Source organism: Myxococcus sp. CA005 (genome assembly GCF_006518205.1).
GTDB lineage: Bacteria > Myxococcota > Myxococcia > Myxococcales > Myxococcaceae > Myxococcus > Myxococcus xanthus.
In genome coordinates this window covers 1-43092 of record NZ_SRLV01000077.1, presented here as the reverse complement: position 1 = coordinate 43092, position 43092 = coordinate 1, and the positions used below count along the sequence as shown (strand labels likewise).

Sequence of the window (43092 nt, the reverse complement as noted above, 5' to 3'; positions counted from 1 at the left end):
GGGGGGGGGAGCGTCATCCAGCGCCAGGCCGGGGGCTCCCGTCAGCGCCGTGAGCATCAGGCCGAGGGGAACGAAGGGGAATCGCATGCGCCGATGGTAGGAAGCGGCATCCTTCACGACCAATATATCTTTTGATGCGCATTGAGATGGATATCGTCTCGATATGGAATTCCGTCAGCTCCAGCTCTTCGTCGCCGTGGCGGAGGAGTTGCACTTCGGACGCGCCGCCGCGCGCATCGGCATGGCCCAGCCGCCCTTCAGCCAGCAGATTCGCCGGCTGGAGTCCGAGCTGGGAGTCGAGCTGCTCACGCGCACGAGCCGCCGGGTAGCCCTGACCGCCGCCGGGAGCCGCTTGCTGGAGGATGCGCGCGCGTTGCTGGCTCGGCGCGCGGATGTCATCCATTCGGTGCAGCAGGCGGCGAGTGGAGAGACAGGCACGCTGCGTGTCGGCTTCGCCGCGTCGTCTGCCTTCGGCGTGCTGCCGGACATCGTGCTGCGCTTCCGCACGCGGTTCCCGAAGGTGAAGCTGGAGTTGGACGACAGCGAGACGCTGGATGTCGGCGCCGCGCTCGTCTCGGGGGAGCTGGACATCGCCATCATCCGGGCGCCCTTCCGTCACGAAGGGCTCACCGTCGAGCGACTGCTCCAGGAGCGCTTCGTGCTCGCCCTGCCAGCTCGACACCCGCGAGCCCGTCAACAGGTCGTCGCGCTGTCCTCACTGGCGAACGAGCCGTTCGTGCTCTTTCCGCGTCACTCCGCGCCGGGCCTGCATGACCTGGTGACGAGCATGTGCCTGGGCGCGGGTTTCTCTCCGAACATCCTCCAGGAAGCCAGCTCGTGGCCGTCCGTCGTTGGCATGGTGGAAGCGGGCCTGGGGCTGACCATCGCTCCCGCGTCCTCCCAGGCGCTGTGTCCCAAAGGGGTGGTGTTTCGCCCCCTGAGCGGCGCTCCCGGACACGCGGAGCTGGTGGTGGCCTTCCCTGGAACGCGGCCCGCGCCCGCGGCGCAGCACTTCCGCGTCCTCGCGCATGAAGCCGTCTCCCGCTCTGGCAGGCGTGCTTCTGACTGAGCGGCACTCGCGCCACGAGGCGCACGTCATGCGCGGAGGGAACGCCCTACATCCGTTCGCCAGGCAATCGACTGGCCTGCTTCACCCAGGCGGCGAACTGGGCCTCGTCGAGCGGCTCGTCCTCGCGGATATCGAGGTAGCGCGTGTCCCGGCTCTTGGACGCACCGGGTGGGATGGGGCGCAGCGAGGTGCCGCGGAAGAAGGCCACCTTGATGTACTTCGTGAAGCAGTGGACGCTGAGGAACCATCCCTGGCCCTCGACGCCGTACATCGGCGAGTTCCATTTGACCGCCTTGCTCACACCCGGGACGGTGCGCTCGATGAGCTCGTCGAGGCGGTGCCCGACGTCGCGTTTCCAGCCCGGCATGGCCTTGATGTAGGCCCGGATGGGGGCGTCGCCGTAGCCCTTCGCAATCTGCGGATTGCCGCCAGAGAGGAGGACCGGCTCGGCGGCCGCAGCGGGGCTCTTGCGTCTGGCCGCGGTGGCCTTGGGCGCTGCCGCCGATTTCTTCGCCGTGGCCTTCTTGGACTTGGGGGCTGCTGACTTGGCGACTGCCTTGCTCGGTCTGGCCGCCTTCGACGTGCTCGGCCTGGCGGTGGCCTTCTTCGCGACCTTGGATGACTTGACAGCCATGGTGTTCGCTCCAGACGGGCGGTGATTGGGACCGCCGAGGGCGGGGTGTCTCAACGTCTTATCGAGGAGGAGTTGAGCGACCCGCGCCGCGGAGGTCAACCTTCACTTCGAGCGCTTCGTGGGCTTCTTTCCGCTCGACGTATTGAGCGCGACGGCCGCGCGGATGAGCGCCTTGAATGCCTTCGCGTCCAGCGCCTCACCTTCGTGAATGTCGATGGCGCGCCTGTTGTTCCCGTCGAGGCTCGAGTTGAAGAGTCCGGAGGGCTCTTCCAACACTCTGGCCCTCGCCGCAAGTGCGGGTGAGATGGGCGTTCATGGGGACGCCAGGGTGTGGCCGAGGTTGCGGTCCACCACGGTGAAGCCGGCGGACTGATAGAGGGCGAGGGAGGCCGGGTTGTCCGCGAAGGCGTACACGATGGCCTGCTTGGCGCCCAGCGTGTGCATGCGCCGGAGCCCTTCGTGTAGGAGCGCGCGCACCAGCCCGCGTCGCCTGTTCTCTGGGGCGCACGCCACTGGTTCGAATTCGCCCACCGCGTTCGCCTCGTCGAGCCAACCCAGCGCGCAGGCCGCGAGGCTTCCGTCGGGCGCCTCGGCGACGAGGTCCAACGCAGGCTGGTAACCCGGTGCCTCCATGAGCCGCGCGTACACCTCTGTTGTCACCCGCTCGGAGCCGAAGCCGCGCCGGTGTACGAGGGCTCGCGCGGCCACCTCCTCAGGGCCCCGCACCGCGCGCACCCGGTAGCCCGCGGGCAACGAAGACGGCGGAGACGGCACCGCGGGTAGCGGCTGTGCGAGGTGCAGGTAGCATCCGCCCGTGGTGCGCCGCCAGCCCCGCCGCTGCAGCGCTGCGAGCAGCGGGCCGTTGCTCTCCAGCGCCCATACGGTGGTCGGCTGCGTGGTGCGCTCGTGGCGTGCGCGAACCCAGGGACGCACATCCTCCGCGAAGGCGTCAGCGTGCACGAGCGGGTGGACGAACAGGTCCACATCGCCGTTGTTGTAGGCCCACGCAAAGCCAGCGAGCTGCCCCGGCGCGCGTTCCCACAGGGCGATGTCCTCCCGCGGCCGTACCTGTGCATTGCGCAGCAGGCGCCAGGTCAGGTCTCCCATCGCGCACTCCACGTGGGGACCGCGCTCCGCCCAGGCCTGCGCCACGAGACGAGCCATGGTGTTGAGGTCGGCCACATCGCGATAGGGGCGGAGGCAGAACATCTCTACTCAATAACCCAGACAGTGCGTGATTCGCACTCGTGGATGGGTTGATTCAATGGTGCGCATTGCCTTTGACGCACCTGTGACGCAGCGACCGGACTTTGGACAGACACTCGTACCTGTACGCCCAGGCCCCGCGGGGGGCTCCTCCTGTTCGGAAGCGGAGGCGGTGCGGGTCCTCCAGGCGCTCCTCGCGGGTGGGGTTCGCATCCAGGGCGGGAGGGACACGACATGCATCTGGATTTCCTGCGGGAGCATGCGGACCGGAGCCCCGCCATCGCGAAGGTCCTGGCGCAGGCGGGCCTCCCGTGACGGAGCCGCTCCCGCCGTCCTGGGGGGCGGGAGCGGTGGGACGGTGCGCTACTCCAGCTTCTCGCCGCGAGACAACGATGAGCCGTGAGTCAGGCGGAGCGCTGCTCTTCTGAAGCGACCTCGCCAACTTCAAGGCGCGTTCGCAGCCAGCGTGCCAGCGACTCTGCCTGCTCCTGGCGGGGGAAGCCGGCGATGGCTTCCTGGCGCACCCCGCCGTCGGCGGTGGAGAGCTCGAGCGTGAGATGATAGCGGCTCACCTGCCCCCCCTTCTGTGTGGGAGCCTGGGGTTCGACGCGGAGCGACCGCACGTCGCGCCACCGTACGTCGAGCCCGTGTTTCCGTCCGGAGAAGGGGGGCAGGGAGAGGCTCCGCTCCTGGGGATGGAGACGCAGGTCGTAGTACCCGGCCTTCACCCGTGTGTGCGACCACCGCCCGACGAGCACACCGCTGACGATGACGACCCCCCAGGCCCCCACGGCCACGGGCAGCGGTGCATGGAGGCCCACAGTGAGTCCTGCGAGCGCGACGCACGCCAGGGAGGCGCCCACCAGAACCAGGGACACCAAGGTGGCCGTCCACGGCCCCTCGAGCGTCACGCACTCACTGCCGTCCTCCCGGAAGAAGGTGGACAAGAGCGGCGGTTCCGGCTTCCAGGCCCCCACCACCAGGGTACCCAGCCAGAGCATCACCAGGTTGAAGGGCATCAGGAGCATGAGCGTGAACAGCTGCGACCCGTCCATGCCCGTCTGCAACACCGCCTCCGAGGGCTGGCCGGGCCGGTAGTACACGGGGAGGGTGGCCCCAAGGGGGTAGCGTGCCACCAACTCCTCCGCGAATCCGCGGTCCCCCGAGCGCCACATGGAGGGGCGGGCCTTGCTGCCTTCATACTGCTGCCCGTCGACGGAGTAGGTGTAGGCCACCTTCAGGCCGTAGGTGGTGGCCTTGTTCGAGCGCACCGCATCCACCTCGCTCCGGGTGATGGTGCCCTGCACGGAGGGCCAGCTCTCCGTCTGCATTTGGAGGACCATGTTGGAGACGGTGAAGTAGTCCGCGGCCAGCGTGATGGACGTCCACAGCGCCACGAACGCGAGCAAGACGGCGGAAGAGACCACGCGAAAACGCATGGCCTCAGCTTACTGGGACACCCTGGATTGAAAGAAACGGGCCCGGGTCACCTTCAAGGGCGTTCTTGAGGGCTCCGCGACTGGTTACTTCAACACCTTGAAGGGCGCCGCGGAGGGCGTCATCGGGTCCCTCACGGCGGGCCGGGCCAATCCGGCCGCTCTCATCTTTGGAAGCGCCATGGGCGTGCTGGGTAGCACCGAGGCCGCTCTACAGCCGATGAATGACATCGCCAACCAATTGACCCCCACCGCTGCCACTGATAGTACGTCGTGATGTTGAGAATGAGTATCAATATCGACACCGTCCTCGCGCCTTCGAGCCCTGCCTGTACACCGTGAACATGCCCACACTTCGTCGCTGGCGGGGTGCCCCCGCGCCATCCTCTCTGGTCCCCACGCTCGCACTCCTCTCCGTGCTGTCGATGGGCGTCGCGCGAGCCCAGGATGCGAGCGAGACCCCGGCGCCGGCGACGTCCGCATCACCCTCTGGCGCGACGCCGCACCCGCAGGCGCCGGAGGGTGAGGGCGGGCCTGCGCCATCCGGTGGGGTCATCCCTCCGGTGCTGCTGGCCGAGCCAGAGGCTGTCTATCCGTCCGAGGCACTCGCCGCGGGGCTTGAAGGCGCGGTGAAGCTCCTCCTGACGCTTGATGCGGAGGGCCGGGTCACGCGCGCGGAGGTGGTCGAGGGACTTGGGCACGGACTCGATGAGGCGGCCGTGAGCGCGCTCGAGAACGCGCGCTTCTCCCCGGCGATGCAGGACGGCAACCCCGTCTCCTGCCAGTTCGAGTTCATCCACCACTTCGTCCTCGCCCGTCATCCCGAGGTAGCTCCGTCAGGCGCCGAGGATGTCGCCCAAGTCGCTCCCGACACGCCCGCGGAAGAGGCGACCGCGCAGCCTTCCGAGGAGCCAGAGCCTCCCGCTCCTCCTGGCTTCACCTCGGTCGTCCGCGCCAGGTCGACCGAAGCCCGCGCCCTGGTGCGCGGCTCGGAGGCCGTGGACGTCGTCGAATTGGAGAAGGCCCATGAGCGCGCCGAGGACCTCGCGGAGGTGCTGACGCGTGCCTCTGCCGTGCAGGTCCAGCGGACGGGCGGGATGGGGAGCCGGACCCAGCTCTCGCTCGGGGGGCTCTCTGGCGACCAGGTGCGAGTCCTCCTCGACGGCGTCCCCATCGAGTACTCGCCCTATGTCTACGGACTGGGAAGTGTTCCGGTCTCGCTCATCCGGCAACTCGAGGTCTTCAACGGCGTCGTCCCGGTGCGCCTCGCGACGGACGCGCTGGGCGGTGCCATCCACCTGCGCTCCGACCTCGCGAAGCCCGAAACCGGCGCGTCCCTGTCGCTCCAGGGCGGGTCCTTCGGCAGCTACCGAGGGACTGGCAGGCTGACGTGGCGGGCCCATGAGCACGTCTTCGTGCGGGCAGCGGGATTCCACGACCGCGCGCAGAACGACTACGTCGTCACTGTCCCCGTGGATGACCCGGCGACAGGGCGCGTCTCTCCGCGCGCCCTGCGCCGCAACCACGACGCCTATCGGGGCACCGGAGGCGATATCGAGGTGGGGTTCGAGGCACTACCGGGTATCGACCGGCTCGTGCTCAATGGCTACCTCGGTCGCTACGACAAGGAGGTCCCGCACGATCAGTTCATGATCCAGCCCTATGGCGCGGTCACCTCCGCGCAGGAGAGTTGGGGCCTCGGGCTTCGCTACGAGGTGTCGCCCCATGAGCGGCTGAAGGTGCTCGCCATCGCCGGGTACAACCAGCGTGTGGGCGAGCTTCTCGACGCCTCCGACTGTCTATACGACTGGTACGGCGCCTGCCGTGCGACGCGGGCGAGGGCCGGGGAGACTGGCTCGACGCCGCTGGAGAACACCCAGACGCGCCAGACGTTGTTCGGCCGCGTGCGGCTCCTCGGGACGCTGCTCGACCCGGAGGACCTCGAGGTTTCGCTCGGCGTCGATGACAGTGACCGAAGCGGCGAGAACGCCTACCTCACCCGTCTGCAGCAGGAGGACCCTCTCCGGGTGCCGCTCGCGCTCACGTCCGCCTTCGGAGGTCTCTCCCATCGTCAGCTTCTCTGGGACGGCAGGTTCGAGAACACCGTGTTCGTGAAGGGCTACTTGCAGCGCTTCGCCTCGGGAACGAGGCAGGAGGCCGCGGAGCGCCGGTGGGCCGGTGGTTTCGGTGACACCTTGCGCTTCAGTCTGACGCGGGGGCTGCTCCTCAAGGCGTCCTATGAGCGGACCACGCGGATGCCGCGGGTGGACGAGCTCTTTGGTGATGGGGGCCTGCTCGTGGAGAACTCGGCGCTCGTCCCCGAGTCGAGTCACAACGCCAACCTGGGCGTGGAGCTCCTCCCCATCGTCACGTCCGTTGGCCGTTTCGGCGCCAACGCGGTCGCGGGCGTCCGAGACGTCGAGAACCTCATCCAGCTCTTCCCCGGCGACGCCACGCAGGCCTACGAGAACGTGGACCACGCCCGCTCCTTCTCGGCGCACGCAGGCGTGGACTGGGACTCACCCGGCGACTGGGTGGGGCTCACCGGCACCGTCACCTGGCTTGACTTCCGCAACCTCGCGCGGGAAGGCCAGTTCGCCCGCTTTCACGGGGACCGCATGCCCAACATTCCCTGGCTCCAGGCCTCGGCGACCGCGCGGTTCCAGAAGCGTCAGCTCTTGAGCGCCCAGGACGCTCTTGGCTTGGAGTGGACGACCCGCTTCGTCGAGTCGTTCTACCGCTCTTGGGAGAGCGCAGGGCGGGGTGGTGACAAGGCGCGGGTGCCCACCCAGGTGCTGCACTTCGCCGCGCTCACCTACCGCTCCCGGTTCGAGGGGCGCGCCTTCTCCTTCTCCTTCAACCTCCAGAATCTCACCGACGCTCCCGCCTTCGACATCGTCGGTGTCCAGAAGCCGGGCCGCGCGTTCTCCGCGCGCGCCACGGTTGAGCTCTGAGCGCCCGCTGAGGCGCTTCGAGTCTCCTCGCAGGAACCCTTCGCTAAAAGGAAGCCCGATGAAGCTGAAAGCCTCACTCCTCACCCTCGCCGTGTTCGCCACGGCCTGCTCGGATTCGGACGGCCCCCAGGTGGACCCCGACGCTGGAACCGCCGGGCCCCTCTACGCCGCCATCACCCAGGTCGCCATCGCTGGTGGAAACACCCAGAGCTACCTGGTGACGTTGGACGACATCGAGAAGGCGCAGACCGTCGGGATTGGCGACGCAATCGAGCTTCCCGCGGACGCGTACATCGCCGCCGGCCTTCCGGGCACCGGCAAGTTCATCGTCAGCAGCTCGAGGCTGCCGACGGTGACCCCCTACACCCTCAACGCGGATGGCTCGCTCAAGGCCGGCGATCCGCTTTCGTTCACCAGCCAGGGTGTCGCCGCGACCGGTGGCTATCAGTCCCAGCACTACTTCGTCAGCGAGACGAAGGCCTATTACTTCGACCACGTGAACTACAAGCTGGTCATCTGGAATCCCCAGGACCTCGCCATCATCACGTCGAAGGACCTGACGTCCCAGCTCAAGGATGGCGACTTCTCGTTCCGCTATTCGCAGAGCCTGGCCATCACCGCTGGCAACGACGTCATCATCGCCGGTGGCTGGCACGCCGCGGACGTGAAGACGGTTCCGGCGAAGACGGCGCTGGTCATCGTGGACACGCAGACCGACGAGGTGACCGTCAAGGTCGACAATCGCTGCGGCTGGGCGCGCGACGGCGTCAAGCACACGGATGGGAAGATTTATTACGCCACCGAGTCCCTGGGCAGCGGAGCGCACTTCGTGTCTCCCGGGACCACCGGCGCGCCCTGCATGGTCCGCTTCGATCCCGCGACGGGCGAGTTCGATGCGTGGTCCACCACGCTCGATTCCTTCATCAACCCGGGGACGGAGGGTGACATCGCCGCCATGCTCCTGCCTGGAGCTCCCGGCAAGGGCTACCTGCGGGTGATGAACAAGGCCGCCGCGCAGTCCGCCTGGGACGCCGCGGTGACCGCCGAGCGGACGTTCAACGGGCAGAGCGCCGCCGTGGGCGCCTGGTGGAGCCTGTGGGAGGTCACCCTCGGCGACGCGCCGACCGCGACGCCCGTCGTCCGGGATGACCTCGTGCCCACCAACGGTCGCACCATCCCGCAGAATCCTGGTGAGCTCCTGGTGCTGCCGGAGTTCATCAATGACAACGCCCAGACGCGCTTCCGCCTCATGAGCCCCGAGACGGGCCTCGGGGACGCGAAGACGGTCGTCGAGGGCCAGGTGCGCGGCCTCCTCCGGATTCGCTAGCCACCGGCCTGCCGTTCGGAGCCCCGCCGTGCATGGGCGGGGGCTCCGGTTCATCCGTCATCACCAGGTCTCCCGCCATGAGTCTCTTCATCCCTCTCGTACTGGCGCGCTCCCTTGGGCAGCGCTTGCTGAACCCGCTGCTCGCCGCACGCTTCCACGTGCTCCTCGCGGCGGGTCTGCTGACCGCCAGTTGCGCCTCGGGGCCGGTGTCCCGCGCCGCGCCGGTGGCTCGGGTGGACGGGGCTCCGGTGACGCTCCAGGACACCTTCCAGTTCGATCTCGACTCGACCCACACCGGACGGACCCACCGGTTGTACGTGGCGGTCCCCGAGGGCCCCGCGCCCGCCGCCGGCCATCCGGTCATCTACCTGCTGGATGGCGGTGCGCACTTTCCCTCCCTGGAGCGCCTCACACGCGCCCTCCCCAGGCTCGCGCGGGGCTTCGGCGTCGCGGCGGCCACACCGGTCATCGTCGGGCTGACCTACCCGGGTGACCAGGCCCACAACGACCAGGCACGCGGTGAGGACTACACGCCGCCCGCCCCGAATCTCTCGAACACGGGGGATGGGTTCTCGAAGAAGCAGGGTGGGGCGGATCGCTTCCTGGACTTCCTGAAGAAGGAGCTCGAGCCCGCGCTTGCTTCGAGATTGCCGATCGACGGCTCGCGCACCGCGCTGATGGGCCACTCCTATGGCGGCCTCCTGGTGCTGCATGCGTTCTTCACGAGGCCCACGTCCTTCGACACCTTCATCGCGGGGAGCCCGTCCATCTGGTGGAACGATCGCTACGTGCTCACCGAGAAGAAGGCCTTCCTGGAGCGGTTCGCGCGGACCCCGGTGAAGACGCGTGTGCTGCTCACGGTAGGAGGGCTGGAGCAGAAGCCGCGCCAGAGTGAGGGGACGCGGGGCATGTTCGCCGCCGAGCGGCGGATGGTCGACAATGCCCGTGCGCTCGCCGTGGAACTCGAGGCGATGGGCGGCGGCGATTTCGCGGTCCAGTACCTGGAGTTTCCCGGCGACGACCACTACAGCGCATGGCTCCCCATGCTGAGCCGTGGGCTGCTCTTCTTCTCCGCCCCCTCGCTGCTTCCGGGCGCCGACTGAGCCCGCGCGGGCCCCGCCCTCCTCGTCGGGCTTGGCGTTGGGCTCGGTAGGACCGCAGCCCGCCTCAGGCCGTGCTCCGAAGCCTGTTCCGCTCCCAAGACAGAGCGAGCTCGGTCAGCCATGAGTCGCCATTCGCCGTGCCTACGCGCAGGTGCGTCTCGCGCAAGGGGACGGATGGGGTGCGCTCCTTCGCATGGACGTGGGCGAAGAGTCGGGCCCAGGAAGCTCCTCCGAGAGGAAGGCGCGCACCGTGGCCGCGAACAACTCGGGCTGCTCCTCGAAGGGAAAGTGCCCGCTGCCCGCCAGCTCCACCAGCCGCGCGTGGGGAAGCGCTTCTACCACGCGCGCGGTGGCCGAGCGGGGCTGGAGGTCCTGGGCGCCATGGATGACGAGCGTGCGCGCGCGCACCCGGCGCAGCCAGTCGCTCCAGTCGTGATGCCGGCCCAGGCTCAGGTAGAGCCCCAGCGAGAGAAAGCCTCCGGCGGCACCGGAGCCGGGAAGCTTCGCGTCGGGATGCTCGCGCCGCATGGCCTGGACGTACAGCGGTCCGAAGGCGGCGAAGTGCTCGGCGAGCCGGGCCTCGTCGTCCTTCAGGCGGGCAGGGAAGTCGAAGGTGTGCTTCATCCACGCCGCCAGCTCGCGCTGGCCTGCCTCGTCAAGCCGGGCCCGCACCTGGGTGAAGAGGTCGCCGTCGCCAGCGGGCATCGTCACCAACGGCGCGGGTGCCACCAGCACGAGGGCCTCCACCCGCTCGGGCCACTCCGCGGCGTACAGCGCGGCCACCAGGGCTCCGAAGGAGTGTCCCACCAGCGTGAGGCGCTCCTTGCCGAGCAGGCGCCGGATGCGCTCAAGGTCCGCGAGCTGCGCGGCGAGTCCCAGTCGAGCCTCCACCGTCTGCAGGGTCTGCCACGTGCCGCCGGGTGGAGCGTGGGTAAAGGGACGTGAAGAGGCGCCGCAGCCTCGCTGGTCAAAGAAGTGCCAGCGCAGGGAGTCGCCTGTCATGGCCGCCGCGCGCCAGGGCTTGGCCGGGGGGAGGCCGGGGCCGCCATGCACGACGACGACGTCCCGCCCGTCGCCCACGGCGACATGATGGAGGCGCACGTCCGGCGACACCTGCCAGGACGGGGCGTCCGCTCGTTGTCCAGGAGGAACCTCCAGCGTTTCGCCCCGCGCGGCCAGTAATTTCTCCACGGTGCCCGGCCGGAAGAGTGCTCGCCCCATCCACCACCAGGTGCCCGCAGCCGCTCCCACGAGCAGGATGAGTGTTCCAAGGACTACCGCCATGACCTTCCTCCGAGACGCGTCTTCGGGTGACATGCGCGGAGGGTGGCGGTCTCCCCTTGGGGGAGAGTCAAGCGGAGGAGGCGCGCGCTGGCATTGAAAGCGGCGCTCGCAACCGGACGGTGCGGCGTGCTCCTGGCGGCGGGCGCGGACGCTGGCCGGCATGACCGACTGCAGATGCCATCACCCACCGCGATGCGGAGGGCGGGTTCATCCCATGCGGCTACGCGCTGTCAGGCACGTAGGACAGCGACCGCTTCGACTTCGAAGAGCATCCCGTCCAGCGCCAGCCGAGGGACGGGAATCAGCGTACAGGTCGGCTTCATGCCGCCGTTCCAGGCCGCGTCCAACTCGGGGCCGATGATCCGGAGTTTCTCCTCCGTGTGGTCCACCACGAGCATCGTGAGCTTGGCGACATCACCGACGCCGGCTCCCACGGATTCCAGGGCCGTGCGGATGTTCTGGAACGCCTGTCGCACCTGGAGACGGAAGTCGGGCTGGAGGGCCCCGGTCTCATTCTCTCCACCTTGCCCCGCCAGGTAGATGAGCCGGGTGCCCGGCGCCACCTGCGCCACGTGCGAGAAGCCGTAGGGCGCCGGGTCGAACAGTCCCTTGGGATTCGTCAGGACCAGCGGCGACGTCTTCGAGGGGTCTGCGGTCTGTCCCATGATTCACCTGTATGGATTCTGGAGGCTGCGTATCCAGGTTCGGACCCGGATATGCGAGCGAGCAACCGTCGCTCTTGGAGCATGGCGCATGTGTGGCCAGCTATTTCGCGCGGCGCGAGTTCCGGCCGCCCAAGAGCCAGAGCGTGGAGAGCAGGCCCAGCACCGTCAGTCCTCCGCCGGCCTGGGTGCAGCCCTTCTTGGTGTCGACCGGCTCGGGGAGCGGGTCCTCGTCCACGATACCTCCGTCCACGATACCTCCGTCCATCTCGGTCCCCCCATCCGAGCATCCGCTCATCTGGCTCATTCCCGCGTTCGCGACCCGTGCCGCGCAGCTCAACTCGAAGTCCACGCTCACGGGGGGAAGCGTGATGTTCGCGTGCTCCAGCGTCGCCTTGAGCGTGGCCCGGTGTCGTCCGGGCGGGAGGCTTTCGATGGGCGGCCGCTGGTAGGAATCAGCGCAGCCTACGTAGTCACAGAATGTATAGAGGAAGAGCAGCTGCCGGTTGTATTCATAGCGACGCGGCTCGGGGCTCTCCTCACCAGTGGAGGTCAGCCCGCTGTGCTTCGCATACGACCAGGGCTCGCCGTCCACCTCCACCGTCCAATGCACCCACGGAAGGAACGGCACCAGCTCCGGTGACGGCGTAAAGCGCAGCGTGGTGAAGTTCCCTTCCACCTGCCTGTCGCCGCAGCTCGAATCTCCGTACACGTTGAAGATGCCCTGGCTCGGCGTGTCGGCCGTCAGGGTGCCAGTGGTCGTGGGTAGAGGGAGTGCGGGGCCGGCGGTGAAGGTTACGGACTCGGTCTGGGTTGGCTGGAACTGACAGACACCCTTTGCCTCGATGCGGTACGTGGTGCCTGGCACCAGCGGTGCGTCCGGGACCAGGACCTGCGTCTGATGCGCGCCCGGCGTGACGGTCGCGGGCACCTGCGTTCCATCCGGCAACAGCAGCCGAACGGTGGACGAATCCACGCTCTCCAGCAGCGGCGGCACCGTCACCAGTCCGGGGATGTTCGAGGGCACCGCACCGCCGTCCTCGGGGAGGGGAAAGCGCACCCCCACCATGCAGTTGGGGGCGGCACAGGCGTGCGCCGACGTGGGAATGAGCGCTCCCATTCCAAGGAGGAACATCCCCACCGTGCTCCATTTCCACGTGTTTTCGTGCATGCCTCATTAGACACCGGAATCTGGGGATTGGGATATCACCCAGATGTGGTTTCGGATGTGCGGGGCCAGCGAGAAGCATGCGTTAGCAAACGCGTCATTCCATGCATCGTCTTGCAGATGGGGCCCGAAGAATGGTGGGGCCTCAATGTCGAACATGTGCGCGATAGATGTCGCCGGGCTCAATCAGCCGTCCGAATGTAGGCCCAAGGCATTCCGAATCGCCGCTGCCTGGCGCGGTCGGCGGCACGGGTTTCCCTCGGGGTACGCTTCAGGGGCCCGTGGGTACCGAGCATCTCGAGGAGCGCGTCGCATGAACCCAGGAGTCTCCATCGTCGCCGATGACACCCGGAGCTGGGGATTGGAGACCCCTGGCCCTGGGCTGCTGCTGAGCGTGCCCTCCACGGGCCGCTGGGCGCGGCGGCCCTCGGTGCATCTGGATGCCGCTCCGGACTACCGGATCCGGTTGCGCGGCGGGGGCCAGACGCTGCTATGGACCCGCATCGATTCCTACTGGGACCGCGCGGTCTTCGTTCGGGGAACGGCCACCGCTCCCCAAGTCCTGCCGCCGCTGTCCGCACCCGAGGTCCGGGCCGTGGAGGCCTCACCCGGCTCCGAGGCGTGGTGGGAGGCCTGGAGTTGGCGGGTTGCGCGAGCGCTCGTGGATGCACCCCTGCCAGTGCTCCACGCTGGCCACTGGTGTCTGCGCCCCGTGCGCGCCATCGCGGCGGAGAAGGCGGAGCGGCACCCAGTCTCCCCCATGGAGTGGGGCTTTGGTCAGCCTCCGCTGCCACCGCACTCGCTGGCCGCCATGACGCGGTTCCTGTTCGCGTGGAAGGAGGACTGGTGGGAGTCGCTGCCGGAACAGCGGCCGGGCGCCGTGCTCGGGCTGCGCGCGCTCTCTGCGTCCGAGGATGGGCGTGTGAAGAGCTGGCGAAAGCGCGCGCGGGACGGGACATTGCCGCCCGTGCTGCTGCTCTTCGTGGACATCCTGGCGAAGTGGGTGGTGCTGGATGGCCATGACCGGCTTCACGCGGCGCTGCTCGAAGGCGTGGAGCCTCCGCTGCTGGGCCTGTGGCCGTTCATCGTCCGGCCTCGTCCCTGGAACGCCGTCCGCGAGGAGGGCGCCCTGTTCAGCGCGGAGCTTCAGCTGCGCGCCGGAACGACGCCGGAGACCGTCGACCGCGTCAACCGCATGCTGCTGCTCAACTTCACTCCCGACCCGCGGGGCACCGTTTCACGCGCCTGGCCGCTCCTGGGCGGACGGGAGACCTGGCACGAGGAGGTCTCCGCCCGCCGCCGCAGGGGCCAGCTTCCGCTGCTGGAGGACTCAGACTGGCGCTGGCTCGCGTAGCTCCCCACACGGGGCCCTGCGCGAGACAGCGACGGGAGACATGAGAAGAACCCTCCGTGATGCGCGAATGGGCACAGCAGCCAGACTTCGGGCAGGCACAGGCGCTTCAGGCCTCCGAGCGAAGCACGGTCATCGGGTCCACGCGCGAAGCACGTCGGGCCGGCAGCCAGCTCGCGAGCAGCGCCACGCCGAGCAGGAGGAGCGCCACCACGAGGAAGACGAGCGGGTCCGTGGTGCTCACTCCGTACACGAGCCCCGCGAGCACCTGGCTGAGCCCCAGGGCCCCCAGCACGCCGAGCACGATTCCCAGCCCCGCGAGCCGCGCCGCCTGCCGGAGCACCAGCCCCAGCACGTCTTCCGTCGTCGCGCCCAGCGCGAAGCGGATACCGAATTCCCGCGTGCGCTGCGCCACCGCGTAGGACACGACGGCCGCGAGGCCCGCCACCGAGAGCAGCAGCGCCATCGCACCGAAGGCGCCCAGCAGCAGGAGGCTGAAGCGCCTGGGGGCGAGCGAGCCCGCGAGCAATCCCTCCACCGTGGACAGGCGCGAGGGCAGCTCGGGGGCAAGCTCTCGCAGCACCGGCAGCGCCGCGGTGACCAGGGCAGCGGAGCCCATTGGCCCGTGTACGGCGAGGTGGAAGCGGGAGGAGGCCCGCAGACGCTGCCGGGAGCCGCCATAGAACATGGGCCTGGGCGCGTCATCCAGCCCTTGCTCCCGCACGTCCCCCACCACGCCGACAATGGTGAAGGGACGCAGGTCCCCGTCCATGTTGCCGAACTGAATGAGCTTGCCCAGCGGGTCCTCGTGGGGCCAGCGGGCCTTCGCGAGCGACTCGCTGATGACGGCCACGTGCGGCGCGTCGACGGTGTCGCGTGCATCGAACAGACGCCCGCGCACGAGCGGGATGCCGAGCGCGGCGAAGTAGCCCTCGCTCGCCACGCGGTACTCGGCGGAGCCGGTGCGCTCGGGCTCGCGCGCCAGCCGCCCGAAGTCCTCGAAGTTCCCCACCTCGTCGGGGCGGTTGAGCACGATGAAGGTGCCATCTCCCGCCGGGCTTCCCTCGAGCGGGAAGCTGCTCACGGCGCCCACCGCGCGCACGCCGGGCAGCGCCGCCAGTCGCGAGAGGAGGTGCTCCTGCAACTGCACGTTGTGCCGCCCCTGCGCCTCGTCCTTTGCCGGGGGGAGCACGAGGCTGAGCACCGCGACATCCTCGGTGCGATACCCCGGGTCCAGCGAGAGCAGCCCCATCAGGCTCCGCCCGAGCAGCGCCGCGCCCACCAGGAGGACCAATGCGAGCGCGAGCTGCCCCACGACGAGGGCCCGGCGCGTGCGCTCGGCGCTCCCTCCTCCGCTGTGCGTGCGCCCCGAGCCCGCCAGCGCGGCCCCCGGGGGCTGCCGCGCCGCGCGCAGCGCCGTCAGCAACCCCAGCCCCAGTGCGAGCAGCAGCGAGAGCCCGAGGGAGAAGAGGAGCACCGTGGCGTTCACCCCCACCTCGTCGACCCGTGGCAGGTGGCCCGGCTCGGCCGCGAGCAGCGCGCGCACGCCCCAGGCGGCAAGCACCGCCCCCAGTGCGCCTCCCGCCAATGAGAGCAGGAGCGACTCCATGAGGAATCGCCGCATCAACGCTCCGGGCCCCGCGCCCAGGGCCACGTGAATGGCGAGCTCCCGGGCACGGGTGGCCGCGCGGGCGAGCAGCAGGTTCGTGACGTTGGCGCCCGCCACCAGCAGCAGGAAGGCCGCGGCGCCCGCAAGCAGGTAGAGCGTGGACCGCACGCGGCCCACCAGGCTCTCTTGCAAGGGCTCCACGGCGATGTCATGCATCCGCGTGTCCTGGCCGTACTGGGCTTCGAGCTCGCGGGCGATGTGTGTGAGCTCCACTCGCGCGGCCTGGAGGTCGACGCCGTCCGCCAGCCTTCCCACCACCCGCCAGTTGTGTGCGGTGCGGCTGGGCAGGGGGGGCACCAGCTCCCGCGGAACCCACAGCTGCGTGCCCACCGGGTAGTCGAAGGACTCGGGCATCACGCCCACCACGGTGTAAGCGCGCCCCTCGAAGGTGAGGGTGTCCGGAAGGGGCAGCGGCCGTGCGCCCAGATAGCGCTTCCAGAAGGCGTGGCTCACCATCACCACGGGAGCACCTCCCTCCTGCTGCTCCTCCTCCGCGAAGAGGCGCCCCTGGACAGGCCGTACCGCGAAGGCGGGGAAGAAGTCGCGTGAGGCGAGCGCCAGCGTGGCGAAGGCCGGCTCGTCGGCGCCCGTGACGGCGACGCTCGCCGCTCCCGACACCTGGGCCAGCGCCGAGACGGTGCGAGCGCGCGTCCGCACATCCTCGAAGTTGGGGTCCGAGAACCGCATTGGATGGCCGTCCGCCGCGCGCTGGGAGAGCTCCACGAGGCGCTCGGGGCGCGGATAGGGCAGGGGACGCAGCAGAACGCCTTCCACCACGCTGAAGAGCGCGGTGCTCGCTCCGATGCCCACCGCCAGCATCAGTACACACCCCAGCGTGAAGCCGGGGCTGCGGCCCAGCGAGCGCAGGCTTTGACGCAGTCCAGCCAGAACGGAATCCATCGCGACATCTCCTGAAGCCGGTCGGCGGCTTCCGGAGCGGCTACGTTCGGGCCGGCGGACGATTGCGTGTCCCTGCTCAGCCACCAGGCCCTTGGTCGTGACGAACAGGGGCGTCCAGCTCGGGTTGGCGTCTCCGGGCTGAACGGGCCTGCGAAGGCGAGCGCGGGCGATCTCGGCCCCATCGCCCAGGCGAACGCCGCGCGCCCGTCAAGCACGGGACGCGCGGCGCGCCGCGCGGGTGGACGTTCCGGCCCGGGCGAGCGTCATTCTCCCGCCCTGGGCCGCGCCGCGCTCAGGGCGCCACGTATACGCGCGCCACCACCTCGGTCGTATTGCCCGCGGCGTCCGTGGCCCGGACGTGGACGAGCGACCAGTCGCGGTGCACCAGGTTCACCGTGTGCCGCAGCACGTTGCTGCCCGCGGGCACGTCCTCCGTCACGATTCCCTGGGTCACCACCGTGGCGGGGCTGGCGTCCTGCTCCTGGATGACCATCGAGACGACCGGGTCGGGGTTGGTCTCCTGCTCGGTGGGCGACAGGATGACGAGCACCGGCGGCGTGAAGTCCGCGGACACCGTCTGCTCGCGCCACGTCACGTGCCCCAGCGCGTCCACGACGCTCAGCCGGACCACGTGCGTCCCCTCCGTGAGGTGAAGCTGGGTGGTGACGTAGCCGCCGCCCGCGTCGGGCATGACGGGGATGGGCGCGCCGCCATCCACGGTGAAGTACGCGGAGACGATGCCCGTGCTGCTGCCGCCCGCGGTGGCCCAGCCGCACGCCTTGATGGAGGTCCCGTTCGTGTAGCGGGGCAGGCCGCACATCGTGAGCTCCGACGCCCAGCCGAGCACCACCTGAGCGGTGTCGGTGGCGGTCGCGGTGCCGTCATTGACGGTCAGCGACACGGTGACGATGCCGGCCCCGTCACACTGGATGCTCGAGACCGGGGCTGAAGGCGACCCGAAGGTGCAGTGCACGCCCGGGGGCGCCACATAGCTCCAGGAATAGGTGAGCGGGTCACCATCCGGGTCCGAGGCCGAGCCCCGCAGCGTCAACTGCTGGGAGGCCATGCCCTCCAGGTCGGGCCCGGCGTCCACGATGGGCGGGGCGTTGGGCTTCGTCCAGGTCACCCGCACCTGGTCGGTCACCGAGCCGATGCTCGCGGTCACCGCATCCTCGCCGGGGGCGGTGCCCTCGAAGCAGAACTCGGCCTGCCCGTCGGCGGTGGTGTTCACGGAGGCCAAGGCGGAGTTCACTCCGGACGAAGCGAAGTCCACTCGCACGCCCGCGAGCGGCCGGTCCGCGGCGTCCTGGACCGTGGCCGTCACGCAGTAGAGGTCCCCCACGACGGCGACGCCCTCTCTGGGCGACAGCGTGAGCTTGCTCACCTCCGCCACGGGCGCCAGGGCCATTCCTCCCGGGTAGCCATAGGAGTCGTAGGCATCGAACCCATAGAGCATGACGCCGAAGGGCTGCGGCGCGGACAGGCGGTGCGCCCCCAGCGCGACGGGGAGCTGGGCCCCGGAGAAGCCGCTGGTCCCGATGGCCTGGAACTGGCTCGCCGGGATGAGCGCTCCGTCCAGCATCACCTCGGCCACGACGTCGTTGGGGACCACGATGTTGGCGAAGTTGCTGCGGAACCCCGAGCTCGGAGTGGTGACGGTGTACTGGGCGGCGAACTGCTCGAAGGGCGGCACCAACATCATGAACGGGTCGGACGGGATGCCATCGAAGCCAGAGCCATTGGAGTACTGCGTCACGAGGATGGGCTCGTTGGCGGTGATGCTCGCCGAGCCCTGGATGTTCGTCTGGAACACCTGGCCGCGCTGGAGCTGCGCCACCACCGCGCCGTTGAGGCTCACCTGCGTGCCGTCCCTGGCGGCCGCGAAGCGGAAGGTGTCCCCGCCGAGGCGTGTGGCCAGCGGCACGGTCACGAAGCGCCGCCCCCACGTCGAGGTCGGGGGGAGCTGCTCCACCAGGTAGTCACAGGCGATCGTGGTGCCATCCGGGATGTTGGCGCACTGATGCCCGCCGAAGACCGCCACCGGGCGCGTGGCATGAACGAGCGTTCCGGAGACGTCCGAGGGCGCGGCCCCCGTGCTGCGAAGCTGATACGCCTGCCCCTTGTTCAGCGCCACGTGGAAGGGCACTCCCGCGGCGTGGTTGCCCACCACACTCGCGGGGGTGATGGTCACCTCCGTCGCGTCCTCCGTGGCCACGACGGAGAACTGCGAGCCGTTGACGACGTTGACGTTCGGATAGGCCTGCACCACGTAGTCCGTGCCCAGGCTCGCGGTGGGCAAGCCCAGGAACGCATCCGTCGTTTGCAGGAGCCGGTTGAGCCCATACACGGAGATGTCCGCGCCCGCGGTGACGTGGATGCCCTTGGACTCCACGCCATCCACGGCCACCTGTGCCACCGAGGAGGGCAGCGCCACCGCCGTCACCTGCCCCGGCGTCACCGAGAAGTCGAAGGACAGCCCCTGTCCCGGAACGCGAACCTGTCCCGTCGTCGCCGTGTCACTGGCGATGAACAACGTGAGCACCGCGGTGGCCTGGTAGTTCCCCGGGAAGGCCAGCCAGAACTCGCGGCCCCGACTGGTCGCCTTGCTCAGTTCGTGCACGCGCGCATCGTCCTTGCTCGCGAGCCCTTCTGGAGCTTGGTCCCGAGAGGACTCCTCCACACACCCCGTCATCAAACTGCTGACCGCAGCCGCCAGGGCCAGACCGGCCTTCATCCGCATGAGCACACAACCCCCTCTGTTCTTCATGATGAAACGACTGTTCATTTCTATTCAGGTGTGTCGAAAGAAATACAAAATATGGGTGCTTCCGGCTTCGCCTCTCCGGTCCATGCAGAGCGGCGACCGCGCGTCGCGCACTCGCCATGACGCAGCGATTAAACTTGGGCTAGGCACAGCGAGCCTATTCCTGCCGCGTCAAGACACGCGACGCGGCGAAACAGGGAGCTGGCCCTTTCCAACGTTCAGCTCAGCCCTGGCTTTGTTAGGGATTCTTAGAACTGCGGCACTCCGCCCGCGGACCACACGGACACGATCTGCTTGGGAAGAGCCCACATGCTACCGAGGTCGAGTTCGTCGTCCCCGGCATAGCCCTTCTCCAACGCGGTCAAGAGGCTCGTGAATCCGGCGGTGAGCTGCTGCTGCGCGGCCGCGAGCCCACTGCCCCCTGTGGTGGGGTAGGTCTCCAGCGGGCCGCCGAACTTCAGCATTGCCTGCACCATCCGGAATCGCGCGAAATGGCTGAACTGATCCTCCAGGTCGTTGGCATCCTCGGGGCGGAGCTCTGGGTCGATGACGGGTCCCAAGTTGCCCTCGCCCTGCCCGACGATGGCCTGGAGCACCTCATTCGCCTGTTTCAGCGCGGTGCGGCTGTCACCGCCGATGGTGCTGCTGAACCTGGCGTAGTCGTCTCCCTTGTATTGCGGGTTGGCGAATTCGCTCTTCTGCCGGTGGTCCGCGTCGGGCTGGTAGAGTTCGTTCCAGCGCTGATTGATGCCCTGCTCGATGGCCTTGTAGAACTGACCGATGGAATCGTAGACATCTTGCGGCCCGTTCGGCGCGCCATCGGTCTTTGGCTCGGGGGTCTCGATGGCGGCCAGGAGGGACATTTGCTCAGGGTTCACCGGCCCGAGCTTCACGGGCTTGTTGACCGCGATCCAGGACGGGAACTTGTCGTACCGCGGCGCCCATTCGCCTGTGAACTTCGGCGAGTATCCCTTGGGGGCGAACAGCGCATTGAAGAGGTTGCTGGCCAGTTCGAGGTGTAGCATCTCCTGTACGACGACCGAGTAGATGTTGTTGAAGGCGAGCTGCTCCCGGCTTCGATTGGGGTTCTTCTTTCCGCGAACGGTCACCTGCTGGGGCGGGAGCTGAGCGTTCGTGCCAGGAACCTGCAAGGAATAGGCGGCCGTCAGATAGAGGGGGATGGTCCACAGCTCCAAGTAGACGGCTTTCTGGAGATGATCGAGGAGGGCTGCGTCGGTCCAGGTCTTGTTTTGCACAGGGAGCTCTGAGGTTGGTGGGAGGTGCCGTGGCTGGATGCGCCGGCGAGGAGAGCAATGTTCGAGCCAGGGCCTGTGGAAGAACGACTCCAGTCATTACAACTCCTTGCGGTGATGCCAGTCTCCGGGGGCCAGGGGAATCCCGTGTCACTGACACGTCAGCGACGGAGGCTGACGTGTCCGCCAACTTTGCGCTGGGCGTGGTGAGATGCCTGCGGGCGGCCAGGCCGTGCTCGCCCGCCGCGCCCACTCGCCTTGACGCGCACAGGACGCAGCGACCGAATTTCAGGTAGGCACAGGTTCAGCGAGCCGCCGGATTGCCGGACTGCCATTCCAAGTACATTCGTTCGATGGCCGTCCTGGCACAGTGCACGAACGCGGCGACTTCCGGGCCTCTCCGTGCCAAATCGTCCTGCGTCTCTCCAAGGTAAGACGCCCGCGCACTGCGCATGATACTTTGATGTTCATCCGGCAGGCGTTCAATGACCCACTGGGCCGCAACGTCTTTGGGGGCGATTCCCCCCGTCGACAGGCTGAACCAGATGCGAGCCAGCGCAAGCACCACGGTCCTTTCGTCCCCACGCCAGTCCGCAGGTTCGTTCCATTGGAGAGCGGTGTCGTAGAACGCTCTCGCCAGATCGGTCCGGGGTACGGGGTCGAAGAGGTCGGTTGCTGGCTCGCCCAACAGGCAGATGCTGTGTCTCCTTGCCTTCGCCAGCAAGATTGTCAGGTCGGGGTCCACGATGGCGGGCTGGACGTGGCCGGCTTCCATTTCTCCGCGCAACCATTCCCCGAATTGAAGTTCGCGTGACGGCGGGTAGCGCCAAGGGACGACCGCATCCCGGACGACAACGGTCACTTCGAGAGGGCGGAGCGATTCACGCGTCATTGGCCATGTCGAGACCGACAACAGCTCCTTGAGCAGCGCGTGTCGAACGGCTTCGGTCAATGGGGCGCTGACGGTTACCAGCAAATCGATGTCGCTGTGTGGTTTCAGCCCTCCATCAACTGCCGAGCCGAAGAGGTGTATGGCCTGCAGCGAACTGGCCAGGTGACGGCCAATCACTGAGCAGGCGCTTGAAACCTGGTGCGTGATTTCAGTCGGTACGGATGCGTTCATGTCGGCCACCACTGGCAGGGTCCTTGGCTCTACAGATTCGGAAGATGCCCCATGTGCTCCCTGGTTGAAAGAACAGGGGACGAGGCTTCCCCTGTCGTCAACACTCAACGCAAGGGCGCAGGCGCGCGACGTGCGCCTGGTCAGCTCGCGGCGGAGATGGAGGAGACAGGGGCTTGGCTGCAGCCTCACTTCCTCGCTGTGGCCTGCTCTATTGGGTGCTGGCGGGCGCGACATCGCCGGCGCGCTCGGCGATCGGACGGGCATAGCGGACGAGTGAGAGCAGCACCTTGCCCGGCTCCTCGGCCATCAGCTCGTGCGCCGACTGCTCGAACCAGACGAGTCGCTTCGACGGCGCCTTGACGCCCGCGAACCATTCGGCGGCAACCATCGCCGAGACGTTGCGGTCGTGGCGTCCGAGGAACAGGAGCAGCGGCGTCTTCAGCCGCTTCACATGCGATAGGTCCGCCGTCAGTATCGCGGCAAGGAGCCTCTCGACCGAGAAATCCTGCGCCTTCCAGACCTGGCGTACCTCCTCGTCGGTGTATTCGGGCGACAGATTCACCGCTGCGCCCTCGAAGCTCGCATCGGGACGCCGATAGGCGGCACCCCCGAAGAAATTGAGCCAGCGGCGCTGGAGCTGGATGTCCTTCAACGGCACCGGCGTCTTGCCAACGGCATAGGGCGCGATTGAGTCGAGGTCGCGGATCGCCTCTGCGTTCTTCTCCGCGCGCGCCTGTTCCATCGCCCAGGCCCAGCCGCGCCGCTCGCTCTCCCGCGCATCGATGCCCTGGGCGGCGCCGATATAGGCGTGGAGCCATTCGGGGTGCCTCTCCGCGAGGGTGAGCCCGAGGAGGCTCCCCCAACTATGGCCGAGGACGAAGATCTTCTCCTTGCCGAAGGTCTGGCGCGCCCATTTGACGAGCTCCTCGGCATCGGCGTGCACCTGCTCGACGGTGAGCGTCGGGGCGACCGTGGCCGGATCGTTCGCGACATACGTCTTGCCCGCGCCGCGCTGGTCCCATTGGATGACGGTGAAGAATTCGTCCCAGCCGTGCGCGAAATACCAACTCGTCGGCATCGCCACCCAGCCGGGGCCGCCATGGAGCACGAGCAGCACCGGATTGCGTAGGTCGCGGCTGCGGATCGAGACCCATTGGTCAATGCCTCCGAGGCGGAGCTTCTCGGTGCGCTCCATCCCCTCGGGCGCCACGATCTTGCGGAGCTCCGCGATGATCTTGACAGCCTCGGCCCGGTCACGAGGGCCCGGCGCCTCCTGCGCCTGTGCCTGAATGCTCGCCAGAAGCAGCACCGCCAACGGTAGCCACGATTCTTTGCGCATCACTCCCCCTCGATTCTGTTCGTGATTTCCGTGGATATTACAAGCCTTATCACCGAGGCACTGCCCGGCCGCTCATGGACGCTCTGACTCCGCCACCGGTGAGCACCAAGGTAAAGTGGGCGAAGCGTCTTGCACTTGCGACTGGCGGAGCCCGCGGGAATCGAATGAATTGTCATTCCGACTGCGACGTTTGGCGTGTTGCTGGGATGCGTGGTGGTGAGTCACCGAGACATACGAATCCGCCCCTTCAACGTGACAGATGCCTGCCCATGGGACAGGGCGCATGGTCCACCCAGCGCAGGTCAAGCCGTTCGGCCCAGCCCTTTGGAGATCACCTCTCGCATGCTCGTTGGCTCCACTGCCGCGAATTCACCCCGTGGCTCGCGCGGTAGAGGCCGATTGTGGTCGTTGCGCACCGATGAGGCGGCGACCGAATGGGGGGGCCACGGCTTCCATGGCCGGCCCTACCTGGACGTGCTGAGCGCATCGCCTCCGCGCTCCAGGTGCTACGCCAGGTCACCACCGTGAACCCCGTGCTTGCTCCATTCCATCGTCCACCGGGTGATGTCAATATTGTCCTACGCGCCCAAGCGTTTCAGCGGTTGACGCGGCAAGGAGGCCCGAAACCAGCCTCCAGGGCCTGTGTCTCATGGAGGTAGCGATGCGACGGTTTGGACTGGTGCTGGGGCTCTTGGGGGGCGTGGGGTGCGCCACCGGCATGCGAGGTATCGCGACCCAGTACAATCCGGAGACGGGGCAGTACGAGACGCCCACGCACGAGGTCGTCTATCAGGTGCCCGCCGAGGACGCGATGATGACGGCCCGGTTCATCCTGGAGAAGAGCCGCTATGACGTGATGGAGAAGGAGGGGGGACTGGAGATGTTCTCCTCCTTCATTCCGGACGTCATTCCCCCCGAGCGCTACTACATCCAGGGGACGCGGCTCGGGCCCCGGCAGGCACTCGTTCGAGTCTTTCGCATCAGGTACACGCAGGAAGGGGGAGGCTACACTGCGGAGGCCTCCGGTCGGTCCGGCGGGCATCTCTCCGTGGCGGATGCCTTCACCAATATCCCTGGGCTGGAGGGCTACCGGCCGGCGCACGGCTACCGCGACCTGGGTATCGAGCAGAAGCTGCTGGAGCGGCTGGAGATGGCTCCCGCGCTGGAGCTGGTGGGCGGCAATTCCCCTGTTCCCATTCGCTCGGTGGTGATGGAGAACTGGGGCGAGAAGGGTGGGACCACCGCCACCTCCGCCGCTCCCGCGTGTGGTGCTCCCTTGGCGGGGGCCTCGTCCCTGTTCTCTGCGGGAGGCGTCCTGCTCGTGGCGGACCCCCTGGGCACGCAGGAGGTGCCGTCCGCGGCGCTGCGGATGTTGTGCGAGGCCTCGGCCCAGGAGCTGCCGGTGACGCTGGCGCTGTCGATTCCCGTCTCCGAGCAGTCGCTCCTCGATAGCTACCTGGCCAGCGACGGCGATTCAGCGGCCGTTCAGGAGCTCCTCTCGGGGAGTGCTTTCTGGCGCCGGACATACCAAGACGGGCGCAGCAGCCGCGCCATGCTGTGGCTCGTCGAGCAGGTCCGCCGCATGCGCGTCTCTGGAAAGGACGTGGACGTGGCCGCCATCGACTCCGACAAGGCCCACGGCAATGCGCGCGAGGCGCAGATGGCCCAGCATCTGCTGAACGCTCAGTCGAAGCGCCCCCAGGCCTGGACGCTGGTGCTCACGGGCAGCGTCCACGCGCGCACCACGGAGGTGAGCTGGGATGGCGACTTCGAGCCCATGGGCTCTCGCGTGGTGCGCGCCCTTCCCTCGGTGCGTGCCCTGGATGTGGGCTTCCAGCGAGGCACCCAGTTCGTCTGCCGCTACAGCGTCTGGGATGAGGAGGTGGAGTGCAACGTCTTCGGCATCAGCCCGACGCTCGAGGCACGGCAGTCCTCCAAGCAGGCCGTTGGCCTGCAGCTCTTCACCTCCCAGCAGCCTCACGGCTTCCACGGCCGGCTCTACCTGGGCGCGCTGAGCGCATCGCCTCCCGCGCTCCAAGCGCCGCGCCAGGACACCACCGTCGACCCCGTGTCCTCCTCGAAGTGACTCGCCTGGACGCACCCATGACCACGGCGTCCATGCTCTCCGAGCCGTTCATGTCCGGAGGTCCGCCAGCCACCGCAGCGCCCGGAGCCCGGGCATGAAGCAGTACTCGCCTCCACGGGTGACCACGAACCGAGGGAGGCCTTGCATGCGCCTGGGGATGGGACGCTTTGGAACTGAGAACACGCCCGTCCCATCGTTCGCGCCGACGAGGGGGTCCTTCGCATCGCCCAGCCCGAGAAAGTCACCGCCGTTGACCCACTCCGATTGCACGAACTCGAACTGCCGTCCGAGGTGCGCGCCGATGAAGGCAAACATCAACCCTCGCTCGGCGCCGTCGTCCTCGAGGATGCCCTCGGGCAGTTCGGGCCCATAGGCGGTTCCGCGCCGGATCATCCGATGGAGTCTGACCACGCCGGCGACGGACGCGTCGCGGGGATTCGCTCGCCGGACGTGTGACGCGGGAGGCGTCTTGTATCCGGTCGGGTCATCTGAATAGAGGAAGGCGTTGTTCCGTGACGAATCGGCGCCAAGGTCGGGAGCGTCGTGGTGTGGGCACAGCGCCAGCGGCGCGCCGCTCCGCCACCTCCCCATCATCTTCGCCGCCAGAAACTCCTCGTCCTCCCGGCTGCTCGCGGTGGCCTTCAGGTACTGCCTGAACGCGGCCACCCGCTGATGAAGCTTGCGGAAGGCGACGTACGTCCCATTGCGCCCCAGGACGTCAGGCCAGGGCATCGGGGACACGCCGCCCGTTTCGTCGGGGTAGCCGAGTACGAATTCGCCTGCCTTGAGCGGTTCCTCGTGGGGATTGCTTCCTGGAATGCCGCTGCCCTCGACGGCCGGATGGCTGATGCCGTCCTTGAAGCCGAACGGCTCCTTGCCGGTGCTCAGTGCATGGCAGTCCTGACGCCAGATTGCCTCGATGCCGCCAAGTTCCCGCACCGCCTTGCTCGCGCGCTCCAGCGCCGTTTCGAGTTGAGCCTGAGTCGGCGAAAGCGCCGTCAGCACGACATGGACGTCGCTCGTTCCCAGCGGTGGCTCCCAGTGTTCGGGGCTGCTCTCGCCGTCGTCCCCCAGTGCCTTCGCCCGGGCGGCCATCCCCTGGCGGAACTCCCACGCGAAGCTGTCCAGTGAGTTTCGTGGTACGCCCAGCGCCTCGAGCCCGTGATACGTGAGCGCGACGCTGAGCCAGCAATCGGCGGTCGGGCTGCTCGGATGGGCGGCCGTGGCCACAACCGAGCAGAGCCGCCCCATCAACTCCCGCCCCGCGCTCCGGTCATCGATGCGGAGGAGGATATAGGTCGCGACGTACGGAGAAGGGCGGGGCCGCAGCACTCCGCTCTGGATGTCGTCCAGTTCGAGCATCTCAGTGGGCCGTGGCGAGGTTCTTCCAGAAACGCACGAGGCTCTCATCCGCCCCGAACAAGGTGCTGAAGATGGTGGAGTCGGCGACCAGCACGTCGCCGGCCCTGCCGTCGCCCGGCGGCATCCACACCAGCGCATTGAACTCGGTGTTTCCCTCGTTCGTGAAGGGATGGGGCCTGGTCAGGTCGATTGGCTGTTTCGCCAGGACACGAAGGGAATGGGAGTCCTCCGTCGTGACCGCGTAGTGCGGCAGGTGCATGTGGAAGTTGAAGTTCTGGACCCCGGAGAGCCAGCCGCGCGTATCCAGGTCTTCCATCACCGTCAAAGGGACGCTTCGGTTCGTTCCTTCGACGACGGCAGGGCGCAGGCCCCAACGATTCTCGACGGGGATTCCCAGCCCCTTCATCAACGAGCGCGCATAGCCGCCGAAGCGTTGCTGACGAGGCACCAGCGCGTCGCCATGATGGGCGTACTCCAGGGCGCGCTCCTCCAGGTCCGGTGAGTGTCCGACGTCGTGGTGTGGGCCTATCACCAGGCAGGTGCCTTCGCGCTCAAGGAATGCGCGGACCGCTTCTATCTCCTCCGGGGCGGCCACCTGTCCGGTGACGTTGTGGTCCAGGCCGAAGACGAGCAGCGTGTCCGCGTCGGCGAGGACCCTCTCGTCGAGTGGCAGGGGGAAGCCCGCCTGATCGACCCGCTGAAACATGGGGACCCTGTGCCCGGTGACTTCCTCGATGACCCGTTGGAACTTCACCCATGCCCAGAAGAAGAGCTCCAGTGAGCCCGCGACTCCTTGCTGGAACCTCAGCGGGTCAGCCCACTGTGGGGACTCGTAGTGGGGCCAGAGGGCTCGGCGAACCTCGGTCATGGTCGAGAACCGGTTGTCCATTTCGGCAGGGTTTCGATTGGCTTCTCCGGGGTAGCTCCAGGACGTGTAGACGCTGACTCGCCGATGCCCCCGCATGTATCTCCTCGGCGCGTGGTTCTGGTTGTACGTCCGCCCCGACGTTTCGCCCATGACATGCCTCTACTGCATCTGCTCGAGCATCTCGGCGAGCGCGGCCTTGATCTTCAGCGCCTTCTTGATTTCATCGCCTGTGAAGAACGGGTACTCGCCGTACTCGAGAAAGCTGTTGCACTGGTGGTCTCGGATGAACTGGATGAACGCAGGCGTGTTGGTCTTCCAGTCCATGGGAAACCCCTCGAGGTTCTCGAAGGCGGTGTTGATTCCGGACTGTGTGAAGAGTACGACTGCGTCCTCGGTGTATTTGTCGAAATCGGTGTCGAAGATGCCCTGATACATGAACCGGGTGTCGTCATCGAAGAGCACCCAGCGGAGGTAGTGGAGCTTGAGCGGCGCGAGAAGGTCGGGGTTGGCCTTGAGTGCTTCGGCGACCCTCTGGCCGTAGCCACGCATGGCATCGGCGCGCCCGGGCTTGACGTTGGCAACAATCGTGAAGCCATAACAAGCAGGAGTCTTCGGAAAAATCGGACCGTACTTCCCCCGCTCGAGGTGATCAGTCGACCTGGGAATGGCCATGGCCTGGGGCTTGATCTCCATCGCGAGGCTCCTTCTGTGCGTCCACTTCAAAGCTTGTGCTGGGGTCTGGAAGCTGCAATCACGTAGCGGCCAGCGGAACGAGCACACGGTGTCCCGTCGCCTCGGCACGCTGGACCGCGAAGTCATGTCGGAGCCGGAATCACGCCCTTCGGTGAGGCACTGGTGTCGTCACCGTTCGGAATTGAATGGCACCGGCCTGGGCACACGGCGCGGACGCCGCTGGCAGCGGCCCTCCTCGTCCCTCTGCTCCAGCCCGCCACCCTCACCAGGGTCCCTTTCGGTCTGATGCTGGCGAGGACGTCGTCTACCTGCAGGACGGCGAGGCCACCGTGGAGGGTCTGCGCTTCTGGGGGAGCCCCTGGCAGCCGGCCTACAACGACTGGGCCTTCAACCTGCCCCGAGGCGCCGCCCTCGCCAGCAAGTGGGCGGCCATCCCCGAGGGACTGGATGTGCTCATCACCCACGGGCCTCCGGCGGGCTTCGGGGACCGCTCCTCGGTGGGGGGACGTGGCGGCTGTACGGACCTGCGCGAGCGCGTGCTCGCCGTGCGTCCCCGGCTACACCTGTTCGGCCACATCCACGACGACGGCGGGCTGTGGCGCGAAGGGGACACGTGCTTTGCCAACGTCACCACGTGGGAGTGCGAGCGCGCGCCCACCGTCCTCCAACTCGACGCCCGAGGCGTGACGGAGGTGAGCATCCCTCCCGCCCGGCGCTGACTCGCGTTCCTTATCAACCACTCCTGGGGGCAGTGGTTGATAAGGAACTTCTCGTTGGAGGGGAACGAGGAGCTTGAGGGCCGACACACTACCGAGCATGTGGCGCGCGGCTCAAATTGCAACTGTAGAACTAATTGGCACTCAACATGCGGAGCCGTTCGAGGATGGCGTCATAGCCCAGTTCGAACTGATGCTCTGTCTGGGTGTTCCAATCCTTGCCGCCCGAGATGTCCCTTCCATTGGCATCCTTGTGCTTGTCGAAGTTCTGGAGCCCCGCCGAGGCTTTATCCTTCACTGCGGCGGAGACCTCGCGGAGTTGCTCCGTCCAGGACGTGTCCTTGCTGGAGAGCACCTCCGTGATGAAGTTCTTCAGCGCGACTTTCCCGACCTCGCCCGCAGGACCCAAGGGCGCCAACGCCACACCCGCGATGGTCTCCGCCAAGTCTTTCTTGAACTGCCCCGCGTCCGCGGTGCGTTTGATCTCCAGTCCATACGCTCCCACCATGGCTCCCGTGAGACTCCCCAGCGTGCGCGCGTAATGGTCATTGACGGGGGGCTTTCCACCCGCAGTTGCGGGGTTGAGCGCCCCTGCGCGGAGTTGCTTGGGCAAGTCCTCTTTGACGAACTTCGCGAACCCCGGGTCCTTGCCCGAGCCGTGGACGATCGAATCACGCAAGAACTTCGGAAGCGCCTGGAGCGTGTCGTCGTAGGCGCTGTTGGGCCCACCCGAATTGTTCGTCAGTTCATTGATGATGCCCGAGGGGTCCGAGCGGAAAATCTTCTTGAGCCCTTCCAACTGGGTCGCACGGGCGGGGTCGGTCTTGTCCCCCAACGCGTTGGCTCCCACACGGAAGATGTTCGCACGGTGGTCCGAATACGCCGGCCCCTTGAACAGGTCTGGCACCTGCCCAAGTATCTTGACCGCGCCGTCCGACCTGGTGGGCTCTCGGCCCGAGAAGCTGTTGTTGTGCGGTGGCTGCTGCAGTCCCTTCTCGAGGATTGCGACGAACTTGTCTCTCCCCAGCTCTGCTCCGTAATTCTGGATGAGCTTGGGGTCTGAATTGAGTACGTCCGCGAAGTTCTGCGCCTGGATGGTGTTCTTGTCCGCGGTCTTGCCGGATTCATTCAAGAACGTGCGACGAACGGACTCCGGGGTCTCCGGCTGCTTGAGTACTGAGACCATGGCGTCTGGCACCTGGCTCTTGGCCGCCTCGCGTGCCAGGTCGTTCACCACGCTGGGCGGCGCGGAGCCCGTGCTCTTGGCGAGCGCTTTCAACGCCGCCGTCTGCTCCGCATCTGTTTTGTAGAGCCCCTTCTGGTCATGGGCGATCTGCGCGGATGCGCTGGAAATCAACTCCTTGCTGTCCTTGTCTCCTAACGTTGCGTAGAGTTGTTTGAGATAGCCCGGATCATTCTGGTGCTGCTGGATGGTCTCGGTGAACTCGCGGGTCCGCTCGTTCCGCCCCGCGCCACCGATGTATCGGTGCTTGTCTTGAAGACGCTGTGCCGCTTCCTTCCCCGAGGGAGCGTTCTTCGGCTCCGTGGCGTCTGTCTCCTCCTTCGGAGGTGTCGCCGGCTTTTTCTCCGGAGGCTTGACGGGCGGAGTCGAAGGCGGGTCCTGCGGTCGAGGGCTCGGCGTGGGCGCCCCCATCTGCGAGAAGTCCTTGGGAGCCTTGCCAAAGCTAGACGTGCCTGTGTGCCCGGGGGGAGTAGTCCGCTGTGCCTGAGGCCGGGCGCTCTGCGGTTTGCTCTCCGCGGGTCTGGTTGTGGTTTGCGGCTTGGGGGCTGTGATTTTGGCCATGGGATGACTCCGGGGAAGCGAGTTCTTTGAAGCTCACTACGCAGCGACCGAATACGAGACAGGCACAGGCGTCAGGGGACATACCGCTCGGCGGTGTTCAGTACGGCACCGCCGTCGATACCCCCGATGATGAGCACACTCCCTGATTCCAGCCATGTGGCCGTGTGATTGACGCGCGCCGATGACATGGGAGCGATGAACTCCGAAGAGCCATCTCGCCGGAATATCTCCGCGGAGGCACGTGGCATTGCGTAGGGGCTGGAATACCCGCCCGCAATCAGCACCTCGCCTGAGGGCAATGCGGTCGCCGTGTGAAAGAAGCGGGCTTCCATCATTTCCGCCTGGGGCGTCCACGAAGTGCTGCTCAATTGAAAGAGTTCCGCTGCCCTGAGGACCCGTCCTGGTGAGCCCTCGAGGGAGCCGGTCACCAGGATTCTTCCAGAAGGCAGCCGCGTGGAGGCGTGCCCGTGGCGCCCATGTTCCATCTGTGCCAGGAGGAGTCGCCATCCCGCCTCTGGTTGATTCGAGTCGTAGACCTCGGCCGTCGTCTCCGCTCCAGCAGCATTGAAGCCACCAATGGCCACCACCACGCCCGCTTCCAGGAGGGTGAGTGTCAGTACGTTGCGTTTGACATTCAAGCTCCCAGCATCTGTCCAGGAGTCGGTGTCCGGGTGATAGAGCGCGGCGGTGTTCAGCCCGTCGAGATGCGAGTTCCCGCCACCCGCCACCAGCACCTTCCCCGAGGGAAGCAGGACGGCGGCATGGCTGGCGCGTGCTCCGAGTGGGATGGGATTGGCAGGAGCCCACTCATTCGCTTCCGCATCGTAGATTTCGGCACTGTTCAGCGCGCCACCTCCGGGGCCCCGGCCACCGACCACCAATACGTTTCCATTCGGTAAAAGGGTGGCGGTGTGGTCCATGCGCGCCGTCGCGAGGTCTGGCCCAGGACTCCAACTGTTTGATGAGACGGTGTAGAGCTCCGTGGTGTTCGTGGGGGTGTTGCCTGAGCTACTCCCACCAACGACGAGCACTCGACCATTTCTCAGTTCCGTGGCCGTATGCCCTGTGCGCCGCGTCTGCATCGGTGCCACCGACTTCCACCCCGGCGGTTCTCGCCCGCCATCCGGAGGTCCCCCGTCAGTGCCTGCGTCCGAACCGCCGTCCCCTCCGCCGTGCGGCCCGCCGTCCTCGCCGTGCGGCCCACCTCCATCGTTACCTCCATCCAGGCTGCCATTGCCATCAGGGCCCGCATCCGAGGCGCCATCCAGGCATGCGCCAGGTTTACTGTTGCAGAATTGGTCCACCGCCTCGTCGACGTCGAGGCACGCAGCGAGATGGACGCTGAGCACCAGCAATCCAAGGACTGTTGAGCGACGCAGGGGCTTCATGGCCACCTTCCAGACACGAACGCGGACGTCCCATCCAGCCCGAATTGTAGGGAGCCTTGCTTCTCTGGCGACCCCAGCAGGTACATTCCCGTGGCGGCGCCCAGCCCCACCAGGCCTCCCACCAGCAGCCCCACGGAGACTGTCTGCAGCCCGCGCGCGTTGCTGGCCACGTTCCTGGCCTCGGCCTGTGAGCCGATGTGCTGCGCCTTGTGCGCCAGCTTCGACTTCTTTCCCTCCGCCAATCCCCAGAAGACGCCCGCTGTGACGACGAGGGCCCCTCCTGCCACCGCGGGGATGAGCGCTCGGTCTCGCAATGAGGAGTGCGAGCCGGATACCTCCGGTACTGGCGACGATGAAGACTCCGGGAGTCCCGAGGCCACCGCGGGAAGCGGCTCTCGTGGCGCCTGAACCCGCTGAGCCTCTGTGGGGGCCTCCATCTTCAAGGGCTCACGATCGACTCCTCGCGCGGCCAGCTCGCTCAGGACATGCTGGCGCACCGATTCGAAGTGCCGCTTCAGCTTGGGTGAGACAAGCAGCGGCAACTTCGCAGCGGGGTTCAAGAAGAGGGCCGCCTTGAAGGTGGCTTCGGCGTCGCTCAACCGCCCACTCAACTCCACCATGATGACGCCCTCGTAGAGGGACATCACGACCTGATCCTCAGGCCTCTTCGACATCGCCTTGCCGTGGACAACCTGCTCCAGTGCTCGCTCGTACTCGAGGTCTCCTATCAATTGGTGGATGGAGACCGCACAGCGGTACACGTCTGGGGAGACGTCTCCTCGGGCACTCAAGGGGAGAAGGGAGAGCCCGAGGCACATGAGCCAGACGCAGGTGTCATGTCGCGACAGGCCGCTCGACAAAACGACTCTTGCATTGTCGTAGATGGAAGGATGCATGACGTCCTCTCGCGCATGGCGTCCGACGTCGTTTACTGCTTCGACGTCACCGGGGACGGGGCGCTGCCATCCGGCATGATGGGGACGGTGTTTCCGCGGGTCGCGTCGGAAGGCACCACCCCAGTGTTGGAGCCCTGTCGCTGGTGGAACCAGGCGTCGGTGGACGAGTCCATGTGTGTCTGCCCAAAGGGGCCATGGGCGACGTCCTGCGCGTCCATCGTTTTCATCGCGTCGAACGGAGCCCCAGGCGCTGCTCCGCTCCCGACAGTCTGGATGACTTCCTGCGGGGGCGGGGGCGTCAATCCCAGCAACTTCTCCAACTCCGCCTTTCGACTCGTGCCCTCGAAGGCCGATTCGAGTTCGTTCTTCGTCGGCTTGACCTTGTCGATGTCCTTCTGACTGTAGGGGGGCGTCTTGGATTCCTCGACGGCCACCGCGTTCGCCTTGCGCATGGCCTCTTCGGCGCTCTTCGCGGCAAGGGCTGCCTTCTCCTCCGCGTCTTGGAGTTTCTGAGCCGCCATCCTGGAGGCTTCGGTGACCTCTTTGAGCTTCTTCTCCGCGACGGCGAGGTCTTCCTTCGACTTTTTCGCCTCTGCGGGCGTCTGTCCTGGCCTCTCCGCGGCCTTGCGTGCAGCGGCGGCGGTCTTCTCCGCCGCGGCCTTCTGCCGTCGCGCGGCACCCGCGTCGTGCTTGGCCTGCGTCAGGTTGTCCCGGGCAGCCGTCGCGGCCTTGCGCCTGGCCTCGGCGGCGAGCCGCGCTGCCTCCGCCTTCTGCCGGGCCTCCTCCGCGCGGCGCTGTGCTTCGGCGGGATCGACTTTCGGAGCACCAGAACCACCGACCGCTGTCACTGAACCCATGGGATATCTCCTCTGGATGGGGCATTTCCGCGCATGTGATTGGAGGGCCGGGCATGAGGCATGCCCGAGGTGCGTACGGCCTGCGCGAGTCGATGCGTGTCGTCCCCTGCAATCGAAGAGAAAGAGGGAGGTGGCCCACCGACGTCCCAAAAATCTCCGGAGACGACGCTGGCGGCGGCGTTGCCCTGGCAAGTCGGCGGGACGCCGGTGCGTCAGGAGTGCCAGCAGTCGGGCGCCCGGCGGCAGATGGGCGGTAGGGGCTTCAGTCCAGCAATCCCAGGAGGCTGATATCCAGTCGGCTGCTGACCAGTCCCAGGAGGCTCTCCAGGGCGAGTTGGTCCTGCTTCATTCTTGGCGCGAGCTCCATGCGAACGCGCTCGAGCAACTGCTCGCGGGCATCGGCGACCTTGCGCGCGACGCCGGAGCGCGAGCCTCCGTACATGAGCGTCAGCCGGTCCATCGTGAACCCATGGAAATGGTGCAAGCGCAGCAGGGTCCGCTCCTGCTCGGAGAGCACCGCCACCGCTTTTCGGAGCGACTCGACGAGGAGTTGGCGTGCATCTTCGCGCAGCAGCGCGTACTCGGGGTCGCTCGGGGCCAGCATCCGCGCGAGTTCCTCGGGAGGTTCCGCGACGAGCTGATGGCGCTCGTCCTGGCCCATCAACTCCGAGGCGATGCGTGCGGCGACGATGCTCACCCAGGTCCGCAGGGGCCCTCGCCCCCCATAGCTCGCAATCCTCGGTGGCGTGTTGCTGCTGCCCACCAGCAGCCGTTCGCGCAGCATCTGCAGCACTTCCTCCACCAGGGGCGGCGACACCTTCCCGAGCCGGGGTGGGACGTGCCGGAGGATGTGTTGTTCGAAGGCCTTGAGGGCCGCCGGATCCCCGGTGGTGCAGGCGCACGCCAGATACAGGTCGGCACCTTGGAGGATGCGCATCACCTCCGCGGCCTTTCCCTCAGGCAGGTGCCGGGCCAGGTGCCTCACGAAGGTCTCTGCCGGGAGTGACAACGTGGGCCACTGGGTCCGTGCTGCCTCGACGTGTTTGTCCAGCAGCGCCTCGAATCCCTCCTCGGCCTCCAGCTCCGCCCGCAGCTTCGGAGACACGTATGCCCGCAGCAGCGCCGCCAGGGAGCCTGTTCGCTGTTCGTCACTCATCGTTTCGTCTCACGCCGTTGCCAGGCCAACACCGTCTGGAGCTCCGACTGGCCCCGGACCCCCACAGACTCCAGCCGCGCCCGGGCCTCCTCGGCCAGCGCGAGCGCCCGTGCCCGCTCCGGGGAAGCGCGCGTTTCCATGAGCGCCCGGGCCAAAAGGAAGGCGGTCTTGCCGGCGACCCGCGGGTCTTTGACTTCGCCCCATTGGGTTTGGATGCGCCGGGCGCGCTCGAGCAGGGGGACCGCCTCCGCCGCGGTACCCAGCGCCAGATGCGCCTCCCCGGAGCAGGCCAGGGCGCTCGCACCGTCCGGGGACTCCGCGCCACCCGCCTTCTCGGTGACCTTCCTCGCCCGCTCGCAGTACGCGAGCGCCTCCTTCGAAGCCCGGGTCGCCAGGGCAAACTCGGCGAGGGGAAGCAGCACGGTCACCGTCTTACCGCCCTCCGGGCCATGTTCCTTCTCGAGCCGCTGGAGCGCGTCCAGCAGGTCGCGTCGTGCCTCGGCATGGCGGCCCGCCTTCAGGTACACCTGTCCCCGGACTGTCAGCGGCAGGGCGGCGCGTGGCGTGTCCTGGCCCAGTGAACGCTGGACGCGCTCCAGGGCCTCGGTGGCAAGGCCCAGCGCCTCGTCGCCCTGGCCCGCCTCACTGGAGATGTCTGCCAGCGCTGAGAGCGCGAAGATGACGGTGATGTGGTTGGGGCCCCGGGCCCGCTCGAAGATGGCGCGCGCCCGCTCAGCCATGGAGCGTGCCTCCTCCAGTCGACCCGCGACGCGCGAGACCACGGCGAGGTTCAACAGAACCGTCCCCATGGGGGTGGTCTCTGGGTCGGAGGATGCCTCCTGAAGTGCCAGGGCCTTGCGCCAGGCGCTGACGGCCTCGGCGTACCGGCCCACCTCCAGCGAGGCAGTGGCGACCCGGTTGTAGGAAGTCACGAGGGCCGGATTGTCAGCGCCAAGGATGCGCTCGCGCAGTTCCAGGGCCTCGCGGTGGAGCTTCAGCGCGTCTTCATAGCGGCCTTGGCCGAAGCGGATGCGTCCCAACTGATGGATGAGGTTGGGCGTGCGGAGGCTGTCCGGGTGATTCCTCCTCCGCGAGAACTCCAGTCCCTGGCGCGCCTCCTGCTCCGCCTCGGCGATCTGGCCGTACGCCTCTCGCAGCGACGACAGGCGCGTGTGCAGTTCCGTCGTGATGTCCGGGAAGCGCTCCCGCCCCAGCCGCTCGACGGCGGCCCGGGCGTGCCGGATGAGCTTCTCCGCTTCGTCGGGGCGGGACTGCTCCTCGCCCACCGCCCAGATGAGCTCCAGCCAGGCCCGTGCCACCGTCTCGTCGTCACGCGCGGCCTCGGCTGCCCACAGGGCCTGGTAGAAGAATGCTTCCGCTTCCTTCGGCTTGTTGAGGCCCCCGAGGACGGTGCCGTGGGCCAGGAATATCTCCGCCTCCAACGGCTTGTAGCCGAGCCCCTTCTGCTCTTCGAGCAGGGCTGACGTCACCGCGAGGCCGTCGGTGAACCGGTGTGACACGAGGTGGGCCCGGACCTGCGCCAGCTTGTGCCGCGCCGCATGCACGCGGGAGCGGAGGTTGTCGGGCGGCTGGGGGCGGCTGGTGAGTCCTGGGGTATCGCGGCATCCGACGAGACCCTCGAGGGAGGTCGCCAGTTGGCGCGCGTTCTGCACCGTCTGCGCGTCCGCCTTTTCCAGCACCTCCGTGACGGCGGCGATTTGCCAGAGCCGCGCATCGAGGCACGCGGCGGTCTGCCTGGCCTGGTCCGCGGTGTCGCCCGTTGCGGCCAGGCAGGCCTCCGTGCGAAGCGCCTGCCATTGAGCGGTGTGGTCGTCCATCACCGCCGCGAACTGCGTCCAGGCCTGGGCTGCGTAGGTCATGCCGGTGGCGAGGAAGGCTGTCCGGATCCGTTCGCGCCGCGCGGGGCTCCATGCCACCGCGAGCTTCTCCGCTTCCCGCGCACAGCTGGCATCGCGCCGTTGCGCCGTCGTCCCGTAGGCCGCGAGGATGCCCATCGCTCCGGCCACGGTCGTCGTGACGAGAAGCGGCACAAGTCTCCGGTGCGGCGGGGGAGCGAGGGCCGCCAGCAGGGACTGCATGGTGGGGAAGCGATCCTCGGGCTTCGCGCTGAGCCCCCGGAAGACGGCGCGTCGAACTCGGGTCGGGACCTTCACCTCGCGCTTCGGAGGGCTCATCCTCCCTTGCTGCGCGGCCAGGACCACCTCCTGCAGCGTCTCCCCTTGGAAAGGGCGCGCCCCAAAGAGGGCCTCGTGAAGCGCCACGCAGAAGCTGAACTCGTCGGAGCGGGCATCCGCGCGCTGACCTCGCACCAGCTCCGGGGCGATGTAGGCGGGCGTGCCCAGCAACTGGCCCGTCCGGGTGAGCCGACCCGTGGGAGTGACAGGGGCCTCAATGTGCTCCTGGTGCGACGCGCCTTCTTCCTGCTGGAGGAGCCGGGCGATGCCGAAGTCCGTCACGAAGACCCGCCCGTCCTTCCCAATGAGGGCGTTGGCGGGCTTGAAGTCGCGGTGGACCAGTCCCGCGGCGTGCGCGGCGGCCAGTCCTTTGCCGGCTTCAAGGAAGACCCGGAGCACCTCCTTCCAGGGACGCCGCTCCTTCATCCACTCCGCCAGGGTGGTGCCTTCCACCAGCTCCATGGTCAGGAAGACACCGTCGCCGTAGGCGCCCACGTCATAGAGGGTGACGACATTGGGGTGTGAGAGCCGGGCCAGCGCCTGGGCTTCGCGCAGCAGCCGCTGCTGCAGCTCCTCTCGCTGGCTTCCCTTGGGGCGCAACACCTTGAGGGCCACCCGGCGACCGAGCTCTGGATCATCTGCCGCGTACACGATGCCCATGGCGCCGGCGCCGAGGCACTCTCGCACCACATACCGGGAGAGCCTGGCGCCAAGCGGCAGTGGCTGGGAATTCGCCTCCTCCCCAGGGGCTGTCGGAGCGCTGGATGGCGCTTGAGTGCCCACTCCCGCTCCCAGGGCCCACCGACAGTCGGCACAGGTCTCGACGTGTGCCAGGACTTGGGCCCGGTGAGCGTCGGAAAGCAGCCCGGCAAGCAAGTCCGTCAGCGTCGTTTCCTGGGGGCACGACTGCATGGGTGAGGACTCCGCAACGCGTTCCGGCTTTCCGAACATAGCAGAGGTCGGGAGCCTGGCTGTGCGTGCAGGCAGGTCTCCAGGAAATTTTGGGACACAGGTTGCCCCATTCCCTCTTTGCCATCGATTGCAGGGCGATGGACCTCACTCAATTCTTGATTCCCAAGAGATGCTTCCGACGTGCCGTGAGTCCAGCGTGGGCGAATTCCTGCCTTGTCGCTGTGCGGTTCACTGTGTTTGCTAAGGGACAATCAAGGCCGTGGCGAAGGACTCCCGTTGACATTGTTTCACCCACTGGTGGTTCTGGAGGTGCAAAGGCAAATCCTGCCGAGGCGCGGTGCGGCTCTCCAATGCGGCAAGGCACAAGGTCAAGGCGGAGAAGAAGCGCAAAGATGCGACCGGAAGGACAGCGCACGCCTCTGCGCTCTCACCCATGATGCAGCGAGAGCGTTTGGGCGGCACTCATCGCCGTGAGGCAGCCCGTGGCCCTGCTTTGCCGTGGCGGGAGAAGCGCTCGCGGAGCAGTTGGATGAAGTAGGTCAGTGGAGCGGGGCGCTGGCGGGATGCGCGGGTGACGGCGCTCCAGCGGCGTCGGATTCCCTGCGGCGTCAGCCGGACCGTCTGCAGTCCAGGGTGCTGGCTCGGCAGCATCCATTGGGGCAGCGCCGTCACGCCGATACCGCCACGCACCAGCTCGATCAGCGCCTCGGTGAGGGGGACGGGGGAGACCCGGTGCGGCTCGATGCCCGCCGGCCAGAGCACGCGCGTGAAGACATCGAGCTGCTCCCGAGGCGCGGCATAGGTGAGCAGGTGCTCCCGCACCAGGTCCTCCGCCGTGACATGTCCCCGCCGCGCCAGCGCGTGGTCCTCGGGGACCACCAGCATGAGCTCGTCCTCGAAGAGTGCAGTCTGTGCCAGGCGGGCCTGCGGCGGGACGTCGGTGGTCAAGGCGAGATCCAGCTCGCCATTCAGCAGCGCCCCAAGAGGCTGGCGCGTGGCCTCCAGGACGATGCGCAGCTCGACGCGTGGGTGCTCGGCCTGCCACCGCCCCAGGATGGGCGGCAGCCAGCCATACACCGTGTAGCAGCCCGTGCTGAGCCGGAGCAGGTCGTCCTGCGGGTGCGCACGGCAGACCGCCTCGGCCTGGGCCACCTCGCTCAGGACCCGCCGTGCGGAGAGGAGCAGCTTCTCGCCTGCGCCGGTCAGGAGCAGGCGGCGCTGGCGACGCTGGAAGAGCTGCACGCCCAGGCGCTCCTCGGCATCGCGGAGTTGGTGACTCAGTGCCGAGGACGTGAGGTGAAGCTGCCGGCTCGCAGCGGCCAGGCTTCCCGTGTCGGCGACCGCGGCAATCAGCTTGAAGTGACGGAGCTCGAGCATGCCGGTCAGCTTCACATGAACTGAATTCAGCATCATCGTGAAATCGTTTCGCTGCGCTTATGGAATGGGTCTCCTTAACGTTGGTGCCCCAGAGCCAGGAGCACGGACGGATGCCCCAGTCAGACAGCTTTCCGAGGATGCAGCGCCTTGTCGTACCCCCATGGTCGTCCGTGTGGATTGACGACATTGAACCGGTGGTCGTCGGCTCCGGCTGCCTTCGGAGGGATTTGCCGAGCACTCGCGACGTGAGGGTCTGGGTCGTGGACATGGCTCCCGGGAGTCAGTGGCCCTTTGTGGACGTCCACGACACCGGAGAGGAGGTTCTCGTGGTGAGCGGTGAGCTCATCGAGGGCGAGCAGCGCTTGGGAGCGGGCTCATACCTGTTCTTCCCGCCGGCAAGCCGTCATCAGCCGCGGACCGAAACCGGCGTGCGCCTCTTCGGCATCAACCTCGTGGCCTCCCCGGGGGCTCGGTGAGCCAGGACGCCCTGACTTCCTTCTCCCCATTCCGGATGGAGCCTTCGAACACGGAGGGGCGGGACACGATGGCTCGACCCTCGCGGACGGGCCGTCGGGATTTCCTGCGTGCGGCGGTGGCGCTCTCCGCGGGCGCGGTCCTGCTCCCCCCGGGGACGGGCCGTGCGACGAAGCCTGTCGACAGCGCCGCGCTTCGGGCCCAGCGGTTGGCCTGGGCCGGCGTGCGGCTGCGGCTCGGACAGGACACGCTCTTCCTGGACCCGTTGAGCGACCCCACCGTGTGGGGGGCCGCGCTGAAGGACCCGCTTGTCCCAGTGGACGTGAGCGACGGGGGCCGCTTCGTCCTGGTGACGCATCGCCATTCCGACCACTTCGACCGGGTGGCCGTCCGTCAGGCGCTGGGGGACAGCGGGACGCTGGTGTGCGCCCCAGACATGGCCGCGGCGGCTTCGGCGTCGGGATTCCGCGTGCGGTCCGCCCCGCTCTACGAGCCCATCTTGCTCAATGACTTCACCGCCACCGCCGTTCCCGCGGCGGACGGCTATGGGGATCCCCAGGTTTCGTGGGTCGTCTCCGGTGGAGGCCGCCGCATCATCCACTGCGGCGACACGCTGTGGCATGGCTCCTGGTGGCACATCGGGCGACAGTTCGGCCCCTTCGATGCGGCATTCCTGCCTATCAACGGGGCGCGCTTCGGCTGGCGCAAGCCCGTGAGCGACGTGCATGCCGTCCTGACGCCGGAGCAGGCGGTGGCCGCGGCCTTGGTGTTGGGAGCAAAGCTCCTCGTGCCCATCCACTACGGCCTCGCTGCCTCGGAGGACTACCAGGAGGTCCCGGACGCGGAAGCGCTGCTTCTGGCCGCCGCGCGCACGCGGAAGGTGAACGTGGAGCTGGCACGTCCGGGGGAGTGGCTGACCTGGCGGGCCCGGACCTGACAGCGCGGCTCGAAGTGGGGAGCCATGGGCACTGCTCTGCCCCCATTCTTCGAGCCGCGCGCCTTCTCCCTACGACCGCGGGCCCATGGCCTTGCCATTACTCCCGCGAAACGTCGGCCTTGGACAGGATGTGGCTGACGACCGCCGTGTGCATCGTCAGCGTGTCGAACCTCCGGCCGAGATTCTTGTCGGACTGGAGCAGGCGCCCCAGCTCAACGCGGCTCAGTTGGGCTCTCTCCGCGAGGCTGTTGAACAGCTCCTCCGCGGACTCCCGCTCGGACTGGATGTGGTCTCTTTCGGCGATGGCCCGAAGCCCAAGCGCCAGCCGCAGCCGGTACTCCAGTTCGCTCCGGGTGGAGTCGTCGAGCAGCCAGCCATCCAGTCCTTCCCGGACCCGCTCGTGCGGTAGGCCCAGGCTCACCAGGATTGGATACTCGGCCTCGGCCCACCGCTGGCGGATTTCTTCGTCGATGAGGCTCCGTGGCACCTCGACATGCGTGCGCCGAGCCACCTCCCTCATCACGTGGTCCTGGAAGTCCCACAGGTACTGCGCGTCCCGCTGGGCGATGAGTTCCCCGGCGATGTACTCCATGACCTCGTCGAGCGTGCCTCCGCGTCCCAGCGCGGCGAAGAGTTCTGGAGATGACTCCCCCAGTAGCGTCACCTGGTAGGCCGCCTTCATCTTCACGTCGAAGCGAGCAGGGACGCCACGAAGGGACTCCACTGCGTAGTCATCAGGCAGGACGAGGTCCACCGCTACGGACTCGCCAACCCGGGCCCGCACCACGGCTTCGAAGAAGCCGGGGAGCAGCGGGTCGGGAGTGGCTTCCGTCCTCCATTCCGCGCGGGCGGAGAACGGGATGAGCCTTCCGTTGGCGAAGCCGACGACGTCCAGGAGCACGTCGTCTCCGGAGTCAACGGCTTCGCCCGGCTCGCGCTCCCTGCGCGGCGCCACCACGCGGCATAGCGTGGCGAAGCGATCAAGGATGGCCTCGGGCGAAATTCCCCCGAGCTCCGGCATCTTCACCCGGAGCTCCTCCAGCGAAGGGGCCTCGCGGAGGAGCGGAAGTCGAGGGCTCGTCGCATTGCGGAAGGCCATCGCTCCGGGCGCTTGGTTCAACAGCCCCATGCCCTGCAACTCCCCAATCGAGAGCGGCTGGCCTGGGTTGGACTTGTCAGGAGGCGAGTGCATGGAGGGCTCCTAGAAGAAGCTCCCGACGAGGTCGGAGACTGTGGAGAAGGCCGCGCCGACCTGACTCACCACCGGGATGTTCGTGGCCGCGAGCACGGACCCTGCGGCGGTTGTCCACGCTGTTATCTTCTTGCCTGGGCTGGCGTCCTTGGAGTTGGACGTCGCGATGGCTGTGGCGATGTCGAAGCCGGCGACGGCGACGTTCGCGCCGGGCACGAATCGTCCCGCGAACTTGGCCAGCTTTCCGCCTGCGGCCTTGGCACCTTTCTCGATGGCCGCGTCGAACGCGCTGTCCGCGGTCTTCTCGGCGCCTGTCTTGATCCCCTGGTTGAGCCGCTTCTGTGCCTTGTTGTTGCTGTCGCCGTGCGCCTTGGCGGCGATGTCCGTCGTGGAGGACCGACTGGCCTTCTTGAGCGCTTCGAACTTCTCAGCGGTGCCCACATCCCCGGCGTCCGCATGGTTGAACGCCTTCATGGAGAGGTTGTGAGCAATCTTGAGCCGCCCCTTGAGGCCCAGGTCCGGGGCGGCGGCCTTGAGGGACAAGTTGGCAGCCCGGGTCGCGCTCCCGTACTTCTCGAGGTCTCGTGCTGTCTCGAGCCCCGCCTTCAGGGTCTCGGTTGAGGTCTTGCCCGCACTGGCGAGCGCATCCAGGGCTTCGCTGCGCTCCTGGGGATTGCTGCTCGACAGCCCCCCGGTGGCGAGGGCCTTGTAGGCATCACTCACCTTTCCATCGATGAGGGTGTAGGCGCCGACGCCGCCTTTGATGGCCGTGTTGGCCTTGCCCAGCCTTCCTAGGCCATTGTCCAGGTCCTGAAGTTGCTCCGGTTCCGCAGAGCGTTCCGCGCTTTCGCCCTCAAGCGGCAGCGCGGTGCTTCTTCTCGTAACCAGCGGGTGACTCGTAGTCGAGCGCGGAGTGGCGCCGGAGCGGATTGTACCA

At 67.4% G+C, this 43092-nt stretch carries 33 protein-coding genes; 9 read left to right on the top strand and 24 right to left on the bottom strand.

Going from position 1 to position 43092, the window contains the following annotated elements:
* The first annotated feature begins 163 nt into the window (after positions 1-163).
* Positions 164-1069 carry a LysR family transcriptional regulator gene (locus FMQ63_RS27905; RefSeq protein WP_011551794.1) on the top strand — a complete coding sequence of 302 codons (906 nt, stop codon included), beginning with the start codon at positions 164-166 and terminating at the stop codon, positions 1067-1069.
* Between the two features lie 46 nt (positions 1070-1115).
* Here FMQ63_RS27905 and FMQ63_RS27900 read toward each other — a convergent pair whose 3' ends face one another.
* The 4 genes from FMQ63_RS27900 to FMQ63_RS27885 all read right to left on the bottom strand — a co-directional run bounded on the left by FMQ63_RS27900 (position 1116) and on the right by FMQ63_RS27885 (position 4348).
* Positions 1116-1703: a DUF1801 domain-containing protein gene (locus tag FMQ63_RS27900; protein ID WP_011551795.1), complete on the bottom strand. Its 588-nt coding sequence runs from the start codon at positions 1701-1703 to the stop codon at positions 1116-1118.
* A gap of 102 nt (positions 1704-1805) precedes the next feature.
* Positions 1806-1979 (bottom strand): hypothetical protein, encoded by a 174-nt coding sequence (locus FMQ63_RS27895; RefSeq protein WP_011551796.1) that lies wholly within the window; start codon positions 1977-1979, stop codon positions 1806-1808.
* Between the two features lie 36 nt (positions 1980-2015).
* The gene (locus tag FMQ63_RS27890; RefSeq protein ID WP_225909810.1) at positions 2016-2867 is read right to left on the bottom strand and encodes a GNAT family N-acetyltransferase; all 852 of its coding nucleotides are present in this window, start codon (positions 2865-2867) and stop codon (positions 2016-2018) included.
* Between the two features lie 446 nt (positions 2868-3313).
* The gene (locus FMQ63_RS27885) at positions 3314-4348 is read right to left on the bottom strand and encodes a DUF3592 domain-containing protein (RefSeq protein ID WP_020477708.1); all 1035 of its coding nucleotides are present in this window, start codon (positions 4346-4348) and stop codon (positions 3314-3316) included.
* A gap of 341 nt (positions 4349-4689) precedes the next feature.
* Between FMQ63_RS27885 and mxcH the strand changes: the two genes are divergently transcribed.
* The 3 genes from mxcH to FMQ63_RS27870 all read left to right on the top strand — a co-directional run bounded on the left by mxcH (position 4690) and on the right by FMQ63_RS27870 (position 9729).
* On the top strand, positions 4690-7299 hold the full coding sequence (mxcH, locus tag FMQ63_RS27880) for a TonB-dependent siderophore myxochelin receptor MxcH (protein WP_011551799.1): 2610 nt from the start codon (positions 4690-4692) through the stop codon (positions 7297-7299).
* A gap of 58 nt (positions 7300-7357) precedes the next feature.
* Entirely contained in the window at positions 7358-8626 is a 1269-nt protein-coding gene (locus FMQ63_RS27875) for a hypothetical protein (RefSeq protein ID WP_011551800.1), read from the top strand.
* Positions 8627-8703: 77 nt separating this feature from the next.
* Entirely contained in the window at positions 8704-9729 is a 1026-nt protein-coding gene (locus FMQ63_RS27870) for an alpha/beta hydrolase (protein ID WP_225909811.1), read from the top strand.
* A 141-nt stretch (positions 9730-9870) separates the two neighbouring features.
* Here FMQ63_RS27870 and FMQ63_RS27865 read toward each other — a convergent pair whose 3' ends face one another.
* The 3 genes from FMQ63_RS27865 to FMQ63_RS27855 all read right to left on the bottom strand — a co-directional run bounded on the left by FMQ63_RS27865 (position 9871) and on the right by FMQ63_RS27855 (position 12846).
* Positions 9871-11013 (bottom strand): alpha/beta fold hydrolase, encoded by a 1143-nt coding sequence (locus tag FMQ63_RS27865; protein WP_020477705.1) that lies wholly within the window; start codon positions 11011-11013, stop codon positions 9871-9873.
* 230 nt (positions 11014-11243) lie between these two features.
* Positions 11244-11678 carry a RidA family protein gene (locus FMQ63_RS27860; RefSeq protein WP_011551803.1) on the bottom strand — a complete coding sequence of 145 codons (435 nt, stop codon included), beginning with the start codon at positions 11676-11678 and terminating at the stop codon, positions 11244-11246.
* 100 nt (positions 11679-11778) lie between these two features.
* The gene (locus FMQ63_RS27855) at positions 11779-12846 is read right to left on the bottom strand and encodes a hypothetical protein (protein ID WP_011551804.1); all 1068 of its coding nucleotides are present in this window, start codon (positions 12844-12846) and stop codon (positions 11779-11781) included.
* A gap of 310 nt (positions 12847-13156) precedes the next feature.
* Here FMQ63_RS27855 and FMQ63_RS27850 point away from each other — a divergent pair, with 310 nt between their 5' ends.
* A complete protein-coding gene (locus tag FMQ63_RS27850; RefSeq protein WP_020477704.1) occupies positions 13157-14197 on the top strand; it encodes a hypothetical protein in 1041 nt (346 codons plus the stop codon).
* 106 nt (positions 14198-14303) lie between these two features.
* On the opposite strand, the gene FMQ63_RS27845 is transcribed toward FMQ63_RS27850, so the two are convergent.
* From FMQ63_RS27845 to FMQ63_RS27825, 5 genes are all read right to left on the bottom strand, one after another.
* On the bottom strand, positions 14304-16763 hold the full coding sequence (locus FMQ63_RS27845) for an ABC transporter permease (protein ID WP_011551805.1): 2460 nt from the start codon (positions 16761-16763) through the stop codon (positions 14304-14306).
* Between the two features lie 292 nt (positions 16764-17055).
* A complete protein-coding gene (locus tag FMQ63_RS27840) occupies positions 17056-19530 on the bottom strand; it encodes an Ig-like domain-containing protein (RefSeq protein WP_225909813.1) in 2475 nt (824 codons plus the stop codon).
* Between the two features lie 245 nt (positions 19531-19775).
* Complete coding sequence (locus FMQ63_RS27835) at positions 19776-20783, bottom strand: ferritin-like domain-containing protein (protein ID WP_011551807.1); 1008 nt, start codon at positions 20781-20783, stop codon at positions 19776-19778.
* A 301-nt stretch (positions 20784-21084) separates the two neighbouring features.
* Positions 21085-21903: an aminoglycoside nucleotidyltransferase ANT9 gene (locus tag FMQ63_RS27830; RefSeq protein ID WP_011551808.1), complete on the bottom strand. Its 819-nt coding sequence runs from the start codon at positions 21901-21903 to the stop codon at positions 21085-21087.
* Positions 21904-22111: 208 nt separating this feature from the next.
* Positions 22112-23242: an alpha/beta fold hydrolase gene (locus tag FMQ63_RS27825; RefSeq protein ID WP_043611710.1), complete on the bottom strand. Its 1131-nt coding sequence runs from the start codon at positions 23240-23242 to the stop codon at positions 22112-22114.
* A gap of 661 nt (positions 23243-23903) precedes the next feature.
* Between FMQ63_RS27825 and FMQ63_RS27820 the strand changes: the two genes are divergently transcribed.
* Entirely contained in the window at positions 23904-25328 is a 1425-nt protein-coding gene (locus FMQ63_RS27820; protein ID WP_225909814.1) for a hypothetical protein, read from the top strand.
* A 48-nt stretch (positions 25329-25376) separates the two neighbouring features.
* Here FMQ63_RS27820 and FMQ63_RS27815 read toward each other — a convergent pair whose 3' ends face one another.
* From FMQ63_RS27815 to FMQ63_RS27805, 3 genes are all read right to left on the bottom strand, one after another.
* Positions 25377-26690 carry a Dyp-type peroxidase gene (locus tag FMQ63_RS27815; protein ID WP_011551811.1) on the bottom strand — a complete coding sequence of 438 codons (1314 nt, stop codon included), beginning with the start codon at positions 26688-26690 and terminating at the stop codon, positions 25377-25379.
* Position 26691: 1 nt separating this feature from the next.
* On the bottom strand, positions 26692-27558 hold the full coding sequence (locus FMQ63_RS27810) for a hypothetical protein (RefSeq protein ID WP_225909815.1): 867 nt from the start codon (positions 27556-27558) through the stop codon (positions 26692-26694).
* Positions 27559-27717: 159 nt separating this feature from the next.
* Positions 27718-28251 (bottom strand): hypothetical protein, encoded by a 534-nt coding sequence (locus FMQ63_RS27805; RefSeq protein ID WP_011551813.1) that lies wholly within the window; start codon positions 28249-28251, stop codon positions 27718-27720.
* 329 nt (positions 28252-28580) lie between these two features.
* Here FMQ63_RS27805 and FMQ63_RS27800 point away from each other — a divergent pair, with 329 nt between their 5' ends.
* Positions 28581-28970: a hypothetical protein gene (locus FMQ63_RS27800; protein ID WP_020477699.1), complete on the top strand. Its 390-nt coding sequence runs from the start codon at positions 28581-28583 to the stop codon at positions 28968-28970.
* Positions 28971-29100: 130 nt separating this feature from the next.
* Here FMQ63_RS27800 and FMQ63_RS27795 read toward each other — a convergent pair whose 3' ends face one another.
* From FMQ63_RS27795 to FMQ63_RS27765, 7 genes are all read right to left on the bottom strand, one after another.
* A complete protein-coding gene (locus tag FMQ63_RS27795) occupies positions 29101-30621 on the bottom strand; it encodes a hypothetical protein (protein WP_020477698.1) in 1521 nt (506 codons plus the stop codon).
* A gap of 221 nt (positions 30622-30842) precedes the next feature.
* Positions 30843-31853 (bottom strand): kelch repeat-containing protein, encoded by a 1011-nt coding sequence (locus FMQ63_RS27790; protein ID WP_225909961.1) that lies wholly within the window; start codon positions 31851-31853, stop codon positions 30843-30845.
* A gap of 302 nt (positions 31854-32155) precedes the next feature.
* Positions 32156-32950 (bottom strand): hypothetical protein, encoded by a 795-nt coding sequence (locus FMQ63_RS27785; RefSeq protein WP_228556507.1) that lies wholly within the window; start codon positions 32948-32950, stop codon positions 32156-32158.
* A gap of 137 nt (positions 32951-33087) precedes the next feature.
* The gene (locus FMQ63_RS27780; RefSeq protein ID WP_225909817.1) at positions 33088-33912 is read right to left on the bottom strand and encodes a hypothetical protein; all 825 of its coding nucleotides are present in this window, start codon (positions 33910-33912) and stop codon (positions 33088-33090) included.
* Positions 33913-34174: 262 nt separating this feature from the next.
* The gene (locus FMQ63_RS27775) at positions 34175-35068 is read right to left on the bottom strand and encodes a DNA-directed RNA polymerase sigma-70 factor (protein WP_011551819.1); all 894 of its coding nucleotides are present in this window, start codon (positions 35066-35068) and stop codon (positions 34175-34177) included.
* On the bottom strand, positions 35065-38214 hold the full coding sequence (locus FMQ63_RS27770) for a tetratricopeptide repeat protein (RefSeq protein WP_011551820.1): 3150 nt from the start codon (positions 38212-38214) through the stop codon (positions 35065-35067). The genes FMQ63_RS27775 and FMQ63_RS27770 overlap by 4 nt, the downstream gene beginning before the upstream one ends.
* Positions 38215-38637: 423 nt before the next feature.
* A complete protein-coding gene (locus FMQ63_RS27765) occupies positions 38638-39552 on the bottom strand; it encodes a LysR substrate-binding domain-containing protein (protein ID WP_011551821.1) in 915 nt (304 codons plus the stop codon).
* Between the two features lie 245 nt (positions 39553-39797).
* On the opposite strand from FMQ63_RS27765, the gene FMQ63_RS38155 reads away from it, so the two are divergent.
* Both FMQ63_RS38155 and FMQ63_RS27755 read left to right on the top strand, forming a co-directional pair.
* Positions 39798-40028 (top strand): cupin domain-containing protein, encoded by a 231-nt coding sequence (locus FMQ63_RS38155; protein ID WP_228556506.1) that lies wholly within the window; start codon positions 39798-39800, stop codon positions 40026-40028.
* 68 nt (positions 40029-40096) lie between these two features.
* On the top strand, positions 40097-40963 hold the full coding sequence (locus FMQ63_RS27755) for an MBL fold metallo-hydrolase (protein ID WP_225909818.1): 867 nt from the start codon (positions 40097-40099) through the stop codon (positions 40961-40963).
* 97 nt (positions 40964-41060) lie between these two features.
* Here FMQ63_RS27755 and FMQ63_RS27750 read toward each other — a convergent pair whose 3' ends face one another.
* Positions 41061-42155 carry a peptidyl-prolyl cis-trans isomerase gene (locus FMQ63_RS27750; protein WP_011551823.1) on the bottom strand — a complete coding sequence of 365 codons (1095 nt, stop codon included), beginning with the start codon at positions 42153-42155 and terminating at the stop codon, positions 41061-41063.
* A 9-nt stretch (positions 42156-42164) separates the two neighbouring features.
* Positions 42165-43092, bottom strand: a 928-nt coding sequence (locus FMQ63_RS27745) for a hypothetical protein (RefSeq protein WP_228556505.1), incomplete at its 5' end; no start/stop codon positions are given.

Bases quoted from the DNA above. Each gene is read 5' to 3' on its own strand.
- FMQ63_RS27905 (WP_011551794.1), top strand. From the start codon at position 164: ATGGAATTCCGTCAGCTCCAGCTCTTCGTCGCCGTGGCGGAGGAGTTG.
- FMQ63_RS27900 (WP_011551795.1), bottom strand. From the start codon at position 1,703: ATGGCTGTCAAGTCATCCAAGGTCGCGAAGAAGGCCACCGCCAGGCCG.
- FMQ63_RS27890 (WP_225909810.1), bottom strand. From the start codon at position 2,867: ATGGCTCGTCTCGTGGCGCAGGCCTGGGCGGAGCGCGGTCCCCACGTG.
- FMQ63_RS27885 (WP_020477708.1), bottom strand. From the start codon at position 4,348: ATGCGTTTTCGCGTGGTCTCTTCCGCCGTCTTGCTCGCGTTCGTGGCG.
- mxcH (WP_011551799.1), top strand. From the start codon at position 4,690: ATGCCCACACTTCGTCGCTGGCGGGGTGCCCCCGCGCCATCCTCTCTG.
- FMQ63_RS27875 (WP_011551800.1), top strand. From the start codon at position 7,358: ATGAAGCTGAAAGCCTCACTCCTCACCCTCGCCGTGTTCGCCACGGCC.
- FMQ63_RS27870 (WP_225909811.1), top strand. From the start codon at position 8,704: ATGAGTCTCTTCATCCCTCTCGTACTGGCGCGCTCCCTTGGGCAGCGC.
- FMQ63_RS27865 (WP_020477705.1), bottom strand. From the start codon at position 11,013: ATGGCGGTAGTCCTTGGAACACTCATCCTGCTCGTGGGAGCGGCTGCG.
- FMQ63_RS27860 (WP_011551803.1), bottom strand. From the start codon at position 11,678: ATGGGACAGACCGCAGACCCCTCGAAGACGTCGCCGCTGGTCCTGACG.
- FMQ63_RS27855 (WP_011551804.1), bottom strand. From the start codon at position 12,846: ATGCACGAAAACACGTGGAAATGGAGCACGGTGGGGATGTTCCTCCTT.
- FMQ63_RS27850 (WP_020477704.1), top strand. From the start codon at position 13,157: ATGAACCCAGGAGTCTCCATCGTCGCCGATGACACCCGGAGCTGGGGA.
- FMQ63_RS27845 (WP_011551805.1), bottom strand. From the start codon at position 16,763: ATGGATTCCGTTCTGGCTGGACTGCGTCAAAGCCTGCGCTCGCTGGGC.
- FMQ63_RS27840 (WP_225909813.1), bottom strand. From the start codon at position 19,530: ATGAAGAACAGAGGGGGTTGTGTGCTCATGCGGATGAAGGCCGGTCTG.
- FMQ63_RS27830 (WP_011551808.1), bottom strand. From the start codon at position 21,903: ATGAACGCATCCGTACCGACTGAAATCACGCACCAGGTTTCAAGCGCC.
- FMQ63_RS27825 (WP_043611710.1), bottom strand. From the start codon at position 23,242: ATGCGCAAAGAATCGTGGCTACCGTTGGCGGTGCTGCTTCTGGCGAGC.
- FMQ63_RS27820 (WP_225909814.1), top strand. From the start codon at position 23,904: ATGCGACGGTTTGGACTGGTGCTGGGGCTCTTGGGGGGCGTGGGGTGC.
- FMQ63_RS27815 (WP_011551811.1), bottom strand. From the start codon at position 26,690: ATGCTCGAACTGGACGACATCCAGAGCGGAGTGCTGCGGCCCCGCCCT.
- FMQ63_RS27810 (WP_225909815.1), bottom strand. From the start codon at position 27,558: ATGACCGAGGTTCGCCGAGCCCTCTGGCCCCACTACGAGTCCCCACAG.
- FMQ63_RS27805 (WP_011551813.1), bottom strand. From the start codon at position 28,251: ATGGAGATCAAGCCCCAGGCCATGGCCATTCCCAGGTCGACTGATCAC.
- FMQ63_RS27795 (WP_020477698.1), bottom strand. From the start codon at position 30,621: ATGGGGGCGCCCACGCCGAGCCCTCGACCGCAGGACCCGCCTTCGACT.
- FMQ63_RS27790 (WP_225909961.1), bottom strand. From the start codon at position 31,853: ATGCAGACGCGGCGCACAGGGCATACGGCCACGGAACTGAGAAATGGT.
- FMQ63_RS27780 (WP_225909817.1), bottom strand. From the start codon at position 33,912: ATGGGTTCAGTGACAGCGGTCGGTGGTTCTGGTGCTCCGAAAGTCGAT.
- FMQ63_RS27775 (WP_011551819.1), bottom strand. From the start codon at position 35,068: ATGAGTGACGAACAGCGAACAGGCTCCCTGGCGGCGCTGCTGCGGGCA.
- FMQ63_RS27770 (WP_011551820.1), bottom strand. From the start codon at position 38,214: ATGTTCGGAAAGCCGGAACGCGTTGCGGAGTCCTCACCCATGCAGTCG.
- FMQ63_RS27765 (WP_011551821.1), bottom strand. From the start codon at position 39,552: ATGCTCGAGCTCCGTCACTTCAAGCTGATTGCCGCGGTCGCCGACACG.
- FMQ63_RS27755 (WP_225909818.1), top strand. From the start codon at position 40,097: ATGGCTCGACCCTCGCGGACGGGCCGTCGGGATTTCCTGCGTGCGGCG.
- FMQ63_RS27750 (WP_011551823.1), bottom strand. From the start codon at position 42,155: ATGCACTCGCCTCCTGACAAGTCCAACCCAGGCCAGCCGCTCTCGATT.